The following is a 42,275-nucleotide window of genomic DNA, read 5'->3' as shown; positions in this document are numbered from 1 at the left end:
TTCGCCGCCCGCTGATAGCGAGGCGGCTCATGACTGGCCAAGGCCTTGCGCACCGTGTTCCGCGAGACCCCCAGCCGGCGACAGATCGCCTTGATTGCCATCTGCTCCGCCCGGTGCAACCGACGGATCTCCGCCCAGTCCTCCACGCTCAGCACCTCCCGATGCTTCCGGAAGGGGTCAAAATTCAGCCGGAACCACGGGGTCAGTTTTCAGGCGGAGCCGACACGAGCGCCTGCGCCGGTCGATGGGAGCTGCGCTGGGTGTAGCTATGGAACTTGACTCACTGGCGGTTTCGCCGCCCGCTGGGCAGCCAAGTTGGATGGTCTACGAGTTGCGTGGCCAGGCCGAACTGTTCGAGATGCTGCCGACCTCGACCGAAAGTGTGTCGCCAGAGTTGGTGTTTAGCCTGCGGATGAGGTCCGGTGAGGAGTCGATGAACTACCGGAACGCGATGAGGTCACTACTGAACACCTCTGGTGGCTGACCTTGCGCTGCTTTTGATTCCAGCGTGGTGACGAACGGCCGAGCCGCCTTCCTCCCGATGCTCCCTTGGAGGTCAAAGTAAGAGCGTGGCAGGCACGATAGCGGATCTCCTCGTCGGGCAGTCGTAGACCGTCCAGCCTCCCCGGACGGGGACAAGGTGGAGCGCCCTACCGGACGAACGACCTTGGCCCCGTCCGGGGAGGCTGGTAGCCCTTGTGGTGCCCGGCGAGGGGATCCGCGGCGGCATCTCTGAGGAGGGCCGGGGTTCGGGGCGGAGCCCCGAGGTCTACCAGGGTCTTGTCTTCCGTCAGCGTGGCCGGCCGGCCCGGCCGATGCCGGCCGGAGGTCGCCAGCAGGCCGGGGCCGGGCCGGCGCGGCCCGCTTGCGGGCCGCCTTGATCCTTAAGAGGTCAATTCGGCAGTCAGCGGACCTTGTCAGATGTCCTCCGTCGACTGATGCGCGGCATTCGTCCGCCAACTGATTCGCCGCGCCTCAGCGCGCTGATCACGGCAAGTGCAGATGGTTCCCTGTTCGCCGATCACCGAGCGTGTATTGGGAGCGGCGGGCGTACCATGTCGGGAACAATTACGGGCAGGGAGAGCGACCGCGAGGCTGGCCATGGTGAAGTCCCCCCGACACCGATTGATCGCGGCCCTGGCTGTGGCGGCAATCGGGCTGAGTCTCGGTGGATGCCAGCAGGCCATCAGCGTGGACGCGGTCAACCAGTGCGGCGCAGACGTCGAGCTCCAATTGGACACGGTGCGCGAGACTACGACCCAGTGGGTCACACTCCGCGCCGGTGACCAGGACGGCGTGGCGTCCGTGGGCGAGAACGCCGAGATGCTCTATGTCAAGGTGCGGGCGCCTGGCGCCGAGGGGGCTCGAAGTTTCGACGTGCCGATGACGTCGCTCGGGAAGCCGCCGGCCGGCGCGGACTACAAGGCGCTGCTCGTGCTGGAAGGCGACCGCTGTCCGTGACGCTGCCAGCCTGAGGGTGCCCGTCGTTCGTTCGACGGGGCGGATGCGAGCTGATCCACCGGCGCGACCGGTGGATCAGCTCGGCCGTGCGGCGGCGACGCCGGCCTCATAACCCCGAACTTCAGGCGTCCACCACTTGAGCACGGCAGTCAAGGCGGGCATCTCTTCAACGCTGACCACACGGTAGTTCTAACCGAATTGCTCAGGGTCCCCGCCTGCATGATCGGATGCACTGACATCGGCTGCATGGCACGGCGTTGATTCCCGGCCAGTTAGGACCTAGACGCCTCGACCCTGTCGCGCATCAGTTGACGGAGAGCTGTCGCAGATCATTTGTCGGATCGCAGCGGGCCTTGTCAGAGCTTGGGCACGACCGGTGATGGCAGTATGTCGGCCCACTTGCGTAGCACGTCGACAGCCTGGTCCCGGAGGGCTCCTTCGGCAACTTCCTCGCGCAGTGAACGGCGCTCGGCCGGTTGGGCGACCTCGCGGTAGAACTGGAGGTCTTCGAATCCGTAGGTGGCTACGTCGTGGCTGGTGGCCCCGAAGATAAGGCGGGGGATGCGTGCCCAGTAGCAGGCCATGAGGCACATGGGGCAGGGCTCGCTGCTGGCGTACATGACGCCGTCTTCGAAGAGGTGTCGCCCGAGGTTGCTGCCTGCGTGACGCAGGGCCATGACCTCGGCGTGTGCGGTCGGGTCTCGCAGCTCGACAACGCTGCTGGTGCCTTCGCCGACGATCTCTCCGGATATGACGACGATGGCTCCGAACGGGGTCTTGCCTTCGTCCTCCAACGCGCGCCGTGAGATCTCGATGGCTCTTGTCAGGAACCGCTCGTCTTGGGCGTCCAGGTCTGCGGTCATGGTCTTCCTCCTTGCCGCCCTGACGGCTTGCCGCCGGATCTGCGCTTGGGCCAGGGCTTGAGTGGGGTGACGAATCGGAGTTCGGTCCGGTCGGCCGGGTATTCAGCGTCGGATACTTCGACGACTCTCTCGTTGGCGTCCAGGGAGATGCGTCGGCAGAGGATGAAGGGAACGCCATCTGGCAAGCCCCAGAGTTGGGCCTCAGCAGTGGTCGGCATCCGACCGGTTACTTCGTCAATCATGGTCATGATTTCGATGCCGACCGTGGAGAGCTGGTGTTGGGTTCCTCCCGGCCGCGGCTCGTTGGCTTCGTCCAGGAGCGCGGGGTTTGAGCTGATGAGCGCAACCGGCATGTATGAAACGCTTGACGAGAGGAGCAAGCCAGTCGCCCGGTCGGTCGAGTCGTAGCGCCGCCGCAGCAGCAGGTCTGTCGGCTCGATCCGGAACAGCTCGGCCAGGTCCGCTCCGGCCTCTACCTGGTCATAGCGGGAGCGGAACTCCTGCTCGCTGAACGGCCAGTCGCCACGCCCGCTCAGGTCGTCGCCCTGGTCGACGCCATCAACCCGCGTTACCCACCGCTGTTCTCATCGCCGCGTGGTGCGGCCTGCGCCGCGGTGAGATCGCCGGCCTCCGCGTCTCAGACGTGGACCTGACCGAGCACACGATTACGGTTCGGAAGGCTCGCGTCGAACCGCTGCACGCTCTTGGGCAGGCGTTCGACAAGGATCCCAAGTCGGAGGCTGGGAAGCGGACGATCGCCATTCCGCCCCACGTCGTGCCGCTGGTCCGGCTGCATTGGATCAGTACGCGGGCACGGACCGGCTGTTCGTGAGCCGCGATGGGACGCCCCTGCGAGGCAACACCTTGTATCAGGCGTTCGTCCGGGCGCGAAAGAAGGTAGGTCTCAATGATCTGACCTTCCACGACCTACGGCACACCGGTCAGACCCTCGCCGCGCAGACCGGCGCGACCCTGGCCGACCTGATGAAACGACTCGGGCACTCGTCCATGGCGGCAGCTCGCCGGTACCTGCACGCCGTCGACGGCCGTGACCGGGAGATCGCCAAGGCGCTGTCGGAACTCGCTTCGCACGGTGATGTTGCACGGCTGCCTCGACACATCACAGTGCGGAGCTAGTTGCACGTCGGTTGCACGTCGGCCTTCGTCGGCACTCTGACCTGCGGATATGCAGGTGCCTGAAAATCGGAAGGTCGGCGGTTCGACCCCGCCCCTGGCCACATAGCCTTTCGCCGGGCTACAGCAATCCCCACCAGCGGAAACGCCGGTGGGGATCTTGCTTTTGTGCCCTCGCTGCGTCGGTCGCCGTTGCCCTTGGTTGACCGCTCTTGGCTCGTGATCACCGCCACTTATCGCACGCAGATCACACGCCGCCCCGCTTCTGCCGCCATCCCGTCGCCGCTGCCAGCTTCGGGGCTCGGCCTCGTTGTCGATCAAACGTAGACTTGCAGGCATGAAGCGCCCGCGTCTCCGGATGACGCAGCTCGCAGGGCTTCTGCTCCTGCTTGCGGCGGGTGTCGGGTTGTGGCTGGGCTGGCCCGAACAGGTCACGTCGCCACTTCTCCTCGCCGGGGGACTGGTGGCTCATGGTCCGACTGCCATTGCTGCGTGGCGGGAGCGGGAGTCCAAGCCGCCGAAGTCTGCGGAAGAGGTCCTGAGGTGGTACCCGAAGTGGTGGGCCTGACCGCCCGAGATCGTCCGACGCCGTCCGCCTGGTCCTGGTCCTCAAGCGCTCGGCAACTCGATCGGTCCGGCCCGTCCGGTCCAGTCCGCGGCTCCCACGGCAACGCCAGCAGACCTTCATACTGTGCTCCATGGGCACCCCGGATGGCGGCTCCGACAGGGGGCACAGCACGCCGTTGGTTAGAAGACGAAGCTGGCGCGTCGGCTGGTGGGGCCCACTGTTCGGGTTGGTCGTAATACTCGGCAGCGGGCATCTTCTGGTACTCGTGATGAACCGGATCTTCGGTGAGTTGCCGCCACAAGAGTTCAGCCTACGCGGGTTCGCAATGACGTGGATATGGATGGCAGCGGGCGCATCGCTGCTTCGGTGGTGGGAACAACGCAGCGAAAACCGTCAGACTGAGGCACCCCCAAGGCCGCAGTGGCGTGCCGATACCCCTCGCTGGCTCGTGATGGTCTCGACGGTTACTTCCGTCTGCTTCCTTGCGACGTTACTCGCGGGGTACGGCTCCGCGATTGACGGTGAACTCAGGCTTCTCTGGGCCGACGCGCTGGTTGCTTTCGCCTTCGCGTTGGCAGCAATCGTTCGTCGCCTAGGCGAACCGTTTAGAACACCGGAGGATCCAGAGGCCGCTGCCTCGCAGGAAAGAGAGCAGAAGCCGCCGAAGCCGGCGGAAAAAATTCTGCGGTGGTATCCGACGTGGCGGGCCTGACCGCCTCCGCCCTCGCTGCCATCCCGATGCTCCTATGGAGGTTCAAGCGGTCAAGGCGGCGAAGTCGGCGCGTAGGGCGGTGTAGACGTCCCGGACGATGTAGCGCTTGAGGCAGCGGAGGATTTCCTGCTTGCTGAGACCCTCCGCGATGCGTCGGTGCAGGTAGGCGCGGGTGCGTGGGTCGTAGCGCATGCGGCACAGGGCGATGGTGTGTAGGGCGTGGTTCGCGCCGCGGTCGCCTCCTCGGTGGAGGCGGTGGCGGCGCACCCGTCCGGAGCTGGCGGGGATGGGTGCTGCGCCGCCGCAGAGGTGGGCGAGGGCGGCTTCGGAGTGCAGTCGGTCGGGGTTGTCGCCGGCGGTGGTCAGCAGCTGGGCGGCGACCTCGGGGCCGACGCCGAACAACGCGGTGGTGCGGGGTGCCGCGCTCTGGACGATGGGTGTCACCTGCCGGTCGAGGAGGGTGATCTCCTCGGTGAGGGCGGTGACCCGGCGGGCGAGCCCGACGAGGGCTGCGGAGGTGGCGGGTTCCGGCTCGTGAAGTCTGGCCGGGTCGTAGGTCAGTGCTGCGCATCGGCTGACCAGCACGGCGGCGCTGACCCTGGTCAGGTGGGCTCGCAGAGGTTCGGGGGCAGCGGCCACCAGGCCGCGCATCTGATTCAAGGCGGCGGTGCGGGCCTTGACCGCTCCTCGACGAGCGACCCTGAGGGCGCGGATGGCCTCGACAGGTCCGGTGCGGGTCTTCGGAGTGCCCAGGGCGGTGCCGGCGAGGGTCGCGCGGGCGGCGGCGATGGCGTCGATCGGGTCGGACTTGCCCTGGCGTCGGCGGGCACGGCGGTCCGGCCGGTCCACCTCCACGAGGGCGATCTTCTTGCTGGCCAGGTGACGGGCCAGGCCTGTGCCGTAGCTGTCGGTGCCCTCCACGCCCACGGCCGTGACCCGTCCGAAGGAGCGCATCCAGGCCAGCAGATCCGCGTAACCGGCGGTGGTCGCCGGGAACTCGGCGTCGCCCAGTAGCCCGCCGGTGCTGTCGATGATCGCAGCGTGGTGCGTGTCGCGGTGGGTGTCGACACCACCGATTACAGATCGCTTCTTGGCTGCCATGCTGGTGAGGTCCGCCCTTCTCGTCTGCATCGAGAATCCGTGGACACGTCATCGGTCAGGCGATGCGGACAACACAGTGGTGGGCGCCTCTCTCACAGGCTCCTATCAGGTCACGACGCCTGACCGGTGACATGCAGCTGCCGGCGCCACCGAGCCGGCCGACGAATCGGGATGAGGACAGCAACCGTCGGTCTGCCGGTGAGTCAGACCAACCCGGCGACCCACCCCACCATCCTCACTGTCTGCCGCCGACCCACACCTTGTCAGCCCGGCCCTGGTCTGCTCGGCTCGCCTGGGTCGGTGGCTGGCGGGATGGCATCCCACCACCCACGAACCGGAACTCGCTCGGTAACTCCATCTCGGAGTCGTCTGGCCCCCGCCGGAGGCATGCCCTTCATCGGCCGGCGCGCCGGCCGATGCCGGCGCTTGCGCCGCCAGCAGGCCGAGCGCGGCCGGCCCGGCCCGCTTGCGGGCCGCCTTGATCAGTACGCGGGCACGGATCGGCTGTTCGTCAGCCGCGATGGGACGCCGCTGCGGGGCAACACCTTGTATCAGGCGTTCGTCCGGGCGCGGAAGAAGGTAGGTCTCGATGATCTGACCTTCCACGACCTGCGGCACACCGGTCAGACCCTCGCCGCGCAGACCGGCGCGACCTTGGCTGACCTGATGAAGCGACTCGGGCACTCGTCCATGGCGGCGGCCCGCCGGTACCTGCATGCCGTCGACGGCCGCGACCGGGAGATCGCCAAGGCCCTGTCGGAGCTGGCCGCGCACGGTGATGTCGCACGCCTGGCCCCCGCACATCACGATGCGGAGCTAATCGCATGACCGGTCGCACGGCGACCTCCGGCGGCTTCCTGACCTGCGGAAATGTGGGTGCCTGAAAATCGGAAGGTCGGCGGTTCGGCCCCGCCCCTGGCCACATAGCCTTTCGCCGGGCTACAGCAGCGCCGACCAGCGGAAACGCCGGTCGGCGTTTTGCTTTCCGCCGCAGGTTCCGCCTGCCCCCTCCGCCCCGGCGGGAGGTGGAGATGCGAATCGGGGCCACCCCCGCAGGAGTGGCCCCGGCACCAAGCAGGATCAGTTGACCCGATCGAGCCAGGCGGTGTCGAGGATCACCTGGTACGCGCTGATCCGTACCGGCGAGAGTGCCAGTAGCTCGTGGGCGAGCAGTTCTCCGGTTTTGGGGTCGAAGATCAGGAGGGACTGTTGGTTGTGCTCGCGGTCGTCGAAGGTGATGGCTACACCGTTCCGACCGGCCCGATCGGTTACCGGTCCGCGCCACAGGAACCCGGGCACGTCGGCAAGGACCCGCAGGATCTCAGCGCGCGTCTGACGCGGTACGACGTACCGCCCGTACACCGTGCTGACTTCCTTGCTGACGGCGCTGCCACCGAACCTGATTTTGAGTAGGTCGTTCAGCTGTGCCCGACCCGACGGCAATGGCGCGAGGTCGATCGGTGGCAGCGGAATGCTGTCAGGCGCGGGGGTAGCGGAGGCGGCAGCCTCAGGCTTGAGGTTGCGCTGCCAGTAGACCCGCGACTCCGGGTCCGGATACTGCGGCTCAAGTTGAGTCGTAACCTGAGTACCGGTCCCGTCGGCCGCCTGCCAGACCTTGGTCTCGTGTGCGAAAGCTACGTGATAGCGACCGTCGGGGGATGTCATCACTGGGTCGCCCCACGTCTTCGTGTGGTGGTACATGTACCGGCCGCCGCGGTTGTCGTACTCCGCGTCGACGAGCCTGTTCGCCATCGCGCGCAGTTGGCTTCCGGCATCACGGGTGCCAGAGCCATACGCCACCGGCACGAGCACCACCCCTGGATCCGCTGCGGGGGGACTGACGATGTCCGAGGTATCCGGGTTGGACGGACCGATGGTCTGGGCAATTGCTGCGGCGCCGACCGCTACGGCCAGCGTCCCGGCCAGAACCAGCCGCCGGGTAGGACGTGCCTGACGGCGATGGGCGACCGGCTCGGCGAGAGCCTCCGCGCGGTTGATCAGGTCGTGTGCCGGCAGCCGGGGCGGTGCTATGGCGCTGCGCCGGGCCGGGTCGATCGGCTTGAGGAGGGTGCGGGTTCGCTCTTCTCCGAACATCACATGGCCTTTCGGGGACTTGCCAACATCGGCTGCTGTGCCGGCGGTGAAGCTGGGTGCGACATGGCGTTGTGAAGGCGTCTGCGAGCCCGGTGCAGGCGCACCGCGGCGGTGGTACGGGTACAGCCGAGGACCTGAGCGGCCTCGGAGACCGTCAACTCCTCCCAACCGACCAACCGGAGGATTTCCTGATCGAGGTCGGCGAGGGTGGCCAGGGCGGCCTGGAGATCGGCGACGCCCACGCTCGCGTCGGCGCCCGGCAAACTCGGCTCTTGCTTGTGGCCAGCGTCAGTAATCGGCAGTACGTCCGGCGCGGCCCTCCGAGCCCGCCATTGGTTCGCGAGCAGACGCCGGGCCACCCCGTACAGCCAGGGCAGGCTGCGGTCCGGGACCTCGCGGCGACGCCGCCAGGCGATGACGAACACGTCCTGAGCAAGCTCGGCCGCTGCATCCGGGTCGGCAAGCCGACGTTGTCCGTACTTCACCACGTGTCCGTATTGGGCCGTGTAGACCCTGGTGAACCAATCCTCGTCGCGTTTCACCGGTGGACCCATCCACAACCCCTGCCTGGTTGACGAGCTCTCACCCTGGCTTGTGTCACCCCCAGCCCGATGATTACCGGCAGCCACCCCAGGCAGACAGGCCTCATCAGCGGGCCGTGTCAGAGCTTGGGCACGGCTTTCGCCGGACTGCAGCGATCCCCACCTGCGGAAACGCCGGTGGAGATCTTGCTTGTGTGGTCAACCCGCGCACCCCTGGCGCGCGGCAGCACGCTCAGCCCCGGGTTCTCGGACCTGAGCGTGCTGCCGCAAAGGAGTAATCCCTGAGTCACCCGGGCCACAACGCGCGTCAACTCGCCGCCACGACCGGGAGGACCTACTTGACGACGACCACCTTGGCCGGCCGATCAACCTGCACCGGAGTGCCGTATTCGGACAGCTCCACGGTCACCACATCGGTGCCGCCGTAGGCCAGTCCGCCCTTGACCCCCGGCCGGAACTGCCCCTTGCGCGTCAGCTCGTACGACACCTTCGCGATGCGCTTGTCCGCGTCGAGGGTCACGTCACCGACGAACGTCACCGTCTCCGTGCCGTACCGGTTGTCGACCGACGTCGTGCTGGTGAAGTGGTAGACGTCGGGACCGACCCGGGTGACCTTGGCGCCGTCCTGCCGCAGCGCGTCGAACAGCTGCTCCGGATCCGCCGACGCACCCACCGCGCCGCTCAACGCACGGTGGTAGGCGAGCCTGTCGTGCCTGCCGGGGTACTGCTTCCACACGTCCTTCGAGCCGGAGGAGCTGACGAAGCGGACACCGTCGACCAGCCGCTCGAGATAGACGACCCCAGCTCCCGGCGACGGAGAACTCAGCTGCCCGGTGTCGGTCCGGGGGTCGAACGCACCCTCGGTGACCTGGGCGGTGCTGGCGTCCGCCGCACTCCTGGCCGTGACCTTCACCTTGTAACTGATGCTCGCGCTCGCTTCCGTCGCGGAGGCCAGCTCCATCCGCGAAGACACGACCTCGGGGGCCGCCACAGTGACGCCGGAACGGTCCGGCGTCGACGGCTGCACGAGGGTCGCCGTACCGATCGCGCCGAGCGCCAGCACCGCAAGGGTCCCACTGACGATTGCGGAGGTCCGGCGGCGGCGCGCCCGCCGGCCCCGCTCCAGCAGCGCCCCCAACGGCGGCGACGAATCAAGGTCCCCGTCGACGATGCCGTGCAACCCGTCGGCGAGTCGCTCATCGAAGCTCTTCATGCCAATCTCACCTGCTCGCGGTAGGAAGGTTGATCCATGAGGTGACGGAGCTTCTCCATGGCCCGAGAGTGCTGACTCTTGACTGTGCCCACCGAGCAGCCCAGCACCCGAGCCACCTCCCGCTCCGGCAGGTCTTCGTAATGCCGAAGCACCACGACCGCCCGCTGCCTCGGTGGCAGCGACAGCAGCGCCCGGCGCAGGACCATCACGTCGTGGTCCGTGCCACCTCCCGGCGCAGCGGTGTCGGGGACCTCCGCCACGAGGCGTTCCCGCCGCCGACGCCGCCAGTTGGCGGCATGGTTGTTGACCAGGGAACGCCGTAGATAGGCATGCAGGTCGTCGATCCGCGACAGCCGCCGCCACCGCTCGTACACCTTGACCAGGCTGTCCTGGAGCAGCTCCTCGGCCCGCAGCCGATCACCGGTCAGCAGCATCGCCAAGCGGATGTGGCGTTGCCAGGCCTCCTGAACGAACGCCACGTACGCCGCATCGGCTCTCGTATGTAGCTCGGATTGGTCCGTCACGCCTCTTACATGCAACAACGACGGAAAAGGTTGTCTCAAGTCGAGGCTCTTCTGTTGGCAACCGCATCTGGCACCCCCGGAATCACCAGCGGTAGGCCAGGTTCACGGTCAGTGCGGCCACCGAGGTGGAGAAGAACACGGCCCACCCCACGAGCTGGCGGGAACCGACGCGCAGGTGTGCAACGAGCGCGCCAACGGAGTAGAGCATGAGACCGGTGGCGGCGAGGGTGCCCAGCAGCGGCACGGCGAACCCGGCCAGCAGCCCCGAGGAACCCGCCGCCAGCACCATGCCCAGCATGGGCACCCACGACCGTGGCACGCGTTTCATGTCCGCCTGGGCCCTCGGATAGTCGTGGCCGATCAGATAGGTGACGGCGGCGATGCCGGTGAAGACCGACGCGAGGATGGTGACCGTGACGTAAGTGGCGAACATGGCTCTCCTCCGTGTTTTCCTGACGGACGAGCCGGTGGTGTGGGATGTGACCGCCACCGGTCGAAGCATCGCCACCAGCGACTATCATCGCGGCATGGCGATTGGTTGTGGTGTCAGTCCGGCAGTGGCGTTGTTCCGGTCCCTGGGTGACCCGACCCGGCTGGCCATCCTGCGTCGGCTCGCGACGGGCGAGGCACGGGTGGTCGACCTGACCGGCGAGTTGGCCGTGGCACAGTCGACGGTGTCGAAGCACCTCGCCTGCCTCCGGGACTGCGGCCTGGTCGACTTCCGCGTCGAGGGCCGCCAGTCCTTCTACGCCCTGACTCGACCGGAACTGCTGGACCTGCTGCGCTCCGCGGAACAGGTGCTCGCCGCCACGGGTGACGCCGTCGCCCTGTGCCCGGCCTACGGCATACCGGCGGGCAGACCGGCCGGCAGACCGGCGGGCACACCGGCCGACGCTCCCGCGGGGGTGACGCCGTGAGCGCGTCGGTGCTGACCCCGGAGCGCCGGGCGGTGCTGTCCCGACGAAGCCTGTGGTTGGCCTACGCCACGGCCGGTTACAACCTGCTGGAAGGCCTGGTCGCCATCGCCGCCGGTGTCGCGGCCTCGTCGACCGCGTTGATCGGATTCGGCCTGGACTCCTTCGTGGAGGTGTCGAGCGCCGCCGTGCTCATCTGGCAGTTCCGCTCCCGCGTGCCGGAGAGTCGGGAGCGGCTGGCGCTACGGCTCATCGGCGTGTCGTTCTTCGCCCTGGCTCTCTGGGTCACGGTCGACGCCGCGCGATCCCTGCTCGCGGGCGGGGACGCCGACGCCAGCCCGGTCGGCATCGGCCTCGCCGTCGCGTCGCTGATCGTGATGCCGCTGCTCGTACGCGCCAAACGCCGCACCGGCCGGGAACTCCGCTCGGCGACGGTCCTGGCGGACTCGACGCAGACCCTGCTGTGCACCTACCTGTCCGTGGTGCTCCTCGTCGGTCTGGTCCTCAACGCCGTCTGGGGCTGGTCGTGGGCCGACCCGATCGCCGCGCTCGTCATCGCCGGGGTCGCGGTCAAGGAAGGGGTCGAAGCGTGGCGGGGCGACCACTGCGACGACTGCGCGTCCCTGCCGATCGACGGCCCGGATCCGGGCTGCGCCGACGACTGCTGCACCGCGCCGGAGGCATGACCACGGCGGACGCTCCGCGGACGGATCAGCGGTCCTGTTGGCGGCGGTGTGCCATACCGCCCTGGATCGCCTCCCAGACGCTCCGTCCGGCCTGCCGCAGCGTCTCGCTCGCCTGCTCGGCGAGGTAGGCGGCACTCGGCGCCGCGCCGCCCGCCGATGGCTGCTCGGGCTGGCGCTCGTCGTCCCTGCCGGCGCCGCTCGTCGGTGGCCGGTCCGGTCCGGCCGCCTCCGGCGGATGCTCCCGATCCTGGTCCGCCGTGGCCTTCCGTTCCCGGGCCCGGACCGCCTCCCCCTGCTCGCCGCCTCCGCCCGAGCCGCTGGCCAGACCGGTTCCACGCGCCGACGGCCCGGTCGCGCCCGTACCACGCGGAGGGGCACCCGCACCGCCCGCCTCGGCACCCGCACCACCCGGCCCGGCACCCGGCGCGGCACCCGCCTCGCGCCGGCCCTGGTCGGCGACCGCCCCGATCGCGCCGACCTGCTGGCCGAGCTCTTCCGTCGCCTCACCGGCCTCCGGCGCACGCGGCGCACGGAACGTCTCCGTGGGACGGCCGTGCCGCCGAGAGGCCGCCGAGACCTCCGCGCCGGTGGCCATCTGGCGCGCCGCACGGTTCACGTCGTCGACGGGGACGGCCAGAGCCCTGGAGAGGTCCCCGATGATCTGGGGATTCCGGTCGATGGTGGCCAACGCGCGTTCGAGGATCCCCGCGACCTTCTCCAGTCGTACCTTGAGCAGTGCCTCGGCGTGCACACCGTTGATGTCCAGCTCGACACCCTCCAGGTGCACCCGCACGCCGGCGTCGATCTGAAGCAGGTTGGCCAACCGGGCCCGCAACGACAGGTCGGCGTCCAACCCGTCGACCGCCAGCCGGATCGAGTCGACCGAGACCTCGGGTATGTCGAGCAGGACGTCCGGCTCCGCGCCGGCCTCGCCCGGAACCGCCCGCATCGAACCCCGCTGCTGTTCGTCGTCGCCCATGGTCTCCGCTCCGCCTCCACCGCCCGTCACGTGTCGCCGCGCTTACCCGCTTTCCCTCCGCCCATCCCGGCCACCCGCCCGGAGCGTGGTGACGCTTGGTGTCGGAGAATCAACTGGCCGTCCGGTAGGGCCGTTCGCGCAAGTGCACAGCCGGGCATGAGCCGGTATGGTCCGGGCCTATGGGACAGGAGATGGCCGAGCCGGCCGACGTCCGACAGGATCTCGAACGGTTCTCGCTACGCAGCACCCTCCTGGTCCCCACGACGCCCGAGGAGGCGTTCGGGGTCTTCACGCAGGCGATGACCGACTGGTGGGTGACCGAGTACACCTGGTCCGGTCCCGGACTCCTGGCGGAGCTGGGGATGGAACCCCGGCCGGGCGGCATGCTCTACGAGATCGGCCCGTACGGCTTCCGCTCCGACTGGGGTCGGGTGCTGACCTGGGACCCGCCGCGGCGGCTGGTCTTCACCTGGCAGATCGGGGCCGACCGGGTGCCGGTCCCCGACCCGTCCCGGGCGAGCGAGGTCGAGGTGCTCTTCCACCCGGACGGCCCGCACCGGACACGGGTGGAGGTGGAGCACCGCCACTTCGACCGGCACGGGCAGGCGGCGGAGGGCTACCGCCAGGCCCTGACCGCCGGCTGGCACGAACTGCTCTCCCGCTACGCCGCGACCGCCGTCCGCGGCGCCGGCTGACCCGCACCGGACCGTCAGTGGCCGATGCCCTGACGCGGGTCGGTGCCGACCCGGGCACCGCCCAGATCCGCCCGCCGGCCCGCCTCGGCCCCGGAACCGAACCCGGAGCCGGCCAGCCGCCGGGGCGCGGCGGTCCGCAGCCGGGGGTAGACCTCGGCGAGCCGCCGCTGCACACGGTCCGACCGGTCGGCCAGCACCAGCGCCACGGAGGGGCCGCCCGAGTCGGCCGCCGCGTCCTCCTCGGCCGTCCGCAGCCGTACGGCGACGACCTGCGCGAAGCCGACCAGCCAGGAGCGCCGGAAGGCGGCGGGATGCTCGTCGGGCGGCACCGGCGCACCGGCCAACCCGTGTGCGGCCTGCACCAGCAGCGAGGTGAAGAGCAGGTCGACCCGTTCCAGGTCGCTGGCGAAGCCGAAGAGGTGCATCGCGAAGCCGGTGCCACTGCGGCGTCGGACGCACCGGCAGCGAAGCGGGTCGGCGACGGCCGCGAGCAGGCCGGCCTTGTCCCGGGCGTACGGGGCGACGACCTCGACCACCCGGTCGCCGACCGGGTCGGTGGCCGGGTCGCGGGCGGCCAGCAGGGCACGGTCCACGCCGTAACGGGCGATCAGTTCCGTCGCCTTGGCGGTGAAGGCGGCCGCCTCGGCCGGCGTGCAGGCGGAGTCCTCGGCCTGCGCGAGCAACTTGCGCACCTTGCTCAGCATCGCCTCGGACATGTCCACAGGACTACCACGTCCGGGTGCGGGCGCACGGGCGGCCCGGGCCTCTGATCAGTCCGTGCGGCTGCGCAGGGTGGCGATCGTCGAGCCGGCGAGGGTGAGCAGGCAGTCGGGCAGCAGCCCGTCGGCCGCCGCCGCACCGAACAGCGCCGCACCGGTGTCGTCGTCGGCGTTCGCGTACGCGCTGACGAAGCGGGCCACCCACCGGGCGTCGTAGCCGGCCTCGTCGATGCCGGGAAAGTCCAGCGCGCACGGGCCCGGCGCGGTGACCTCCCCCACCATCGTCGCGGCGAGGCACCATGCCACCCCGTACGCGCCGGCGAGGCCGGACCGGTCGACGACCGCGTCGAACGTGTCGGTGACGCCGGCGCCGTCCCCAGCGAGCGCGGAGCGGAGCACGGCGGCCGCGTCGTCGAACGTCTGCTGTGGCGATTCGGTCACCCACGGCACGGTAGGACCGCCGGTCAACACCCGAAAAGTGGTCACTCTTCGTGACTAAGTGGGTGGACCTGCGGATTGACTGACCTCCGTGAACCGGCCGCCGTCACCGGCACGCTAATCTGCGCAGCGGACCTTCGCCGGAGGAAGGACGACCATGTTCATGACACGCGCCTCGCGGGCAGCCACCCTGGCCGCCTGCGCGACGATCCTGCTCGCCACCAGCGCCTGCGGGACCGCCAAGCCCGAAGAGGCCACCAACACCCAGGTGCGCCTCTACGGCAGCGACGGCAACATGCTGAACTCGTACGCCGCGGAGCTCAAGGAGCGCGCCAACCTGGTCGACGGCATGAAGGGCACCACCCCTCTGACGCCGTTGCCGGAAAGCTTCAAGGAGCGGCTACGGTCCGTCGATGCGACGCTGACCGACTACCTGTACGCCGCCGAGGCGTACGACGCGGTGGTCATCAGCGCGATCGCGGCTCAGCTCGCCGGCACCACGGACCCGGCCGCCGTCGCGAAGCAGATCGTCGGGGTCACCAACGGCGGTGAGCGCTGCGAGACGGCGGCGAGCTGCCTGGCGCTGGCCCGCGCCGGCAAGGACGTGGAGTACCGCAGCGTCTCGATGACCCGGGCGGGCTTCACCGACGCCGGTGAGCCGGCCACGGCCAGCTACGCCACCCTGCACTTCGACGGGCAGCAGCTCAACGACGGCAAGACCGAGTTCGTCGGCGCCGGGAGCGAGTCGGCCGCGAGCACGAAGAAGCCGCCGAAGCCGAAGAAGCAGAATGGTGACAAGGCCCCCGGCAGCGGTGCGCCGCTCGTCCTCGGCGGTCTGATGCCGAAGACCGGTGACCTGGCCATCGCCAACCCGCCGATGGCGGCCGGCGCCGCGCTGGGGATGAAGGACGTCAACGCCGCCGGTGGTGTGCTCGGCGAGCCGGCGGTCTGGATCGACGGTGACGAAGCCGGTAACCCCACGGTCGCCAAGGCCACCGTGGCCAGCCACGTCGAGGCGGGCGTGCACGTCATCATCGGTGCCGGCGCGTCGGGCATCTCCCGGGAGGTACTGCCCGAGGTGGTGAAGGCGGGGCGGATCCTCTTCTCCCCGTCGAACACCGACGCCAGCCTGACCGAGCTGGACGACAAGGGTCTGTACTTCCGCACCGCGCCGCCGGACAACCTCCAGGGTCGGGCGCTGGCCGATGTGATCCTCCGGGACGGCCCGCGGAAGATCGCGATCGTGGCGCGCGACGACTCGTACGGCAAGGGCCTCCAGGAGACGGTGCGGGCCGAGCTGGAGCAGGCGGGCATCTCCTCGGACCGGGTGAAGCTGCTGAGCTACGCCCCGCCCGAGGACGCCGAGGTCACCCCGGTCGAGTTCGGCGGTGGCGCCCGGGACATCAAGGAGTTCGGGGCCGACGCCGTACTGATCATCGGCTTCGGCGAGTCGGCCGCGGTGATCCGCGGGCTGGCCGACGCGGGCGTGCAGTTCCGGCAGTGACCAGGGCGTGAACGGCGACGGCCGCACCGGTTGCCCGGTGCGGCCGTCGGCGTTTCCGGGGTCAGCCGGAGCGTCGCCGGTCGAGGAACTCGGTCATCCGCCGGTGCTTCTCCTCGTCCTCGAAGAGCACCGCCTGACTGACCAGGTCGACGTGGGGATGGGCGGCGGCCGGCGCGTCGACGGCCAGCTTGGTCAACCGCAGCGCCAGCGCGGAACCCTTGGCCATCTCGTCCAGCAGCCCGTGCGCGGTGGGCAGGAGCTCCGCCGGCTCGGCCACCACCCGGTTGACCAGACCGATCCGCAGCGCCTCCGCCGCGTCCACCCGCCGCCCGGTGAACAGCAGCTCCTTCGCCCGCGCCTCGCCGACCAGCGCCGGCAGGCGGTGGGTCGCGCCGGCACCGGCCAGGATGCCCAGCCGCACCTCCGGCTGACCGAACACCGCACGGTCCGTGCAGACCCGCAGGTCGCACGCGTACGCCAGCTCGGCGCCCCCGCCCAGCGCCGGCCCGTCGACGGCCGCCACCGTCGGCATCGGGAGTGCCCGGATCCGGGCGAAGGCCGCCGAGTTGATGGCGGCGAGGGCGTCCAGCCGGCCGCGCGCACGCAGCTGCCCGATGTCCGCCCCGCCGGCGAAGATGCCCTCGGTGCCGCCGGTGAGCAGCAGCAGGCGGGGTCGGGCCTCCAGCTCGGCGCACACCTCGTGCAACGCGCCGATCAGGTCGGCGTCGATGGCGTTGCGCTTCTCCGGCCGGTCCAGGGTGACGACCAACCGGTCCGGACCCTCCTCGACCCGCAGCCCGCTCACCGGTCACCCCCGCCAAGCAGTCCGGCCAGGTCGGCTGCGCCGGCCCGTTTCCCGTCCACCCATCGGTAGAAGCCCTGCCCGGACTTCCGGCCCAGCCGTCCGGCCGCCACCATCGCCTCCAGCAGCGGCGGCGGCGCGAACCGGTCCCCGTACGCGGCCTGGAGGGTGCGGGCGATGTCCAGCCGTACGTCCAGCCCGACCAGGTCGGTCAACTCCAGCGGACCGACGGGGTGCCGGTAGCCGAGCACCATCGCCTTGTCGATGTCGGCCGGGTCGGCCACCCCGTCGGCGACCATCCGGATCGCCTCCAGGCCGAGGGTCACGCCGAGCCGGGAGGTGGCGAAGCCGGGCATGTCGCGTACGACGACGGGGTCCTTGCCCAACCGGCCGGCGAGGGCGACGGCCGCCGCGGTGGTCTCCTCCGCGGTGGCCGGGCCGACCACGACCTCCAGCAGGGCCATCGCCCACACCGGATTGAAGAAGTGCAGCCCGAGGAAGCGCTCCGGCCGGGCCAGCCCTTCGGCCAGCTCGCCGATCGGGATGCTGGAGGTGTTGCTGCCCAGCAGGGCGGGGCGCAGGGCCTCGGCGTCGCGGAGGACCGCGCGCTTGAGGTCGAGCCGCTCCGGTACGGCCTCGATGGCGACGGCGGGCTCCGGGGCGACCTCGGTGAGGGCGGCGCGCAGCGTCACCCGGGCCCGGTTCGCGGCGGCCTCGTCGGCGGTGAGCTTCCCCCGCCCGACCGCGCGGTCCCACAGCTCGCCGAGGCGCGCGAGGGCGGCGGCCCCCCGCTCCCGGTCCACCTCGACCAGTTCCACGGCGTGGCCGGCGCCCGCCGCCACGTACGCGATGCCCAGCCCCATCGTCCCGGCTCCGACCACGACACAGCGCTCGCTCATGCCGGCTCCTCGCTCCGCGAGGAGCCGGCATGAGGCACCAACGCGCCGCACCCGATGATTCGCTTGCTCCGCTCGCTCATGACGCCTCCCCGATCCTCTGGGCGGCGCCACGGGGATCACCCGCGCCCCTCCGCCCGCTCGTGCCGCCACGCTCGGCGCGCCGACGCTCGCTCCACTCGGTCATGTGGGGACCCTATGCAGCGGCGGACCGGGCGGCATGCGTGGGGGCGGACCGGATCGGGTACAACGCCGATCAACCGAGGGAAGGACGAGTCGACATGAGCCAGGCACCGGAGACGGCGCACAGCACGGACACGGTGGAGACCGTGGAGACCCGGGGTGAGGAGCGCGTGGAGCTGCTGCGCGCCGACACCAACAACGACGGTCAGACCGACGTCTGGGTGGTCGACACGGACGGCGACGGCAAGGCCGACCTCTTCCAGTTCGACACCGACCACGACGGCAAGGTCGACGTCACGATGGTCGACCTCGACGAGGACGGCACTCCCGACGCCGTGGTCGACGGCGACGGCGGCCTGCCCCCGCAGCAACTCCCCCCGACCGTCCAGGTCTGAGGTGTAAGGAAGGGCCCCCGCTTAACGCCTCGTGCACAGCAGGGGGCCCTTCTTAACGCCCGAAGCGTGCGTCGTCGGTTCAGCCGCGCAGCCGCAGGGTCGCTAGGTAGTACGGGGCGTCCTGGTCGTCCACGTCGGTCAGTCGCCAGGGACTACCGTGCACCAGCTCGGCCAGCTCCTCCGGCGAGCAGACCAGGTAGTCGAACCACTCGGTGCCGAGTTCCCGGTAGCGCAGCCGGAGGCGGAGCTGCCCGCCGAGGCGACCCCGGCGGCGGTTGCGCTCGTGGTAGCCGGTGTGCACCGGGTCCCGGGTCCCGTACGGGTCGGTGCCGTGCGCGATGACCTGGGCGCCGGGCCGGGCCAGCGCGGCGAGCGCGCTCAGGAAGCCCGGCGCCCGCTCCCGGCCCTCGATCAGGCCGAGGTTGTTGCCGAGCAGCAGGAACGTGTCGTACCGACGGCCCTCGGCGGCGTGGTCGTCGACGGTGCCCAGGACCAGGTCGCGTACGCCCCGACGCTGGCACACGCCGAGCGCGCCGGGCGAGGTGTCCAGCCCGGTCACCGGTACGCCGCGTTCCTGGAGCAGCAGGGCGATCCGCCCCGCGCCGACGCCCACGTCCAGCGTGGCTCCGCGTACGCGGTCCACCGCCCGGTGGTCGTGCGGCTGCCAGTCCGCCGGCCCGTCCAGGTAGTGCGCGGCCGGCGCACCGTTGATCAGGCCGTCGTCGCGCTCGATGACCTCGATGACCGGCCGGGGCAGGCGCCCGCCGGCCAGTGGCCGTGGCCCGATGCCGGTGGCCACGGCGAGCGCGTCCCGCAGCAGTTCACCGAAGACGTCACCGACTCGTGGTTGCCCCGTCACGGGGTAAACGCTATCGCTACGCCCATCGGGCCGCAGCCGCCGTATCCTTGCCGCGTGACGACGCTGGACCGCCTGTCGGCGGAGAAGTACATCCTGCTCACGACCTTCCGCAAGGACGGTCGTGCGGTGCCGACCCCGGTGTGGGCGGTACGCGACGGCGACGCGCTGGCGGTCTGGACGGTGTCCGACTCCGGCAAGGTGAAGCGGATCCGGCGCAGCGGGGACGTCACCGTCGCGCCGTGCGACGTCCGGGGCCGACCGCACGGCCCGGCCGTCCCGGCGCACGCCACCCTGTACGGCGCTTCCGACACCCGCCGGGTGCGTGACCTGCTGAAGAAGAAGTACCGGCTGCTGGGGCGGCTGAGCCTGCTCGGCAGCCGGCTGCGCCGGGGCGAGAGCGGCACTGTCGGCATCCGGATCACCGTGCCGGAGTGACCGGTCTCGGGGATCCGGGGTCCGGTCACGCCGAAGGGCGGCGGACCCTCGGTCCACCGCCCTTCGCGTAGCTCGCCCGGTTGGCTCCCGGTCGGTCAGTCTCCCTGGCGCTGCTGGGGGATCTGCCCCTGCAGCAGGGCCCTGACCTCCGACTCCCGGTACCGACGGTGTCCGCCGAGGGTGCGGATGGCGCTGAGCTTGCCAGCCTTGGCCCACCGGGTCACCGTCTTCGGGTCGACACGGAACATCGACGCCACCTCGGCCGGCGTGAGTAGCGGCTCTGGTTCGTGCGTTCGCGATGCCATCGGTCACTCCTCCACATGTATAGACATCGGCCGGGGTCCCGCCGGCCGACGCGTCTCCCATGGTCCGGCTAGTCCCCGATGTCCGACATGGGCCGAACGGCCGAACGTCCCTAGACGGACGGATGAACCATGCCCGAATTATGCGACTTTTACACGGCAGAAAGTACCTTATTCGGACTCATGACCACGGTTCGTGATGCGTCAACTACGAGGCGAACTCGCTTTGGGAGCGCTCCCTGGGTGATTTGCCTTAGTTGCACCGCTCCAGCAGCTGCACGGCCCGCCACCGGGCCACGAGCTTGTCGTACGCCGCCGACGCGTCCTCGGCCTCGCCGCGCGACAGGCCGGCGAGGCCGGTCGCGACCAGCTCCGGCGAATCGTCCGCGGCCAGCGTCTCGTCGGAGAGCAGGTCCACCAGGCCGCCGTAGTCCAGCTCCACCACCGAGCGCGGATGGAACTCCTCCAGCCACCGGGCCGCCTCCTCGACCGCCTCGGTGATCGGAGCCTCGCCGACCGACTTGCGCAGCACCGACAGTGCCCGCGACGAGCGACGACGGGCCTTGGAGATCTCCGTGCGGTAGCGCAGCGCCCGACGGTCGGGCCGGGTGACGTGGTGCCGCTCCTCGGCGTCGAAGAGCACGAACCACCGCAGGGGTACGCCCCAGGTGGCGATCTGCTCGTGCACGCGGGGTACGCCGTGCTCCAGCACCCGCGCGCCGCTGCGCCAGTCCTCCACCACGGCCTTGGCCTGGCCGGCGAGCACCGGCGGGACGAAGGCGTCGGCCAGCACGGGCGGCACTCCGTCGCGCGCGTTCAGCGCCGCCTCCGCCACCCGGATGCGCAGGTTCCACGGGCAGACCAGCAGGGTGTCGTCGGCCTCCAGGACGTACGCCTCGTCCGGCAGGTCGGGCAGCCGCGTCCAGCCGGCGCCGAGTGCGGCGATCACCGACGTCCGCTGCCGGCCCGGCCCCTCACCGGGGGCCACGGCCCGGCCCTGTTCGACATAGCGCCGCCAGTACGACTGGCGGTCCCGGTCGAAGGCGGTCAGCGGCTCGTACACCCGCAGATACGAAGCGAAAAGCGACGGCACGGCGCGATCCTCCCACGAATTGGAACCGGCCCGTCACCGGCGCCGCGGTCGCGCGTCCCGCGATCCCCAGCCAGGACGGCCGGGGCCGCCCTCGGCGGCACGGTCACGCCCGCCGTGGGTCGGCCGGACGACATCGGCCGATACTAGGCTCAGCGACACCGGCACCATCCCGCCGGCATCCACAGGTCCGCGTCCCACAAGGAAGCAACCCCGCACCCCACACCAGGAGCGAGTCATGGGCGTTTTCGCCAGCACCGTCGACCAGGAATCGAGCGGTCACGAACAGGTCGTGTTCTGCCAGGACAAGCAGAGCGGCCTGAAGGCGATCATCGGCATCTACTCCACCGCGCTCGGCCCCGCGCTCGGCGGCACCCGGTTCTACCCGTACGCGGACGAGGACGCCGCCCTCGCCGACGTGCTCAACCTGTCGCGCGGCATGGCGTACAAGAACGCCCTGGCCGGCCTGGACCTCGGTGGAGGCAAGGCGGTCATCTGGGGCGACCCCGAGCAGATCAAGAGCGAGGCGCTGCTCCGCGCGTACGGGCGCTTCGTGGAGTCGCTCGGCGGGCGCTACTACACCGCCTGCGACGTCGGCACCTACGTCGCCGACATGGACGTGGTCGCCCGGGAGACGCGGTACGTCACCGGGCGCAGCGTGGAGCACGGCGGCGCCGGTGACTCCTCCATCCTCACCGCCTGGGGTGTCTTCCAGGGCATGCGCGCCGCCGCCGAGCACGCCTGGGGCGCGCCGACGTTGCACGGGAAGAGGGTCGGCGTGGCCGGCCTGGGCAAGGTCGGCAAGTACCTGGTCGCCCACCTGCTGGACGACGGCGCCGAGGTGGTCGCGACGGACGTCAACCCGAAGGCCCTGGAGTGGGTTCGCGCCACCCACCCGCAGGTCGCGCTCGTCGACGACGCCTCCGCGCTCGTCGCCGCCGACATCGACGTGTACGCGCCCTGCGCGCTGGGCGGCGCCCTCGACGACGACACGGTGTCGACGCTGCGGGCGAAGGTCGTCGCCGGCGCGGCGAACAACCAGCTGGCGCACCCGGGCATCGAGAAGATCCTCGCGGACCGGGGCATCCTGTACGCCCCCGACTACGTCGTGAACGCCGGTGGCGTGATCCAGGTGGCCGACGAGATCGAGGGCTTCAACTTCGACCGGGCCAAGCTGCGCGCCACGAAGATCTTCGACACCACCCGGGAGATCCTCCGCCTGGCCGACGCCGAGGGCGTCCCGCCGGCGGTGGCGGCCGACCGGCTCGCGGAGCGGCGGATGGCCGACATCGGCCGGCTGCGCACGATCCGCCTGCGGTGAGTGTCACCGGGGGCGGAGCGGCCGTTTCCGCCCCCGGGCCCACCTCCGGGTCGGGCACACCGTTAAGCTGGACATGAGACCAGTTTGATGGCGTTTGTCCGGTGTCACGGCCGCTCCCGGCTTCACCCCTTACCGGGTACAATTTGTGACGGCCGGATCACCGCGACGCGCGGAGCCGGTCGACGGTAACCCGAGGTGCCGAACGGCGGCATCCCCATGTACCGTAAGAGCCACGAGAGATGCCTGACGTCATCGGGGCCCGCCTTCGGGCTGCCCCGCATTCTGTGCGAGGGGGTCGAGCCATGGGGCGCGGCCGTGCTAAGGCCAAGCAGACGAAGGTGGCCCGGGAGTTGAAGTACCACTCCCCGAACACCGACCTCACCGCCTTGCAGCGCGAACTGGCGGGTGCTGGTAAGTCTGAGCACAACTTCGACGACGACTACAAAGAGTATGTCGACGACGATGATGAGGATCACGCGGACGAGGACCCGGATCACTGGGTCCGCCCAACTCGTTGACCTCCCGTCGCAGCTGAGCACGCGGTAGCACCGCGTGCTCACGCGTGTGCCCGTCGGGAGCGGCAGCAGACCGACGATCGGGGACCTTGCCGTGCCGGACATCCCTCCGGCTCCACGGTAGGTCCCTGATCCCGGCCACCCTCAGCGTGGTCGGTTGTTCCAGTTGTAGAACGTCGGGATGTTCTCGAAGTGGTTCCAGGCGCAGACCGCGCTCGCGCCGTCGCCGCCCGCCACCTCGGCCCGCAGTCTTCGCGCGGCCTCGGCCTCGTACAGCAGCGCGGTCAGGCCCGACGCGGCGTCCCGCACCCGGTCGGCGACCTCGTCCGGTGTGGCTCCCGCCCCGCGCTCAGGCTGCCGGTGACTCGTGGTCTCGGGCATGCTCCAACACTCCCTCCAGTAGGCGGATCTTGCTGTTGCGGCAGTGCTCGGTCTCCGTACCGTCGAAACGCCCCACCTCGAAGTAACGGTTGGCGGCGTGGCCCCCGCCACAGAAGCCGAAGTAGGAACAGCTCGACCGGCACGCTTCCACACCGGCGAGGAACTCGCCGACCCACGGGGTGCGCTCCGCGCCCCGCAGGATCTGCCCCAACGGGGCGGTCAGCACGTTGCCGCTGCTGAAGTCGCCGTAGCGGGCATCGGTGAATCCGGCCAACTCCGGCGAGAGCACGGTCACCGAACCGTCGTGCCCGACCGTCGGGATCGGGTCCAGCTGACGGGGCAGCAGACCGTCCGCCGTGCCGTCGAGCACCGCCGCCGCGTACCGCAGGGACCACTCGACCTCCCGCAGGTGGATCGACGGCGCCCGGCGCCACGCTGCCACCAGCTCCGCCCAGAAGGCCGTCACCGTCGCCGCGTCCCAGGTGTTGTCGCGCGTGTTGACGCCCTCGGTCTCCTCGATGTTGACGCCGAGCACGTCGCAGCCCAGGTCGAGGAAGTACTCGTACAGCTCCGTGGCCAGGCCGGGCTCCGGCCGGGCCACCACCGCGAGCGCCGAGAAGGGCAGCCCGTGCCGGCGCAGCGCCGCGATGCCGCGCACGATCCGGTCGTACGCCGGCCGACCGGCCCGGGTGACGCGGTCGCCGTTGCGCTCCCGGGGCCCGTCCACGCTCACGCTCACGCGCATCCCGTGCTCCACGAAGAACGCGCACCACTCGTCGTCGATCAACGTGGCGTTGGTCTGGACGTGGTGCTCCACCTCCGGCGCGAACGGCGCGAGCAGGGCGGCCAGGTGCTCCCGGCCGACGGCGAGCGGCTCCCCGCCGTGCCACACCACCGAGAACCGTCCCGCCCCCGCCCACGGGTTGACCGAGGCGGCGACCGCCTCCGCCACCGCCACCGCCATCCGCCGGTCGGACGCCCGGAACGGCAGATAGCAGTACGCGCAGTCGAGGTTGCAGAGGGTCGTCGGCTGCATCACGACGTACGACGGAACCGCGGCCAGGCCGCGCATCCCGCTGGTCGAACGTCCCCGAGCAGCCATCGCCCTCCTACCGTCGCCTGAAGGTCCGCCGGCAACCGAAGCTGCAGGGCGGAGTTGAGGGTGCCCTTCAGGCTAGGCGGCGATGGCCACTCGGGTGAACCCCTGATCAAGTGCCCGGACGATCACCGGAGCGTGATCATCCCCGGGTGTGCTGCCCGATCATCTGCACGTTCCCGGAACCCTCGATGATCTCGCCGGCCTGCCACGCCTCGACGCCGCGGCCGGTGAGCGTGGCCAGCGCGCGGTCGGCGTCCTCGGACGAGACGATGGCGAACATGCCGACGCCCATGTTGAAGGTCGCCTCCATCTCCGGGTCCTCGATCCGGCCCTTGGACTGGATCAGGTCGAAGATCGGCTGCGGCTTCCAGGTGGAACGGTTGACCACCGCGTCGACGTGCTCCGGCAGGACCCGCACCAGGTTGCCGGGGATGCCGCCGCCGGTCACGTGGGCCAGCGCCCGCACCTCGGCCTCGGCGATCAGCTTCAGGCAGTCCTGTGCGTAGATCTTCGTCGGGGTCAGCAGCTCCTCACCGAGCGTCCGCTGCCGGCCGAAGTCGTCGATCACGACGTCGAGCCGCATCCGGCCCGCGCCGAGCAGCACGTGCCGGACCAGCGAGTATCCGTTGGAGTGCAGACCCGACGAGCGCATCGCGATCACCACGTCGCCCACCTCGACCCGCTCCGGGCTGAGGATGTCGCTCTCCTCCACCACGCCGACGCCGGTCGCGGAGACGTCGTACTCGTCCGGGCGCAGCACACCGGGGTGCTCGGCGGTCTCGCCGCCCAGCAGGGCGCAACCGGCGTACCGGCAGCCGTCGGCGATGCCGGCGCCGATCTCGGCGACCTTGTCCGGCACGACCTCACCGGTGGCGATGTAGTCCAGCAGGAACAGCGGCTCCGCACCGCAGGCGACCAGGTCGTCGACGACCATGGCGACCAGGTCGATGCCGACCGTGTCGTGGATGTCCATCTGCTGCGCGATCACCAGCTTGGTGCCCACGCCATCCGTCGAGGAGGCCAGGATCGGGTTCTTGTACTTCTTCGTGTCCAGCCGGAACAGGCCGGCGAAGCCACCCAGGTCACCCATCACCTCGGGCCGCCGGGTCTGCTTCACCTTCGACTTGAGCAGCTCCACCGCGCGGTCGCCCGCCTCGATCGACACGCCGGCGTCCGCGTACGAGACCGAGCGTTTGCGGGCCGGGCGGCCGGTGCCGGCCGTCCACGGCTGGCGGTCGCCGCCGGCGCCGGTCGGGCTGCTTCCTGCGCCGCTGCGCTCGGACACGTGCGTCACGGTTCTCCCCTTTGTGGTTCTGGCGCCGACGGCGGTAGCCGGCGGCGCCCGTGGTGCTACGGGCGGTGGGTGGTGCCGCCGCCCGGAGTGGCGACGAGCGAAGGGTTCTGCTGCTCTGACGGGGCCGCGGCGACCCGCCGGCCGACACCTTCGAGCACGTGCTTGCCGATCAGGTTCCCCGACGGCAGGTCGATCGGGTACTCGCCGTCGAAACAGGCCCGGCACAGCCGCGTCTTCGGCTGCTCCGTGGCGGCGATCAGGCCGGGAAGGGAGACGTACCCCAGGGTGTCGGCGCCGATCGAACGGCGGATGCCGTCGTTGTCCAGCCCGTTGGCCAGCAACTCGGCCCGGGTGGCGAAGTCGATGCCGTAGAAGCACGGCCAGTTGACCGGCGGCGAGGAGATGCGGACGTGCACCTCCAGCGCGCCCGCCTCGCGCAGCATCCGCACGATCGCCCGCTGGGTGTTGCCGCGCACGATCGAGTCGTCGACCACGACCAGCCGCTTGCCGCGGACGTTCTCCCGCAGCGGGTTCAGCTTGAGCCGGATGCCGAGCTGACGCAGCGTCTGTGACGGCTGGATGAAGGTGCGGCCCACGTACGGGTTCTTCATCAGGCCCTGGCCGTAGGTGATGCCGGACTCCTCGGCGTACCCGATGGCGGCCGGGGTGCCCGACTCCGGCACCGGGATCACCAGGTCGGCATCGACCGGGTGCTCCTTGGCGAGCTGACGGCCGATCTGCACCCGCGCGGAGTGCACGTTGCGCCCGGCGATGGTGGCGTCCGGGCGCGCGATGTAGACGTACTCGAAGAGGCAGCCCTTCGGCTCCGGCGCGGCGAACCGCGTGGAGCGCAGGCCGTCCTCGTCGATGGCGATCAGCTCGCCCGGCTCCACCTCGCGGACCACGCTCGCGCCGACGATGTCCAGCGCGGCGGTCTCGCTGGCGACCACCCAGCCCCGCTCCAGCCGGCCCAGCACCAGCGGGCGTACGCCGTGCGGGTCGCGGGCGGCGTAGAGCGTCGTCTCGTCCATGAACACGAAGCTGAACGCGCCCCGCAGCTGCGGGAGCACCTCCAGCGCCGCGGCCTCCACCGACAGGTCCGGCCGGCTGGCCAGCAGCATGGTGACCAGCGAGGTGTCGTTGGTCGCGCCGTCGGCGAGCAGACCCCGCTCGGCGACCTCCTTCTGGAGGTCGGTGGTGTTGACCAGGTTGCCGTTGTGGGCCAGCGCGATCGTGGTGCCGGAGGTGGTGGACCGGATGGTCGGCTGGGCGTTCTCCCAGGTCGAACCACCGGTGGTGGAGTAGCGGGCGTGCCCGATCGCCACGTGCCCGCGCAGGCTGGCCAGGGTCGGCTCGTCGAAGACCTGGGCGACCAGGCCGAGATCCTTGTAGACCACCACCCCGGAGCCGTCGCTGACCGCGATGCCGGCCGCCTCCTGGCCCCGGTGCTGCAACGCGTACAGCCCGAAGTAGGTCAGATTGGCAACCTCTTCACCCGGCGCCCAGACGCCGAAGACGCCGCAGGCGTCCTGGGGACCGGGTCGTTGGGGATCAAGGTCGTGGCTCAGCCGGCCATCGCCTCGGGGCACCTGCCGCTCCCTCATGCTGGTCTGGACCGGCCTGGCGGAGTCACGGGGGCGGATCCGCACGGCAGCCGGGACCACTGTCGTCGCCTGACAGTGTACGCGAACCAGCGTCAATACAGAAAGTCACGCTATCGCTGCGATCCGTCACCCATCGATGAACGTCCGCCCAGCTCCAGAGGCAGGTAGGCGGAGAGATCCGCCCGGTTCCCACTCACCCGTACGCGACCGTCGGTGACGGCTTCCGCCCAGTCGAGGCGTCCGGCGGCCAGCCTCAGCCAGGTCTCCGGATCCGTCTCGACCACGTTCGGTGGGGTCCCACGGGTGTGTCGGGGACCCGGAACGCACTGAACTGCACCGTAAGGTGGGACACGCACCTCCACCGATCGGCCGGGGGCGCGCTCCGCGAGGGCGGTCAACAAGGCACGTACCGCATCGCGGAACACCGGCCGCTCGGGTGTACGCCCCTCATCGAGCGCTGACAACGCCGCCGCGACCGCGGCGGACTTAACGTGCGGAGAGGACACGACGGGACGATACGACCTGCGCGCAGCACGGCGCACGCTGGCCCTGGGTCGCGCTGATCCGGTCAGACAAGGCATAGTTGCCGACGGCGTATTCGTACCGTGATGATCCCCGGCCCGGCGCCCGCCGGCCGCCAGGGGACCAAGTCCGGAAGGCGGTGGACGTGTCAACACACCGACGTGCCTGGAAGCAGCGGGCGGGTGTGGTCGTGGCGCTGGTCTTCGGCGCCCTGCTCACCGTCCCCGCCACCCCGGCAGTAGCGGCTCCCGGCATCACAAACGTCTCGGCGTCCCCGAGTTCGGTCGAGGCGGGTAAGACGACCACCGTGCGGTTCACCCTCAACTTCACGGTGGAGGGGGTGCCCGCAGACGTCACCGTCAGCTCGAACAACCCGAAGCTCAGCTGCGTCGACGGCTGCAACAGAAGCAGGGTCGACAAGAGCGACACGTACGAGGCCCAGTTCCGTCTGGCTGACGATGCAGCGAGCGGCTCTGCGGTCATCACGGTCAAGGCTGTCGATTCGACCGGACCGAAGCAGGAGCAGCAGGCTTCGACGACCGTGACTCTCGTCGGCAAGCCCGCCGCGCCGCCGCCTCCGACGCAGGGGACGCAGACGGTTCGCTCGGTCTCCGGCAAGGTCGTCAACCAGGACGGCGCGGCCGTGCCGAACGCCTATGTCGCCCTCAAGGATTCCGCCGGCCGGCAGCTGGACACGATCAGCGACGGCAGCGGAAACTTCCGGTTCACCGGCACCAGCGACAAGCCGATCGCTCCCGGCCGCATCGACATCGGCGCGAGTTTCGACAACGTCACCGTGACGAAGAACTTCAACGCCTCCGCCGGCCAGTCGATCACCGGCCAGCGCCTCACGCTCGCCCTCAAGACCGAGGCGAGCCCGAGCCCGACCCCTTCGGTGAGCGAGTCGGCCCTGCCGGCCGACGAGACGACCGAGGAGGCGACCGACGATGCGACGGACACTCCCGCCGCCGCGCCGGCCGCCGCCGACGACGACTCCGGCGGGATGGGGTCGATGTTGATCATCCTGCTGGGCGGCCTGCTCGTCGCCGCCGGTGTCGGCACCATCGTGCTGCTCTGGATGCGGCGCCGGGAGAACGGCGACGACGACGCCCCGGCGGGTGCCGCTGCCGCCGCGGCGGGTGCCGTGCCCGCGGCCCGCGGCGCGTACCGGGGCGCGGACGACCACACCCGTGTGGTCGGTGGTGCCGGACCTGACCCGACGATGGTGGGCGGCGCCGCGCTCAGCGACGCGCCGACCATGATGCACCGCCCGGTGGTCGACGACGTGCCGCCGGACCCGTACGGCGCTCCCCCGCAGCCGTACGGCGCCGCCGGCGGCCAGGGCGGCTGGGCCGGCAGCGGCTACGGCGACGAGTCGGCCGGCGTGGGCGGCTACGGCGCGGCCGACGCGTACGGCAACGCCCCGTCCTCCGGCGGCGGCTACGGCAACGCGGCCCCGGCCGGCGGCTACGGCAACGCGCCGGCCTCGGGTGGCGGCTACGGCAACGCGCCGGCGTCCGGCGGCGGCTACGGCGGCAACGACTACGCCGCCCCGGCCGGCACGGCCGGCTATCCGCCGGCCCCCGGTGGCGCTCCCGGCTACGGCGAGCGTTACGACGAGCCGACCGGCCGCTACACCGGCGACGCCACCCAGTACCCGGCTGCCGCCGACCCGTACGCGACCGGCACCTACCAGCCGGAGCCCGGCTACGGCGACCCCGAGCCGGCACCGTACGGCCGGGGCGGCGGCGAGCCGACCGGAGGCTACGGCCAGGCCGGCGGCTACGACGACCGGGGCGGCTACGACCAGGGTGGCTACGGCTCCCCCGGCGGCTACGGGCAGACCGGCGGCTACGGCCAGGAGCCACCCGCCCCGTCCGGTGGTTACGGCCAGGAGCCACCGGCCCCGAACGGCGGTGGCTACGGCCAGGAGCCTCCCGCCCAGCGCGGCGGCTACAACGACCGCGCCGGCTACGACCAGGCTGGCTACGGCTCCCCGGGCGGCTACGGCCAGGCCGGCGGCTACGGCCAGGAGCCACCCGCCCAGCGCGGCGGCTACGACGACCGCGCCGGCTACGACCAGGCTGGCTACGGTGGAGCCGGCTACGGCGATCCGGCGCAGACCGGTCGGGGTCGGCCCGACGGGCCGCCGGCACCGGAGCGGGGCGGCCGTCGGCTGGACTGGCTCGACGACTGACCCTCGGGCCGGGTCTTCGCGACCCGCACGACGACAACGGCGAAAGGGCCGTCCGGATTCGGACGGCCCTTTCGCCGTGTCAGCGGCGCCGACTCGACCACGACCCGGGACGCGGGTGAGGCCGGCCGATCGTTCAGGCGGCGGAGAAGACGCCGCTCCGCAGCAGCGGCACCACGTCCGACGCGCCGGCCTGGACGGCGATCTCGACGTCCTCGGCGAAGCCGCCCTCGATGAGTTCCCGACCGGACACGCTGCCGCGTACGGCCGCCGGCACGTCCGGGATGCTGGCCAGGGCGGCGAGCGCGGTCGCGGCCTCGACGGAGAGACCACCGGGTACGCCGGAGAGGGCGTCGAGCACGCTGGCCGCCCCGAGCTGGTCCTCCACGCTGGGCCGCAGCGAGCCGTCCGGCCAGCGTTCGCCGGAGGCGACCACACCGACCGGCGCGTCCGTCGAGCCGTACCCCTGGCGGCGCAGCCAACGCCCGACGGCGCCGGCGTTGCGGAGGCAGGCCGCGACCACCGGAAGCCCGGTGGCGCTCGCGGCGGCGCTGATGGCCGAGCCGTTCGGCGAGGGCAGCACCAGGTCGCTGACGAACGGCGCGGCGGTCAGCGCCGCCGGCGAGAGCGACCACGGCCGCTCCGGGCTGGTCTCGCGCCGGCCGACGGCGGCCACCGCGCCGACCCGCAGGGCGTACTCGGCGGCCTGCTCACCCCACGGAAAGGGGTGTACGCGGATGCCCCGCGCGACGGCGACCTCCACGGCGGTGGTGAACGAGAGCACGTCCACCACCACCAGGGCGGCGCAGACCCGGCCGAGTTCGGCCGCCCCCGCCAGCCCCCAGTCGAACCGGGCACCGGAACCGGGTTGGGCGTGGACGGCCGCGGCCAAAGCCTCAGCGCTCGCCAGGCGCAGAGGACTGGTCGGTGTCGCCGGATCCCGGGGCGGACGCCCCCGTGGCCCTGGTCGGGCCCGCGGTCGGCGCTTCCGGGCCAGCGGGCGAGCCCTGCCCGGCCGGCGGTGCCTGCTCCTTGGAGGAGGACCCCGCGTCGGGCCCACCGGGGGCGGCGACGGGCTCGGCGGCACCGGTGGTCGGCACCGGGCCGGACGACGCGATCGGCTCGGACACCACGTCCGTCGGGTCCAGCGGCGGCTGCCCGGCCGGCTCGGCGACCGGCAGCGGCACCGCCTCGACGGCACCGGCCACGCCGGCCGCGGGCGCCGGAACCTCGACGACCTCCGAACCACCGAAGAGGCTCGGCAGCGTCGCGCCGTGGGCCGCCCGCAGCTCGTCCAGGCCGATCCGGAACTGGCCGTGCACCTCCAGCGCGCCGCCGGTCGGGTCGGTGACGCCGATCAGCTCGAACGGCACCCCGCGCTCGGCGCAGAGGGCGGTGAACGCCTTCTCCCGACCGCGCGGCACCGACACCAGGACCCGGGCCGACGACTCACTGAACAGGTAGACGAACGGCATCGAACCACCGGCGAACCGCTCCGGCACCGCGATGCGGGCGCCGACACCGCGCCGCAGGCAGGACTCCACCAGGCTCTGCGCGAGGCCACCGTCGGAGAGGTCGTGCGCCGAGCTGAGGTGCCCGACCCGCGCGGCCTCCGCCATCAGGTCACCCAGCGTCTTCTCCCGGGCCAGGTCGACCTGCGGGGGTACGCCGCCGAGGTGCTCGTGGGTCACCCATGCCCACTCGGAGCCGGACAGCTCCACGTGGGTCTCGCCGAGCAGGTAGAGCTGGTCGTGCTCGCCGCCGGGGCGCGGCACGAAGCCCATCGGCACCCGGTCCGCGACGTTGTCGAGCACGCCGAGCACACCCACCACCGGCGTGGGGTGGATGGCCGCCGCACCGGTCTGGTTGTAGAAGCTGACATTGCCGCCGGTCACCGGAATGCCCAGCTCGGCGCAGCCGTCGGCCAGGCCGCGGACGGCCTCGGCGAACTGCCACATCACGCCCGGGTCCTCCGGCGAGCCGAAGTTGAGGCAGTCGGTGACGGCGATCGGCTTCGCGCCGGTCACGGCCACGTTCCGGTACGCCTCGGCCAGCGCCAGCTTGGCGCCGTGGTACGGGTCGAGACGCGCGTACCGGCCGTTGCCGTCCACCGACAGCGCCACGCCGAGCCCGGTCCGCTCGTCGATCCGGATCACGCCGGAGTCCTCCGGCTGGGCGAGCACGGTGTTGCCCAGCACGTAGCGGTCGTACTGCTCGGTGACCCAGGTCTTGTCGCACAGGTTCGGCGACGCGATCATGCGCAGCACGGTCTCCCGCAGCGCGTCCGGGTCGGCCGGGCGGGGCAGCGTCTCGGCGCGGTCGGCCTGGAGCAGGATCAGGTCGGCGGGCTCGCGCATCGGGCGGGCGTACACCGGGCCGTCGTCGACCAGGGAACCCGGCGGGACGTCGACCACGAGCTGGTCCCGCCAGGTGATCAGCAGCCGGCCGGGCTGGCCGTCCTGGGCCGGCGGGGTTACCTCGCCGATCGCGGTGGCCCAGACGCCCCACTTCTCGGCGGTCTTGAGCACCGCCTCCAGCTTCTCCGGCTCGACCACCAGCAGCATCCGCTCCTGGGACTCGCTGGCGAGGATCTCGTGCGGCTCCATGGAGGCCTCGCGCAGCGGCACCCGCTCCAGCCACACCCGCATGCCGGTGCCGGCCGCCGCGGCGGTCTCGGTGAGCGCGCAGGTCAGCCCGGCGCCGCCGAGGTCCTGGATGCCGACCACCAGCTCGGCGTCGTACAGCTCCAGGCATGCCTCGATGAGCAGCTTCTCCATGAACGGGTCGCCCACCTGCACCGACGGGCGGCGCTGCTCGCTGCTCTCGTCGAAGGTGGCGCTGGCGAGCACCGACACACCGCCGATGCCGTCCCGGCCGGTCCGCGCGCCCATCAGCACGACGACGTTGCCGGGACCGGCGGCGGCCTTGTTCTGCAGCCGGCTCACCGGCAGCACCCCGAGGCAGAGCGCGTTGACCAGCGGGTTGCCCTGGTAGCAGGGGTCGAAGACGACCTCACCGCCGATGTTGGGCAGGCCGAGGCAGTTGCCGTAGCCGCCGACGCCGGCGACCACGCCGGGCAGCACCCGGGCGGTGTCCGGGTGGTCGGCGGCGCCGAAGCGCAGGGGGTCCATCACCGCGACCGGGCGGGCGCCCATCGCGAGGATGTCCCGGACGATGCCGCCGACACCGGTCGCCGCGCCCTGGTACGGCTCGACGAAGCTCGGGTGGTTGTGCGACTCGACCTTGAAGGTCACCGCCAGCTCGTCGGAGATCTGCACGACGCCGGCGTTCTCGCCGATGCCGGCGAGCATCCGGTCGCTCGGCGGGGCCTTCTCACTGAACTGGCGCAGGTGCACCTTGCTCGACTTGTAGGAGCAGTGCTCGCTCCACATGATCGAGTACATCGCCAGCTCGGCCTGGGTGGGCCGGCGGCCGAGGACCTGCCGGATCCGGTCGTACTCGTCGTCGCGGAGACCCAGCTCCGCGTACGGCTGCAGCTCGCCCGGGGTGCCACCGGCGCGCGGCACGGTGTCCAGGCCGTCGGCCCAGCCGGCGGGGACCGGCTCGGCGTGCCGGGCCGGCGCGGCCGGCGGCACGGCGGCTGCCGCGCGCGGTGCGGCGGGCTGCGCCGGGGCGGCCGGGAAGGCGTCCGCGCTGTCCCGTACCGGGTCCTGGGTGGTCATGACCTCTCCTCGCTGCGCTCGTGACCGCCCCGGGGGCGGGTGAGCCGACCGATGATGCCGCCGCGCACGGTCACGCCGGCGCCCCCACCAGGTGCTTCAGCACCGAGGTGAAGAAGCCGAGGCCGTCCAGGGAGGGGCCGGTGAGGGCCTCCACCGCGTGCTCGGGGTGCGGCATGATGCCGACCACGTTGCCGGCGGTGTTGGTGATCGCGGCGATGTCGCGCTGCGACCCGTTCGGGTTGCCACCGACGTAGCGGGCGACGACCCGCCCCTCGGCCTCCAACTGGTCCAGGGTCGCGGTGTCGGCGACGTAGCAGCCCTCGCCGTTCTTGACCGGGATGAGGATCTCCTGGCCGGACTGGAAGGCGTTGGTCCACGCGGTGCCGGCCGACTCCACGCGCAGCACCTGGTCCCGGTTACGGAAGTGGAGGTGCTGGTTGCGGGTGAGCGCACCCGGCAGCAGGTGCGCCTCGCAGAGGATCTGGAAGCCGTTGCAGATGCCGAGCACCGGCAGGCCGCCCCGGGCGGCGTCCACGATCGTCTCCATTACGGGGGCGAACCGGGCGATCGCGCCGCAGCGCAGGTAGTCGCCGTAGGAGAAGCCACCCGGGAGGACGACGGCGTCCACCCCGTGCAGCCTCGCGTCGCCGTGCCAGAGACGCACCGGCTCTGCGCCGGCGATCCGGACGGCCCGGGCCGCGTCACCGTCGTCGAGTGAGCCGGGGAAGGTGACGACACCGACCCGGGCGGTCACGAGCGGGCGCCCGCGGTCTCGTCGGCCTCGACCAGGCGGACGGTGAAGTCCTCGATGACCGGGTTGGCGAGCAGCTTGTCGGCGATTTCCCGAGCCCGGTCCAGGTCCGGTTCACCGGTGAACTCGATCTCGATCCGCCTGCCGATCCGAACCGAGGCGACGTCGCTGACGCCGAGCCGGGGCAGCGCGTTTGCGACGGCCTGGCCCTGCGGATCGAGGATCTCGGGCTTGAGCATGACGTCGACGACGACGCGAGGCACTGGGCACTCCTGACTGTGTACGCAGTTGGGTGCCGACCCACAACGGGCGAGCGCAGCCAGCCTACCTGGCAGATACCGTCACGGACGCACCGGCCGGAGGCGGTTCGGACAGTGATCGGCATTGTCGGCGTACGGGGCCGGGGACCGATGCCGGTTCGTTGCGATCCCGATGCGGATCCGTTGTCGTCGCACCCCGTACGCCCGGCTTTGCCGGATCAGCGCAGCGCCGAGAGTGCTGATCGATGTTTCTCGATGGAAACACTTGTGAAGGACGTCTCAGGGGCCCTACCGTACATCGTCAGACGTCTATGAGATGTCTCCGCCGGCGGGCCGACCCCCGCCCACCGGCCGGCACCCCGCCCCGGTGAACCCGGGACGCGCCCCGAGAAGGAGCCCCCCTGCCATGCGCATCCGATCCGTGATCGCGGTCCTCGCCACCGCCCTGGCCGGCGTGCTCGGCGCCAGCTCCGGCGCCGTCGCCGCACCCGTCAGCCCGTACATCATCGGCGGCAACACCGTCTCGTCCGCCCCGTGGGCCGCCGCGGTCTTCAGCAACGGCTCGTTCACCTGCTCCGGCACGATCATCTCGTCCCAGTGGGTGCTGACCGCCCGGCACTGCCTCGGCGGCTCGATGTCCGTCCGGGTCGGCAGCGTCTACCGCTCCTCCGGCGGGGTCACCCGCACCGTGAGCGCCACCTACAGCCGGTACGACCTGGCCCTGATGCGCCTGTCCAGCCCCGTGAGCACCAGCTACGTGACCCTGGCGAGCAGCAACCCGCCGGTCGGGTCGACGAACACCATCTACGGCTGGGGCATGACCTGCTACAGCGGTTGCTCCGCCTCCAGCCAGCTCAAGACCGCGAGTGTCCGGGTGACCAGCACCAGCTACACGGACGCGTACGGCGGGCAGGCCATCCGCAGCACCGAGATCACCGGCAACGCCTGGCGGGGCGACTCGGGCGGCCCGGAGTTCTACAACGGCCGCCAGGTCGGCGTCGCCTCGACCGCCGACGGCTACAGCATCCAGAACTACGGCAGTGTCGCGTACAACAGGGCCTGGATCACCTTGGTGGCCGGTGTCTGACGGTTAGCGCCCTCGGCGGCGCGGATGGTCGGCGGAGCGCCGGCCGTCCGCGCCGCGCGGTTTTTCAGCATCCGATCAGGTGAACAAGGCTCGCGATAGGTGCGCCTCCACCCTGACAGCATCGGAAACGTGCTGGTCGTGACGACGGATCAACTGCCCGGCTACGAGATCCGCCAGATCCTCGGCGAGGTCGTCTCCTCGATGGCCCGGACCCGCAACCCGTACCGCGAGGGGGTGAAGAACCTGCGCGGTGGTGCGTACGACCCGATGGCGCCGGACAACCTCACCCGCTGGCGTACCGACTCGGTGGCCCGGCTCGGCGAGGAGGCCCGCCGCCTCGGCGCGAACGCCGTGGTGGGGATGCGGTTCGACAGCCGCGACTGCGGCGAGATGTGGATGGAGATCTGCGCCTACGGCACGGCGGTCATCGTGGCGCCCAAGGTCCCCGACGTCATGCCGAACGACCAGCCCCTGGTCGCGGCGGAGACCGCCCACGAACCCGCGATCACGGAGGCCCCCGGCGGCATCGCCGAACCCGCGAGCGCCCCCAACCTGGGCTCCGCAGCCGAAACCCCCACCCGCGACTGACCCGCCCACCGGCCCCACCCCGCCCACCCCCTGCACACCCTTGTTGATCAAGGGGTTTGCGCCACAATCGATCTCCACCGTGACGCAAACCCCTTGATCAACAAGCGGAGGGAGGGGTGGTGGGTGGGGGTGGGGGTGGGGGTGGGGGTTACAGGATGGGGGGTGGGGTGTAGGTGGCGGCTTCGGGGTGGGCTTCTACGACCCGGGTGATGCGGCGGGTTAGCGCTTCCACCTGGGAGCCGGCGGCGCCGGTGAAGGTGGTGGGGTCGGCGACCAGCGTGTCGATCTCGCTCCGGGTGAGGCCGAGACGGCCGTCGGCGGCCAGGCGGTCGAAGAGGTCGTTCTCCGCCGCGCCCTTCTCCCGCATCGCCAGCGCCACGGCGACCGCGTGCTCCTTGATCACCTCGTGGGCCACCTCGCGGCCCACGCCCCGCCGGACCGCCGCGACCAGGATCTTCGTCGTGGCGAGGAACGGCAGGAACCGCTCCAGCTCCCGGTTGATCACCGCCGGGTACGCCCCGAACTCGTCGAGCACGGTGAGGAACGTCTGGAAGAGCCCGTCGGCGGCGAAGAACGCGTCCGGCAGGGCGACCCGGCGGACCACCGAGCAGGACACGTCCCCCTCGTTCCACTGGTCGCCGGCCAGCTCGCCGACCATCGACAGGTAGCCCCGGATGATCACCGCGAAGCCGTTCACCCGCTCCGACGACCGGGTGTTCATCTTGTGCGGCATCGCACTGGACCCCACCTGGCCGGGCTTGAAGCCCTCGGTGGCCAACTCCTGGCCGACCATCAGCCGGATCGTGGTGGCCAGCGACGACGGCCCGGCGGCGACCTGGGCCAGCGCGGACAACACGTCGAAGTCGAGCGAGCGCGGGTAGACCTGCCCGACGCTGTCCAGCACCCGGGCGAAGCCGAGGTGCTCGGCGACCCGGCGCTCCAGCTCGGCCACCCTGTCGGCGTCGCCGTCGAAGAGGTCGAGCTGGTCGGCGGCCGTGCCGACCGGGCCCTTGACCCCCCGCAGCGGGTAGCGGCGGATCAGGTCCTCCAGCCGCTCGTACGCGATGAGCAGTTCCTCGGCGGCGGAGGCGAAGCGCTTGCCCAGCGTGGTCGCCTGGGCCGCCACGTTGTGGGAGCGTCCGGTCATGACGAGGCCGGAGTACTCGTGGGCGTGCCGGGCCAGCCGAGCCAGGGTGGCCACCACCCGGTCCCGGATCAGTTCCAGCGAGGCACGGATCTGGAGCTGCTCGACGTTCTCGGTGAGGTCCCGGGAGGTCATCCCCTTGTGCACGTGCTCGTGCCCGGCGAGCGCGCTGAACTCCTCGATGCGGGCCTTCACGTCGTGCCGGGTGACCCGCTCGCGCTCGGCGATCGACGCCAGGTCGACCTGGTCGAGCACCCGCTCGTACGCCTCGACGACCCCGTCGGGGACGGCCACGCCGAGGTCGCGCTGGGCGCGGAGCACGGCGAGCCAGAGTCGCCGTTCCATCCGGACCTTCTCCTCCGGCGACCAGAGGGCGACCAGCTCGGGCGAGGCGTAACGGTTGGCGAGCACGTTGGGGATCGTCGTCACGTACCGCATTCTCCCGTACCCGCCGGCCGTGGTCCCATCGGCATCGCTCGGGCCGGGCGGCGTCACACCTCCGGGACGACGTGCACGGTCCCGCGACACCGCACCGGGGGCCGGGACCTTCGCGCATCCCGGCCCCGAGGCTTCACGGCAGCAGGTTCACCAGGTCGGGATGCGTGGCCAGCTCCACGACCTGTTCCAGCGTCAGTGGTGGAGCAGCCCCACCCTTCGTGTTCTTCGGCCAGACGTCCGCCATCTGCCCGCCCTCCGGCATGTCGGTGGCGGCGCCGGTGTTCGGCCGGTTGTCGAGGACCACCTCGACCATGCCCCGGTCCGGCCGCTGCACGAACGCGGTGTAGGTCACCAGGCCGGACGACCGCGAGACGACGGTGATCACCCGATTGCCGTCCGGACGGGTCGACTCGGCGCACTCGCCGGCGTGTTGGTGCCGAGGGTGGTGGGCCGCCGGCAGGGTGCGGACAGTCGCGCAGCTGAGGGTGGCGCTCACCCGCCGCTGGACGAGGATCTCGCCGTCGCCGGCCATCCCCTCCCGCTGTACGAGGAAGGAGAAGGACATCAGGCCGGTCCCGGTCGGTCCGCCGCGCCCGCCCCTGAACATCCGGAGGAAGATCGTCCCGTCCGCCACCACATCGTCCAGCGCGGCGGCGGCCGCCGCTGACCCCACGCCCATGTCGAAGTCGGCCGGGGGCCCGGAGCCTCGGGACGCCTTCGTCCCGGGTGGCGGCGGAGGTGCGATGGCGAGCGCCGGGTCACGAGCCACGTCCGTCAACTGCGCCATGGACAGCACAGTCTCGCCACCCGACACGGCCAGGAACAAGTACGTGCCGTCCGGACGCAGCACCTCCACCCGCCGGAGCGAGCTGAGCGCCGGCCGGTGCAGGGCGCCGGCCCTGCCGAGATCGGCAACCAGGTGACGTGCCCGGATCTTCTCTCCGGTGGGCCCCTCACTCACGGTGCAGTTCCGGGCGGCCAGGCCGGCGGTGGGGCAGGGCGACGCGTACTCCCAGGCTGTTCGGCCGTCGCGCACCAGTCCGAGGGAGATCCGGCCACCGCGATCCCCGATCCGGAAGCTGGCGTGGCCGAGGTAGGGCACGTCAACACTGACGTGTCCCTTGTCCATCCAGACCGGTCCGCGACTCACCGGCCCACCCCACCCGGTCACCCAGGTGAAGCCGGCCGCCTGCCGCCTCAGCGCCGCCGTCAGGGCGTTGCCGAGCCGTTCACCGTCCTCGTCGGTGCCGGCGATCGTGGTCACTGTCGAGCTCGGTGCCGGGGACGCGGAGGGCAGCGGGGCGAGGGTGATCGCCCCGTCCACTGCGACTGCGACCATCTGGTCCGCCGTGACCGGAAGCCGCGGCTTCCCGTCGGCCGTGTAGGCCCCGACCTCGATGAACGAGCCGTCCGGCCGGATGGCTCGCACATGCATGGTCTCGCCGCTGCTGTGCTCCTTGCCCTTCAGCCGCTCCGGGACCTTCTCGCCCTCGTATGCGTCCTGCACGATCGTGATCTGCTCGCCGCGCGGGCCCGTCCGTTCGACGCACTGCGGGGCGGACCTGCCGTCACACCCGTTGAGCCTTTCCCACATCAAGGCGCCGTCCCGCTCGATCCCCACCGAGACCCTCACCTCACCGGCACCGACCCGGATGCTGCCGTGACCTCGGTACCCCGCGTCGGGAGCGGCGTTCGCCACCGCGCCGCCGGCCTCGGACTGCCAGTTCGGGGTCGTGCCGGAGTCGACCCCGTCGGCCGACCAGACCAGCCGCGGTTCGGCACGGACCAGGGCCGCGACGACGGCGGCGTCGATTCGGTTCAGGTCCTCGGGCGTACCCGGGATGGTGGTCGGTGCCGGGGACACGTCGGTGACGGGTGCCTTCGCATTCGGCGCCACCAGGACGTTGGTGCCGAGTGCCACCGCGAGCACGGCCGCGACGACCGCCGCACCCGCCGCACCCAGGCGGAGCCGCCGGGCGCGGCGCTGCCGCCCGATCACCCGTTCCACGTCGACGGTCGAGGCGGGCAGGTCGCCGATCGCCTCGTCGAACACCTGCTGGTACGTCATGACAGCTCCCCCCGGGTCGTCGATGCCGGAGAGGTCATCAGCAGCCGCAGCGCCTCCAGGCCACGGGCCGCCTGGCTCTTCACCGTGCCGGTGCTGACGCCCAGGATCGCGGCGGTCTGCTCCAGGGACAGGTCGCAGTAGAAGCGGAGGACGACCACCGCGCGGCGACGGGCCGGAAGCTGGCCGAGCAGATCCAGCAGCACCTCCCGGTCGATCAGGGCCGGCTCGGGCAGCTCCACGTCGACCTGGTCGGGCAGCTCGTCGGTGCTGCGCTCCCGGCGCCACGGGCGCCGGCGCTCGTCCAGCCAGGCGTGGGTCAGCACGCCGCGGACGTACGCGTCCACGTTCTCCGCGGCCTTCACCCGGCGCCAGTGCCGATAGAGCTTGCCGATGGTGATGGAAACCAGGTCGTCGGCGGTGTGCCAGTCCCGGCAGAGCAGGTACGCCGTCCGGCGCAGCGAGGCCAGCCGGGCGGCGACGAACTGCCGGTACTCGTCCTCGTCGGCCCGGTTCACCGCGCGGCGCCTCTCGTCGGTTTCATGACCAGGGGACGTAGCGAACTCCCGCCGAGGTTGCTCGGGCCGACGGCGGGTTGTTCGATCGCAGGCCGTGGAGGCTGCCCCGGCCTGCGATCAGCGCTCCAGGATCGCCGTGACGCCCTGCCCGCCGGCGGCGCAGATGGAGATCAGGCCCCGCCCGGAGCCCTTCTCCGCGAGCAGCTTGGCCAGCGTGGCCACGATCCGGCCGCCGGTCGCCGCGAACGGGTGGCCGGCGGCGAGCGAGGATCCGTTGACGTTGAGCCGGTCCCGGTCGATGGAGCCCAGCGGGGCGTCCAGGCCGAGCCGGTCCTTGCAGAACTCCGGCGACTCCCAGGCGGCGAGGGTGGCCAGCACCTGGGAGGCGAACGCCTCGTGGATCTCGTAGTAGTCGAAGTCCTGCAACGTGAGCCCGGCTCGGGCGAGCATCCGGGGCACCGCGTACGCGGGCGCCATCAGCAGGCCCTCGTCGCCGTGCACGAAGTCCACGGCGGCGGCCTCCGACCAGGAGAACCACGCCAGCACCGGCAGGTGGTGCTCACGCGCCCACTCCTCGCTGGCGAGCAGCACGGTGGAGGCCCCGTCGGTCAGCGGCGACGAGTTGCCGGCGGTCATGGTGGCCTGCTCGGCGTCCGGCCCCCTGGTGCCGAACACCGGCTTCAGCGAGCCGAGCTTCTCCAGGCTGGTGTCCGGGCGGAGGTTCGCGTCGCGGGTCAACCCCAGGTAGGGAGTCATCAGGTCGTCGAAGAAACCCCGGTCGTACGCGGCGGCGAGCCGGTGGTGCGACCGCAGCGCCAGCTCGTCCTGGGACTGCCGGTCGATCTGCCAGCGCAGCGCGGTCCGAGCGGCGTGTTCGCCCATGGACAGGCCGGTGCGCGGCTCCGCGTTGCGCGGGACCTCCGGCTTGAACGGCTGCTGCGGACGGAGCTTCGCGGCGATCTTCAGCCGCTCGCCGAGGGTGCGGGCGCTGTTGAGCTTCAGCAGCGTACGGCGCATGTCCTCGTTGACGGCGAGCGGCGCGTCGGAGGTGGTGTCGACCCCACCGGCGATGCCCACCTCGATCTGCCCGAGGGCGATCTTGTTGGCGACCAGGATGGCCGCCTCCAGGCCGGTGCCGCAGGCCTGCTGGATGTCGTACGCGGGGGTGTGCGCGTCGAGCTTCGAGGAGAGCACCACCTCGCGGGTGAGGTTGAAGTCCTTCGCGTGCTTGAGCACCGCCCCGGCGACCACCTCGCCGACCCGCTGCCCGGCCAGGCCGAAGCGGGCGACCAGCCCGTCGAGCGCCGCGCCGAGCATGTCCGCGTTGGAGGCGTCGGCGTAGCGCGAGTTGGAGCGGGCGAAGGGGATGCGGTTGCCCCCGATGACCGCGACCCGTCGGATGTTCTGCACGATCCGCCTCCTCGACAGTGTTTGCCCGCACCTTACTCGCCAGTAGGCTACGCCTATGACCGACAGGTACGCGAGCTTCGTCCAATCGGGGGCCGGCCGCGCGCTGGTCAGGCGCCTCGGGCTGCCCGACCCGCCCCGCCTGCGCCGGCACACCCCCGGCGATCCCCTGCTGACCGGGCCCGTCCTGCTCGGCGCCGCCACCGGCGGTCGCCTCGCCGAGCCGGTCGGCAAGATCCTGACCGCCGCCGGGGTCGAGCTGCGCGATCCCGCCGCCGACGACGACGCCGAGGCG

General features: G+C 71.2%; 46 protein-coding genes and 2 pseudogenes (1 of these 48 running past the window's edge). 18 read left to right on the top strand and 30 right to left on the bottom strand.

The window, feature by feature from the left end; all coding sequences use genetic code 11:
• A partial coding sequence (locus ACIBR0_RS07685; protein ID WP_396713285.1) for a helix-turn-helix domain-containing protein occupies positions 1-155 on the bottom strand: 155 nt, incomplete at its 3' end.
• Positions 156-319: 164 nt separating this feature from the next.
• Between ACIBR0_RS07685 and ACIBR0_RS07680 the strand changes: the two genes are divergently transcribed.
• Complete coding sequence (locus ACIBR0_RS07680; RefSeq protein ID WP_396713246.1) at positions 320-484, top strand: hypothetical protein; 165 nt, start codon at positions 320-322, stop codon at positions 482-484.
• Between the two features lie 617 nt (positions 485-1,101).
• Positions 1,102-1,461 carry a hypothetical protein gene (locus tag ACIBR0_RS07675; RefSeq protein WP_396713244.1) on the top strand — a complete coding sequence of 120 codons (360 nt, stop codon included), beginning with the start codon at positions 1,102-1,104 and terminating at the stop codon, positions 1,459-1,461.
• 356 nt (positions 1,462-1,817) lie between these two features.
• Here ACIBR0_RS07675 and ACIBR0_RS07670 read toward each other — a convergent pair whose 3' ends face one another.
• Together ACIBR0_RS07670 and ACIBR0_RS07665 are read right to left on the bottom strand one after the other, a co-directional pair.
• Positions 1,818-2,324 (bottom strand): nucleoside deaminase, encoded by a 507-nt coding sequence (locus ACIBR0_RS07670; protein ID WP_396713242.1) that lies wholly within the window; start codon positions 2,322-2,324, stop codon positions 1,818-1,820.
• Positions 2,321-2,860: a UTRA domain-containing protein gene (locus tag ACIBR0_RS07665; RefSeq protein WP_396713283.1), complete on the bottom strand. Its 540-nt coding sequence runs from the start codon at positions 2,858-2,860 to the stop codon at positions 2,321-2,323. The genes ACIBR0_RS07670 and ACIBR0_RS07665 overlap by 4 nt, the downstream gene beginning before the upstream one ends.
• A gap of 107 nt (positions 2,861-2,967) precedes the next feature.
• Here ACIBR0_RS07665 and ACIBR0_RS07660 point away from each other — a divergent pair, with 107 nt between their 5' ends.
• The 3 genes from ACIBR0_RS07660 to ACIBR0_RS07650 all read left to right on the top strand — a co-directional run bounded on the left by ACIBR0_RS07660 (position 2,968) and on the right by ACIBR0_RS07650 (position 4,738).
• Complete coding sequence (locus ACIBR0_RS07660; RefSeq protein ID WP_396713240.1) at positions 2,968-3,156, top strand: hypothetical protein; 189 nt, start codon at positions 2,968-2,970, stop codon at positions 3,154-3,156.
• A 32-nt stretch (positions 3,157-3,188) separates the two neighbouring features.
• Positions 3,189-3,461, top strand: coding sequence for a tyrosine-type recombinase/integrase (locus ACIBR0_RS07655; protein WP_396713238.1), 273 nt, complete (start codon positions 3,189-3,191; stop codon positions 3,459-3,461).
• Between the two features lie 695 nt (positions 3,462-4,156).
• A complete protein-coding gene (locus ACIBR0_RS07650; RefSeq protein WP_396713236.1) occupies positions 4,157-4,738 on the top strand; it encodes a hypothetical protein in 582 nt (193 codons plus the stop codon).
• A gap of 42 nt (positions 4,739-4,780) precedes the next feature.
• On the opposite strand, the gene ACIBR0_RS07645 is transcribed toward ACIBR0_RS07650, so the two are convergent.
• Complete coding sequence (locus ACIBR0_RS07645) at positions 4,781-5,869, bottom strand: IS110 family transposase (RefSeq protein WP_396713234.1); 1,089 nt, start codon at positions 5,867-5,869, stop codon at positions 4,781-4,783.
• A gap of 357 nt (positions 5,870-6,226) precedes the next feature.
• Here ACIBR0_RS07645 and ACIBR0_RS07640 point away from each other — a divergent pair, with 357 nt between their 5' ends.
• Positions 6,227-6,667, top strand: a complete 441-nt coding sequence (locus ACIBR0_RS07640; RefSeq protein ID WP_396713232.1) for a tyrosine-type recombinase/integrase — start codon at positions 6,227-6,229, stop codon at positions 6,665-6,667.
• Between the two features lie 252 nt (positions 6,668-6,919).
• On the opposite strand, the gene ACIBR0_RS07635 is transcribed toward ACIBR0_RS07640, so the two are convergent.
• The 5 genes from ACIBR0_RS07635 to ACIBR0_RS07615 form a co-directional block, all read right to left on the bottom strand.
• Entirely contained in the window at positions 6,920-7,933 is a 1,014-nt protein-coding gene (locus ACIBR0_RS07635; protein ID WP_396713231.1) for a CU044_5270 family protein, read from the bottom strand.
• Positions 7,933-8,475 (bottom strand): RNA polymerase sigma factor, encoded by a 543-nt coding sequence (locus tag ACIBR0_RS07630; RefSeq protein ID WP_396713229.1) that lies wholly within the window; start codon positions 8,473-8,475, stop codon positions 7,933-7,935. Before ACIBR0_RS07630 ends, ACIBR0_RS07635 begins: the two co-directional genes overlap by 1 nt.
• Before the next feature lie 334 nt (positions 8,476-8,809).
• Positions 8,810-9,688, bottom strand: coding sequence for a hypothetical protein (locus ACIBR0_RS07625; protein ID WP_396713227.1), 879 nt, complete (start codon positions 9,686-9,688; stop codon positions 8,810-8,812).
• Positions 9,685-10,212, bottom strand: coding sequence for a SigE family RNA polymerase sigma factor (locus tag ACIBR0_RS07620; RefSeq protein ID WP_396713225.1), 528 nt, complete (start codon positions 10,210-10,212; stop codon positions 9,685-9,687). Before ACIBR0_RS07620 ends, ACIBR0_RS07625 begins: the two co-directional genes overlap by 4 nt.
• A gap of 82 nt (positions 10,213-10,294) precedes the next feature.
• Entirely contained in the window at positions 10,295-10,645 is a 351-nt protein-coding gene (locus ACIBR0_RS07615; protein WP_396713223.1) for a DoxX family protein, read from the bottom strand.
• A 94-nt stretch (positions 10,646-10,739) separates the two neighbouring features.
• On the opposite strand from ACIBR0_RS07615, the gene ACIBR0_RS07610 reads away from it, so the two are divergent.
• Positions 10,740-11,129 carry an ArsR/SmtB family transcription factor gene (locus ACIBR0_RS07610; RefSeq protein WP_396713221.1) on the top strand — a complete coding sequence of 130 codons (390 nt, stop codon included), beginning with the start codon at positions 10,740-10,742 and terminating at the stop codon, positions 11,127-11,129.
• Positions 11,126-11,812 (top strand): cation transporter, encoded by a 687-nt coding sequence (locus tag ACIBR0_RS07605; RefSeq protein ID WP_357031510.1) that lies wholly within the window; start codon positions 11,126-11,128, stop codon positions 11,810-11,812. The genes ACIBR0_RS07610 and ACIBR0_RS07605 overlap by 4 nt, the downstream gene beginning before the upstream one ends.
• A 25-nt stretch (positions 11,813-11,837) precedes the next feature.
• Here ACIBR0_RS07605 and ACIBR0_RS07600 read toward each other — a convergent pair whose 3' ends face one another.
• The gene (locus tag ACIBR0_RS07600; protein WP_396713219.1) at positions 11,838-12,791 is read right to left on the bottom strand and encodes a hypothetical protein; all 954 of its coding nucleotides are present in this window, start codon (positions 12,789-12,791) and stop codon (positions 11,838-11,840) included.
• Positions 12,792-12,970: 179 nt separating this feature from the next.
• Here ACIBR0_RS07600 and ACIBR0_RS07595 point away from each other — a divergent pair, with 179 nt between their 5' ends.
• Positions 12,971-13,486: an SRPBCC family protein gene (locus ACIBR0_RS07595; protein ID WP_396713217.1), complete on the top strand. Its 516-nt coding sequence runs from the start codon at positions 12,971-12,973 to the stop codon at positions 13,484-13,486.
• 14 nt (positions 13,487-13,500) lie between these two features.
• Here the strand turns inward: ACIBR0_RS07595 and ACIBR0_RS07590 are convergent, their stop codons facing one another.
• Together ACIBR0_RS07590 and ACIBR0_RS07585 are read right to left on the bottom strand one after the other, a co-directional pair.
• Entirely contained in the window at positions 13,501-14,202 is a 702-nt protein-coding gene (locus tag ACIBR0_RS07590; RefSeq protein ID WP_396713215.1) for a DUF2786 domain-containing protein, read from the bottom strand.
• Positions 14,203-14,256: 54 nt separating this feature from the next.
• Entirely contained in the window at positions 14,257-14,646 is a 390-nt protein-coding gene (locus ACIBR0_RS07585; protein ID WP_357031497.1) for a hypothetical protein, read from the bottom strand.
• Positions 14,647-14,800: 154 nt separating this feature from the next.
• Here ACIBR0_RS07585 and ACIBR0_RS07580 point away from each other — a divergent pair, with 154 nt between their 5' ends.
• Positions 14,801-16,147, top strand: coding sequence for an ABC transporter substrate-binding protein (locus ACIBR0_RS07580; RefSeq protein ID WP_396713213.1), 1,347 nt, complete (start codon positions 14,801-14,803; stop codon positions 16,145-16,147).
• Between the two features lie 61 nt (positions 16,148-16,208).
• Here ACIBR0_RS07580 and ACIBR0_RS07575 read toward each other — a convergent pair whose 3' ends face one another.
• Positions 16,209-16,952, bottom strand: coding sequence for an enoyl-CoA hydratase/isomerase family protein (locus ACIBR0_RS07575; protein ID WP_396713211.1), 744 nt, complete (start codon positions 16,950-16,952; stop codon positions 16,209-16,211).
• Positions 16,949-17,848: a 3-hydroxyacyl-CoA dehydrogenase family protein gene (locus ACIBR0_RS07570; RefSeq protein ID WP_396713209.1), complete on the bottom strand. Its 900-nt coding sequence runs from the start codon at positions 17,846-17,848 to the stop codon at positions 16,949-16,951. The genes ACIBR0_RS07575 and ACIBR0_RS07570 overlap by 4 nt, the downstream gene beginning before the upstream one ends.
• A gap of 278 nt (positions 17,849-18,126) precedes the next feature.
• Here ACIBR0_RS07570 and ACIBR0_RS07565 point away from each other — a divergent pair, with 278 nt between their 5' ends.
• Positions 18,127-18,423 carry a hypothetical protein gene (locus ACIBR0_RS07565; RefSeq protein WP_396713207.1) on the top strand — a complete coding sequence of 99 codons (297 nt, stop codon included), beginning with the start codon at positions 18,127-18,129 and terminating at the stop codon, positions 18,421-18,423.
• 79 nt (positions 18,424-18,502) lie between these two features.
• Here the strand turns inward: ACIBR0_RS07565 and ACIBR0_RS07560 are convergent, their stop codons facing one another.
• Entirely contained in the window at positions 18,503-19,282 is a 780-nt protein-coding gene (locus ACIBR0_RS07560) for a class I SAM-dependent methyltransferase (protein WP_357031484.1), read from the bottom strand.
• Positions 19,283-19,336: 54 nt separating this feature from the next.
• On the opposite strand from ACIBR0_RS07560, the gene ACIBR0_RS07555 reads away from it, so the two are divergent.
• The gene (locus tag ACIBR0_RS07555) at positions 19,337-19,717 is read left to right on the top strand and encodes a PPOX class F420-dependent oxidoreductase (protein ID WP_396713205.1); all 381 of its coding nucleotides are present in this window, start codon (positions 19,337-19,339) and stop codon (positions 19,715-19,717) included.
• A 95-nt stretch (positions 19,718-19,812) separates the two neighbouring features.
• Here ACIBR0_RS07555 and ACIBR0_RS07550 read toward each other — a convergent pair whose 3' ends face one another.
• Together ACIBR0_RS07550 and ACIBR0_RS07545 are read right to left on the bottom strand one after the other, a co-directional pair.
• Complete coding sequence (locus ACIBR0_RS07550) at positions 19,813-20,022, bottom strand: BldC family transcriptional regulator (RefSeq protein ID WP_007073996.1); 210 nt, start codon at positions 20,020-20,022, stop codon at positions 19,813-19,815.
• Positions 20,023-20,272: 250 nt separating this feature from the next.
• Complete coding sequence (locus tag ACIBR0_RS07545; protein ID WP_357031478.1) at positions 20,273-21,112, bottom strand: hypothetical protein; 840 nt, start codon at positions 21,110-21,112, stop codon at positions 20,273-20,275.
• A gap of 235 nt (positions 21,113-21,347) precedes the next feature.
• On the opposite strand from ACIBR0_RS07545, the gene ACIBR0_RS07540 reads away from it, so the two are divergent.
• Positions 21,348-22,430 carry a Glu/Leu/Phe/Val dehydrogenase gene (locus ACIBR0_RS07540; protein WP_396713202.1) on the top strand — a complete coding sequence of 361 codons (1,083 nt, stop codon included), beginning with the start codon at positions 21,348-21,350 and terminating at the stop codon, positions 22,428-22,430.
• Positions 22,431-22,732: 302 nt separating this feature from the next.
• Positions 22,733-22,948, top strand: a complete 216-nt coding sequence (locus ACIBR0_RS07535; RefSeq protein WP_357031472.1) for a DUF3073 domain-containing protein — start codon at positions 22,733-22,735, stop codon at positions 22,946-22,948.
• A gap of 141 nt (positions 22,949-23,089) precedes the next feature.
• Here the strand turns inward: ACIBR0_RS07535 and amcA are convergent, their stop codons facing one another.
• The 5 genes from amcA to ACIBR0_RS07510 all read right to left on the bottom strand — a co-directional run bounded on the left by amcA (position 23,090) and on the right by ACIBR0_RS07510 (position 27,829).
• Positions 23,090-23,326: a multiple cyclophane-containing RiPP AmcA gene (gene amcA, locus ACIBR0_RS07530; protein WP_357031468.1), complete on the bottom strand. Its 237-nt coding sequence runs from the start codon at positions 23,324-23,326 to the stop codon at positions 23,090-23,092.
• Positions 23,295-24,398, bottom strand: coding sequence for a cyclophane-forming radical SAM peptide maturase AmcB (gene amcB, locus ACIBR0_RS07525; RefSeq protein WP_396713281.1), 1,104 nt, complete (start codon positions 24,396-24,398; stop codon positions 23,295-23,297). The genes amcA and amcB overlap by 32 nt, the downstream gene beginning before the upstream one ends.
• Positions 24,399-24,564: 166 nt before the next feature.
• A complete protein-coding gene (gene purM, locus ACIBR0_RS07520; RefSeq protein ID WP_357031465.1) occupies positions 24,565-25,719 on the bottom strand; it encodes a phosphoribosylformylglycinamidine cyclo-ligase in 1,155 nt (384 codons plus the stop codon).
• A gap of 56 nt (positions 25,720-25,775) precedes the next feature.
• Positions 25,776-27,308, bottom strand: coding sequence for an amidophosphoribosyltransferase (gene purF, locus ACIBR0_RS07515; RefSeq protein ID WP_396713199.1), 1,533 nt, complete (start codon positions 27,306-27,308; stop codon positions 25,776-25,778).
• 125 nt (positions 27,309-27,433) lie between these two features.
• Positions 27,434-27,829, bottom strand: a complete 396-nt coding sequence (locus ACIBR0_RS07510) for a sterol carrier family protein (RefSeq protein WP_396713197.1) — start codon at positions 27,827-27,829, stop codon at positions 27,434-27,436.
• Between the two features lie 112 nt (positions 27,830-27,941).
• Here ACIBR0_RS07510 and ACIBR0_RS07505 point away from each other — a divergent pair.
• A pseudogene (locus tag ACIBR0_RS07505) lies at positions 27,942-30,042 on the top strand (hypothetical protein); the annotation flags it as partial.
• A gap of 133 nt (positions 30,043-30,175) precedes the next feature.
• Here ACIBR0_RS07505 and ACIBR0_RS07500 read toward each other — a convergent pair.
• From ACIBR0_RS07500 to purS, 4 genes are all read right to left on the bottom strand, one after another.
• A complete protein-coding gene (locus ACIBR0_RS07500; RefSeq protein ID WP_357039299.1) occupies positions 30,176-30,931 on the bottom strand; it encodes a 2-phosphosulfolactate phosphatase in 756 nt (251 codons plus the stop codon).
• A gap of 4 nt (positions 30,932-30,935) precedes the next feature.
• On the bottom strand, positions 30,936-33,722 hold the full coding sequence (purL, locus tag ACIBR0_RS07495; RefSeq protein ID WP_396713195.1) for a phosphoribosylformylglycinamidine synthase subunit PurL: 2,787 nt from the start codon (positions 33,720-33,722) through the stop codon (positions 30,936-30,938).
• Between the two features lie 70 nt (positions 33,723-33,792).
• On the bottom strand, positions 33,793-34,476 hold the full coding sequence (gene purQ / locus ACIBR0_RS07490; protein ID WP_396713193.1) for a phosphoribosylformylglycinamidine synthase subunit PurQ: 684 nt from the start codon (positions 34,474-34,476) through the stop codon (positions 33,793-33,795).
• Complete coding sequence (purS, locus tag ACIBR0_RS07485) at positions 34,473-34,736, bottom strand: phosphoribosylformylglycinamidine synthase subunit PurS (protein WP_120779088.1); 264 nt, start codon at positions 34,734-34,736, stop codon at positions 34,473-34,475. Before purS ends, purQ begins: the two co-directional genes overlap by 4 nt.
• Before the next feature lie 403 nt (positions 34,737-35,139).
• On the opposite strand from purS, the gene ACIBR0_RS07480 reads away from it, so the two are divergent.
• Complete coding sequence (locus ACIBR0_RS07480; protein WP_396713190.1) at positions 35,140-35,820, top strand: S1 family peptidase; 681 nt, start codon at positions 35,140-35,142, stop codon at positions 35,818-35,820.
• Positions 35,821-35,844: 24 nt separating this feature from the next.
• A pseudogene (locus ACIBR0_RS07475) lies at positions 35,845-36,408 on the top strand (YbjQ family protein).
• Positions 36,409-36,556: 148 nt separating this feature from the next.
• Here the strand turns inward: ACIBR0_RS07475 and purB are convergent.
• The 4 genes from purB to ACIBR0_RS07455 form a co-directional block, all read right to left on the bottom strand.
• The gene (purB, locus tag ACIBR0_RS07470) at positions 36,557-37,981 is read right to left on the bottom strand and encodes an adenylosuccinate lyase (RefSeq protein ID WP_396713188.1); all 1,425 of its coding nucleotides are present in this window, start codon (positions 37,979-37,981) and stop codon (positions 36,557-36,559) included.
• Between the two features lie 142 nt (positions 37,982-38,123).
• Positions 38,124-40,058 carry a hypothetical protein gene (locus ACIBR0_RS07465; RefSeq protein WP_396713186.1) on the bottom strand — a complete coding sequence of 645 codons (1,935 nt, stop codon included), beginning with the start codon at positions 40,056-40,058 and terminating at the stop codon, positions 38,124-38,126.
• On the bottom strand, positions 40,055-40,573 hold the full coding sequence (locus tag ACIBR0_RS07460; protein WP_396713184.1) for a SigE family RNA polymerase sigma factor: 519 nt from the start codon (positions 40,571-40,573) through the stop codon (positions 40,055-40,057). Before ACIBR0_RS07460 ends, ACIBR0_RS07465 begins: the two co-directional genes overlap by 4 nt.
• Before the next feature lie 117 nt (positions 40,574-40,690).
• Positions 40,691-41,983 (bottom strand): acetyl-CoA C-acetyltransferase, encoded by a 1,293-nt coding sequence (locus ACIBR0_RS07455; protein WP_396713182.1) that lies wholly within the window; start codon positions 41,981-41,983, stop codon positions 40,691-40,693.
• Between the two features lie 55 nt (positions 41,984-42,038).
• Here ACIBR0_RS07455 and ACIBR0_RS07450 point away from each other — a divergent pair, with 55 nt between their 5' ends.
• Positions 42,039-42,275: the 5' end (the start) of a 3-oxoacyl-ACP reductase gene (locus ACIBR0_RS07450; RefSeq protein ID WP_396713180.1), read on the top strand. Its footprint extends 1,122 nt past the window's final position; 237 of the gene's 1,359 nt are visible here — the first part of the coding sequence; the start codon lies at positions 42,039-42,041; its stop codon lies beyond the right edge, outside the window.

Source organism: Micromonospora sp. NPDC049497, assembly GCF_044465805.1.
Taxonomy (GTDB): domain Bacteria; phylum Actinomycetota; class Actinomycetes; order Mycobacteriales; family Micromonosporaceae; genus Micromonospora.
The sequence above is the reverse complement of the archived record's forward strand: the minus strand, read 5'-3'. Positions and strand labels throughout refer to the sequence as shown.

Bases quoted from the DNA above. Each gene is read 5' to 3' on its own strand.
- ACIBR0_RS07680 (WP_396713246.1), top strand. From the start codon at position 320: ATGGTCTACGAGTTGCGTGGCCAGGCCGAACTGTTCGAGATGCTGCCG.
- ACIBR0_RS07675 (WP_396713244.1), top strand. From the start codon at position 1,102: ATGGTGAAGTCCCCCCGACACCGATTGATCGCGGCCCTGGCTGTGGCG.
- ACIBR0_RS07670 (WP_396713242.1), bottom strand. From the start codon at position 2,324: ATGACCGCAGACCTGGACGCCCAAGACGAGCGGTTCCTGACAAGAGCC.
- ACIBR0_RS07650 (WP_396713236.1), top strand. From the start codon at position 4,157: ATGGGCACCCCGGATGGCGGCTCCGACAGGGGGCACAGCACGCCGTTG.
- ACIBR0_RS07645 (WP_396713234.1), bottom strand. From the start codon at position 5,869: ATGCAGACGAGAAGGGCGGACCTCACCAGCATGGCAGCCAAGAAGCGA.
- ACIBR0_RS07640 (WP_396713232.1), top strand. From the start codon at position 6,227: ATGCCCTTCATCGGCCGGCGCGCCGGCCGATGCCGGCGCTTGCGCCGC.
- ACIBR0_RS07635 (WP_396713231.1), bottom strand. From the start codon at position 7,933: ATGTTCGGAGAAGAGCGAACCCGCACCCTCCTCAAGCCGATCGACCCG.
- ACIBR0_RS07625 (WP_396713227.1), bottom strand. From the start codon at position 9,688: ATGAAGAGCTTCGATGAGCGACTCGCCGACGGGTTGCACGGCATCGTC.
- ACIBR0_RS07615 (WP_396713223.1), bottom strand. From the start codon at position 10,645: ATGTTCGCCACTTACGTCACGGTCACCATCCTCGCGTCGGTCTTCACC.
- ACIBR0_RS07610 (WP_396713221.1), top strand. From the start codon at position 10,740: ATGGCGATTGGTTGTGGTGTCAGTCCGGCAGTGGCGTTGTTCCGGTCC.
- ACIBR0_RS07600 (WP_396713219.1), bottom strand. From the start codon at position 12,791: ATGGGCGACGACGAACAGCAGCGGGGTTCGATGCGGGCGGTTCCGGGC.
- ACIBR0_RS07595 (WP_396713217.1), top strand. From the start codon at position 12,971: ATGGGACAGGAGATGGCCGAGCCGGCCGACGTCCGACAGGATCTCGAA.
- ACIBR0_RS07590 (WP_396713215.1), bottom strand. From the start codon at position 14,202: ATGTCCGAGGCGATGCTGAGCAAGGTGCGCAAGTTGCTCGCGCAGGCC.
- ACIBR0_RS07580 (WP_396713213.1), top strand. From the start codon at position 14,801: ATGTTCATGACACGCGCCTCGCGGGCAGCCACCCTGGCCGCCTGCGCG.
- ACIBR0_RS07570 (WP_396713209.1), bottom strand. From the start codon at position 17,848: ATGAGCGAGCGCTGTGTCGTGGTCGGAGCCGGGACGATGGGGCTGGGC.
- ACIBR0_RS07565 (WP_396713207.1), top strand. From the start codon at position 18,127: ATGAGCCAGGCACCGGAGACGGCGCACAGCACGGACACGGTGGAGACC.
- ACIBR0_RS07550 (WP_007073996.1), bottom strand. From the start codon at position 20,022: ATGGCATCGCGAACGCACGAACCAGAGCCGCTACTCACGCCGGCCGAG.
- ACIBR0_RS07540 (WP_396713202.1), top strand. From the start codon at position 21,348: ATGGGCGTTTTCGCCAGCACCGTCGACCAGGAATCGAGCGGTCACGAA.
- ACIBR0_RS07535 (WP_357031472.1), top strand. From the start codon at position 22,733: ATGGGGCGCGGCCGTGCTAAGGCCAAGCAGACGAAGGTGGCCCGGGAG.
- amcA (WP_357031468.1), bottom strand. From the start codon at position 23,326: ATGCCCGAGACCACGAGTCACCGGCAGCCTGAGCGCGGGGCGGGAGCC.
- amcB (WP_396713281.1), bottom strand. From the start codon at position 24,398: ATGCGCGGCCTGGCCGCGGTTCCGTCGTACGTCGTGATGCAGCCGACG.
- purL (WP_396713195.1), bottom strand. From the start codon at position 33,722: ATGACCACCCAGGACCCGGTACGGGACAGCGCGGACGCCTTCCCGGCC.
- ACIBR0_RS07480 (WP_396713190.1), top strand. From the start codon at position 35,140: ATGCGCATCCGATCCGTGATCGCGGTCCTCGCCACCGCCCTGGCCGGC.
- ACIBR0_RS07465 (WP_396713186.1), bottom strand. From the start codon at position 40,058: ATGACGTACCAGCAGGTGTTCGACGAGGCGATCGGCGACCTGCCCGCC.